51 protein-coding genes and 2 pseudogenes are annotated in these 57671 nt (G+C 55.8%); 25 read left to right on the forward strand and 28 right to left on the reverse strand.

Features of this window, described 5'->3' with window-relative positions; genetic code table 11:
- Positions 1-294: 294 nt before the first annotated feature.
- The 6 genes from PHQ58_RS00005 to PHQ58_RS00030 form a co-directional block, all read right to left on the reverse strand.
- The gene (locus PHQ58_RS00005; protein ID WP_300105488.1) at positions 295-732 is read right to left on the reverse strand and encodes a universal stress protein; all 438 of its coding nucleotides are present in this window, start codon (positions 730-732) and stop codon (positions 295-297) included.
- A 74-nt stretch (positions 733-806) separates the two neighbouring features.
- On the reverse strand, positions 807-1568 hold the full coding sequence (locus PHQ58_RS00010; RefSeq protein ID WP_300105490.1) for a 2OG-Fe dioxygenase family protein: 762 nt from the start codon (positions 1566-1568) through the stop codon (positions 807-809).
- 45 nt (positions 1569-1613) lie between these two features.
- A complete protein-coding gene (locus PHQ58_RS00015; protein WP_300105491.1) occupies positions 1614-3239 on the reverse strand; it encodes an NAD(P)-binding protein in 1626 nt (541 codons plus the stop codon).
- Between the two features lie 2 nt (positions 3240-3241).
- Positions 3242-4234 (reverse strand): thiamine pyrophosphate-dependent enzyme, encoded by a 993-nt coding sequence (locus PHQ58_RS00020; protein ID WP_300105493.1) that lies wholly within the window; start codon positions 4232-4234, stop codon positions 3242-3244.
- 24 nt (positions 4235-4258) lie between these two features.
- Complete coding sequence (locus tag PHQ58_RS00025; protein WP_300105494.1) at positions 4259-5512, reverse strand: transketolase C-terminal domain-containing protein; 1254 nt, start codon at positions 5510-5512, stop codon at positions 4259-4261.
- Entirely contained in the window at positions 5505-6089 is a 585-nt protein-coding gene (locus PHQ58_RS00030; RefSeq protein WP_300105497.1) for a 2-oxoacid:acceptor oxidoreductase family protein, read from the reverse strand. Before PHQ58_RS00030 ends, PHQ58_RS00025 begins: the two co-directional genes overlap by 8 nt.
- A gap of 228 nt (positions 6090-6317) precedes the next feature.
- Here PHQ58_RS00030 and PHQ58_RS00035 point away from each other — a divergent pair, with 228 nt between their 5' ends.
- Entirely contained in the window at positions 6318-6806 is a 489-nt protein-coding gene (locus PHQ58_RS00035) for a hemerythrin domain-containing protein (RefSeq protein WP_300105499.1), read from the forward strand.
- Positions 6807-6874: 68 nt separating this feature from the next.
- Here the strand turns inward: PHQ58_RS00035 and PHQ58_RS00040 are convergent, their stop codons facing one another.
- The 4 genes from PHQ58_RS00040 to PHQ58_RS00055 form a co-directional block, all read right to left on the reverse strand.
- Entirely contained in the window at positions 6875-7033 is a 159-nt protein-coding gene (locus PHQ58_RS00040) for a hypothetical protein (RefSeq protein WP_300105502.1), read from the reverse strand.
- Positions 7034-7161: 128 nt separating this feature from the next.
- Complete coding sequence (locus PHQ58_RS00045; RefSeq protein ID WP_300105505.1) at positions 7162-7836, reverse strand: TrkA family potassium uptake protein; 675 nt, start codon at positions 7834-7836, stop codon at positions 7162-7164.
- Positions 7826-9160, reverse strand: coding sequence for a TrkH family potassium uptake protein (locus PHQ58_RS00050; protein ID WP_300105506.1), 1335 nt, complete (start codon positions 9158-9160; stop codon positions 7826-7828). Before PHQ58_RS00050 ends, PHQ58_RS00045 begins: the two co-directional genes overlap by 11 nt.
- A 22-nt stretch (positions 9161-9182) precedes the next feature.
- The gene (locus tag PHQ58_RS00055; protein WP_300105509.1) at positions 9183-9539 is read right to left on the reverse strand and encodes a rhodanese-like domain-containing protein; all 357 of its coding nucleotides are present in this window, start codon (positions 9537-9539) and stop codon (positions 9183-9185) included.
- A 508-nt stretch (positions 9540-10047) separates the two neighbouring features.
- Between PHQ58_RS00055 and ypfH the strand changes: the two genes are divergently transcribed.
- The 3 genes from ypfH (at position 10048) to PHQ58_RS00070 (ending at position 12070) form a co-directional block, all read left to right on the forward strand.
- On the forward strand, positions 10048-10728 hold the full coding sequence (ypfH, locus tag PHQ58_RS00060; protein WP_300105512.1) for an esterase: 681 nt from the start codon (positions 10048-10050) through the stop codon (positions 10726-10728).
- Between the two features lie 289 nt (positions 10729-11017).
- Positions 11018-11494, forward strand: coding sequence for a helix-turn-helix domain-containing protein (locus tag PHQ58_RS00065; RefSeq protein WP_300105513.1), 477 nt, complete (start codon positions 11018-11020; stop codon positions 11492-11494).
- Positions 11495-12070, forward strand: coding sequence for a putative toxin-antitoxin system toxin component, PIN family (locus tag PHQ58_RS00070; protein ID WP_300105516.1), 576 nt, complete (start codon positions 11495-11497; stop codon positions 12068-12070). It begins immediately after the preceding gene.
- Positions 12071-12184: 114 nt separating this feature from the next.
- On the opposite strand, the pseudogene PHQ58_RS00075 reads toward PHQ58_RS00070, so the two are convergent.
- Positions 12185-12382 (reverse strand): annotated as a pseudogene (locus tag PHQ58_RS00075) (VOC family protein); the annotation flags it as partial.
- Between the two features lie 108 nt (positions 12383-12490).
- Between PHQ58_RS00075 and PHQ58_RS00080 the strand changes: the two are divergent.
- Complete coding sequence (locus PHQ58_RS00080) at positions 12491-13012, forward strand: MepB family protein (RefSeq protein WP_300105518.1); 522 nt, start codon at positions 12491-12493, stop codon at positions 13010-13012.
- A gap of 361 nt (positions 13013-13373) precedes the next feature.
- On the opposite strand, the gene PHQ58_RS00085 is transcribed toward PHQ58_RS00080, so the two are convergent.
- The 3 genes from PHQ58_RS00085 to PHQ58_RS00095 form a co-directional block, all read right to left on the reverse strand.
- On the reverse strand, positions 13374-14204 hold the full coding sequence (locus PHQ58_RS00085) for an alpha/beta hydrolase (protein ID WP_300105520.1): 831 nt from the start codon (positions 14202-14204) through the stop codon (positions 13374-13376).
- Between the two features lie 262 nt (positions 14205-14466).
- On the reverse strand, positions 14467-14847 hold the full coding sequence (locus tag PHQ58_RS00090) for a VOC family protein (protein ID WP_300105523.1): 381 nt from the start codon (positions 14845-14847) through the stop codon (positions 14467-14469).
- 222 nt (positions 14848-15069) lie between these two features.
- Positions 15070-15219 (reverse strand): hypothetical protein, encoded by a 150-nt coding sequence (locus tag PHQ58_RS00095; RefSeq protein WP_300105526.1) that lies wholly within the window; start codon positions 15217-15219, stop codon positions 15070-15072.
- A 64-nt stretch (positions 15220-15283) separates the two neighbouring features.
- On the opposite strand from PHQ58_RS00095, the gene PHQ58_RS00100 reads away from it, so the two are divergent.
- On the forward strand, positions 15284-15694 hold the full coding sequence (locus PHQ58_RS00100; RefSeq protein WP_300105528.1) for a very short patch repair endonuclease: 411 nt from the start codon (positions 15284-15286) through the stop codon (positions 15692-15694).
- Between the two features lie 136 nt (positions 15695-15830).
- On the forward strand, positions 15831-16967 hold the full coding sequence (locus PHQ58_RS00105; RefSeq protein ID WP_300105530.1) for a DNA cytosine methyltransferase: 1137 nt from the start codon (positions 15831-15833) through the stop codon (positions 16965-16967).
- A 33-nt stretch (positions 16968-17000) separates the two neighbouring features.
- Here the strand turns inward: PHQ58_RS00105 and PHQ58_RS00110 are convergent, their stop codons facing one another.
- The 6 genes and pseudogenes from PHQ58_RS00110 to PHQ58_RS00135 all read right to left on the reverse strand — a co-directional run bounded on the left by PHQ58_RS00110 (position 17001) and on the right by PHQ58_RS00135 (position 23707).
- Positions 17001-18020 carry an O-methyltransferase gene (locus PHQ58_RS00110; RefSeq protein ID WP_300105532.1) on the reverse strand — a complete coding sequence of 340 codons (1020 nt, stop codon included), beginning with the start codon at positions 18018-18020 and terminating at the stop codon, positions 17001-17003.
- A complete protein-coding gene (locus PHQ58_RS00115) occupies positions 17990-19381 on the reverse strand; it encodes an ATP-binding protein (protein WP_300105534.1) in 1392 nt (463 codons plus the stop codon). The genes PHQ58_RS00110 and PHQ58_RS00115 overlap by 31 nt, the downstream gene beginning before the upstream one ends.
- 41 nt (positions 19382-19422) lie before the next feature.
- Entirely contained in the window at positions 19423-21285 is a 1863-nt protein-coding gene (locus PHQ58_RS00120; protein ID WP_300105536.1) for a 3'-5' exonuclease, read from the reverse strand.
- 111 nt (positions 21286-21396) lie between these two features.
- A pseudogene (locus tag PHQ58_RS00125) lies at positions 21397-21471 on the reverse strand (hydrolase Nlp/P60); the annotation flags it as partial.
- Positions 21472-21585: 114 nt separating this feature from the next.
- A complete protein-coding gene (locus PHQ58_RS00130; protein ID WP_300105538.1) occupies positions 21586-22776 on the reverse strand; it encodes a serine hydrolase in 1191 nt (396 codons plus the stop codon).
- A 49-nt stretch (positions 22777-22825) separates the two neighbouring features.
- Positions 22826-23707, reverse strand: a complete 882-nt coding sequence (locus PHQ58_RS00135; RefSeq protein WP_300105540.1) for an ion transporter — start codon at positions 23705-23707, stop codon at positions 22826-22828.
- Between the two features lie 246 nt (positions 23708-23953).
- Here PHQ58_RS00135 and PHQ58_RS00140 point away from each other — a divergent pair, with 246 nt between their 5' ends.
- The 4 genes from PHQ58_RS00140 to PHQ58_RS00155 all read left to right on the forward strand — a co-directional run bounded on the left by PHQ58_RS00140 (position 23954) and on the right by PHQ58_RS00155 (position 28192).
- Positions 23954-24988 carry an amino acid ABC transporter substrate-binding protein gene (locus tag PHQ58_RS00140; protein ID WP_300105542.1) on the forward strand — a complete coding sequence of 345 codons (1035 nt, stop codon included), beginning with the start codon at positions 23954-23956 and terminating at the stop codon, positions 24986-24988.
- 131 nt (positions 24989-25119) lie between these two features.
- A complete protein-coding gene (locus PHQ58_RS00145; protein ID WP_300105544.1) occupies positions 25120-26295 on the forward strand; it encodes an ABC transporter permease subunit in 1176 nt (391 codons plus the stop codon).
- 13 nt (positions 26296-26308) lie between these two features.
- A complete protein-coding gene (locus tag PHQ58_RS00150) occupies positions 26309-27412 on the forward strand; it encodes an amino acid ABC transporter permease (protein WP_300105546.1) in 1104 nt (367 codons plus the stop codon).
- A 21-nt stretch (positions 27413-27433) separates the two neighbouring features.
- Positions 27434-28192, forward strand: coding sequence for an amino acid ABC transporter ATP-binding protein (locus PHQ58_RS00155; RefSeq protein WP_300105548.1), 759 nt, complete (start codon positions 27434-27436; stop codon positions 28190-28192).
- Between the two features lie 89 nt (positions 28193-28281).
- On the opposite strand, the gene PHQ58_RS00160 is transcribed toward PHQ58_RS00155, so the two are convergent.
- Entirely contained in the window at positions 28282-28536 is a 255-nt protein-coding gene (locus PHQ58_RS00160) for a TIGR03643 family protein (protein WP_300105549.1), read from the reverse strand.
- A 1-nt stretch (position 28537) separates the two neighbouring features.
- Positions 28538-29965: a metalloprotease PmbA gene (pmbA, locus tag PHQ58_RS00165; protein WP_300105551.1), complete on the reverse strand. Its 1428-nt coding sequence runs from the start codon at positions 29963-29965 to the stop codon at positions 28538-28540.
- 22 nt (positions 29966-29987) lie between these two features.
- Here pmbA and yjgA point away from each other — a divergent pair, with 22 nt between their 5' ends.
- A complete protein-coding gene (gene yjgA, locus PHQ58_RS00170; protein ID WP_300105553.1) occupies positions 29988-30641 on the forward strand; it encodes a ribosome biogenesis factor YjgA in 654 nt (217 codons plus the stop codon).
- Positions 30638-31243, forward strand: coding sequence for a molybdopterin adenylyltransferase (gene mog, locus PHQ58_RS00175; RefSeq protein WP_300105555.1), 606 nt, complete (start codon positions 30638-30640; stop codon positions 31241-31243). Before yjgA ends, mog begins: the two co-directional genes overlap by 4 nt.
- 134 nt (positions 31244-31377) lie before the next feature.
- On the opposite strand, the gene PHQ58_RS00180 is transcribed toward mog, so the two are convergent.
- Genes PHQ58_RS00180 through PHQ58_RS00190 form a run of 3 tightly spaced genes read right to left on the reverse strand, consistent with a single transcriptional unit; the run spans position 31378 to position 34392 of the window.
- Positions 31378-32802 (reverse strand): DUF389 domain-containing protein, encoded by a 1425-nt coding sequence (locus PHQ58_RS00180; RefSeq protein ID WP_300105557.1) that lies wholly within the window; start codon positions 32800-32802, stop codon positions 31378-31380.
- Between the two features lie 3 nt (positions 32803-32805).
- Positions 32806-33579 (reverse strand): serine O-acetyltransferase, encoded by a 774-nt coding sequence (gene cysE, locus PHQ58_RS00185; RefSeq protein ID WP_300105558.1) that lies wholly within the window; start codon positions 33577-33579, stop codon positions 32806-32808.
- Positions 33580-33588: 9 nt separating this feature from the next.
- Complete coding sequence (locus PHQ58_RS00190) at positions 33589-34392, reverse strand: RNA methyltransferase (protein WP_300105560.1); 804 nt, start codon at positions 34390-34392, stop codon at positions 33589-33591.
- A 110-nt stretch (positions 34393-34502) separates the two neighbouring features.
- Here PHQ58_RS00190 and PHQ58_RS00195 point away from each other — a divergent pair, with 110 nt between their 5' ends.
- Positions 34503-35444, forward strand: coding sequence for an inositol monophosphatase family protein (locus PHQ58_RS00195; RefSeq protein WP_300105562.1), 942 nt, complete (start codon positions 34503-34505; stop codon positions 35442-35444).
- Here the strand turns inward: PHQ58_RS00195 and PHQ58_RS00200 are convergent.
- Positions 35441-37945, reverse strand: a complete 2505-nt coding sequence (locus PHQ58_RS00200) for an EAL domain-containing protein (RefSeq protein WP_300105564.1) — start codon at positions 37943-37945, stop codon at positions 35441-35443. The genes PHQ58_RS00195 and PHQ58_RS00200 overlap by 4 nt on opposite strands.
- A 124-nt stretch (positions 37946-38069) precedes the next feature.
- Here PHQ58_RS00200 and PHQ58_RS00205 point away from each other — a divergent pair, with 124 nt between their 5' ends.
- The 4 genes from PHQ58_RS00205 to PHQ58_RS00220 all read left to right on the forward strand — a co-directional run bounded on the left by PHQ58_RS00205 (position 38070) and on the right by PHQ58_RS00220 (position 46144).
- Positions 38070-41510: a PAS domain-containing hybrid sensor histidine kinase/response regulator gene (locus PHQ58_RS00205; protein ID WP_300105566.1), complete on the forward strand. Its 3441-nt coding sequence runs from the start codon at positions 38070-38072 to the stop codon at positions 41508-41510.
- A gap of 58 nt (positions 41511-41568) precedes the next feature.
- Positions 41569-44181: a DNA mismatch repair protein MutS gene (gene mutS / locus PHQ58_RS00210; RefSeq protein WP_300105568.1), complete on the forward strand. Its 2613-nt coding sequence runs from the start codon at positions 41569-41571 to the stop codon at positions 44179-44181.
- A 238-nt stretch (positions 44182-44419) separates the two neighbouring features.
- The gene (locus PHQ58_RS00215; RefSeq protein ID WP_300105570.1) at positions 44420-45247 is read left to right on the forward strand and encodes a proteasome-type protease; all 828 of its coding nucleotides are present in this window, start codon (positions 44420-44422) and stop codon (positions 45245-45247) included.
- 60 nt (positions 45248-45307) lie between these two features.
- Complete coding sequence (locus tag PHQ58_RS00220; protein ID WP_300105572.1) at positions 45308-46144, forward strand: alpha/beta hydrolase; 837 nt, start codon at positions 45308-45310, stop codon at positions 46142-46144.
- A gap of 59 nt (positions 46145-46203) precedes the next feature.
- Here the strand turns inward: PHQ58_RS00220 and PHQ58_RS00225 are convergent, their stop codons facing one another.
- Entirely contained in the window at positions 46204-47037 is an 834-nt protein-coding gene (locus PHQ58_RS00225) for an undecaprenyl-diphosphate phosphatase (RefSeq protein ID WP_300105574.1), read from the reverse strand.
- A 101-nt stretch (positions 47038-47138) separates the two neighbouring features.
- Between PHQ58_RS00225 and PHQ58_RS23600 the strand changes: the two genes are divergently transcribed.
- Positions 47139-48425: an LON peptidase substrate-binding domain-containing protein gene (locus PHQ58_RS23600; protein ID WP_367187256.1), complete on the forward strand. Its 1287-nt coding sequence runs from the start codon at positions 47139-47141 to the stop codon at positions 48423-48425.
- Here PHQ58_RS23600 and PHQ58_RS00235 read toward each other — a convergent pair.
- Positions 48411-49604 carry a DUF2157 domain-containing protein gene (locus PHQ58_RS00235; RefSeq protein ID WP_300105576.1) on the reverse strand — a complete coding sequence of 398 codons (1194 nt, stop codon included), beginning with the start codon at positions 49602-49604 and terminating at the stop codon, positions 48411-48413. The two genes, PHQ58_RS23600 and PHQ58_RS00235, sit on opposite strands and share 15 nt — an antisense overlap.
- Positions 49605-49698: 94 nt before the next feature.
- Between PHQ58_RS00235 and PHQ58_RS00240 the strand changes: the two genes are divergently transcribed.
- The 6 genes from PHQ58_RS00240 (at position 49699) to PHQ58_RS00265 (ending at position 57594) form a co-directional block, all read left to right on the forward strand.
- On the forward strand, positions 49699-51528 hold the full coding sequence (locus PHQ58_RS00240; protein WP_300105578.1) for a glutamine--tRNA ligase/YqeY domain fusion protein: 1830 nt from the start codon (positions 49699-49701) through the stop codon (positions 51526-51528).
- Positions 51529-51619: 91 nt separating this feature from the next.
- The gene (locus PHQ58_RS00245) at positions 51620-53728 is read left to right on the forward strand and encodes a hypothetical protein (protein ID WP_300105580.1); all 2109 of its coding nucleotides are present in this window, start codon (positions 51620-51622) and stop codon (positions 53726-53728) included.
- Between the two features lies 1 nt (position 53729).
- Positions 53730-54617 (forward strand): RelA/SpoT domain-containing protein, encoded by an 888-nt coding sequence (locus tag PHQ58_RS00250; RefSeq protein ID WP_300105582.1) that lies wholly within the window; start codon positions 53730-53732, stop codon positions 54615-54617.
- Positions 54618-54644: 27 nt separating this feature from the next.
- On the forward strand, positions 54645-55529 hold the full coding sequence (locus tag PHQ58_RS00255) for a GIY-YIG nuclease family protein (protein ID WP_300105584.1): 885 nt from the start codon (positions 54645-54647) through the stop codon (positions 55527-55529).
- A 55-nt stretch (positions 55530-55584) separates the two neighbouring features.
- Positions 55585-55905, forward strand: a complete 321-nt coding sequence (locus PHQ58_RS00260) for a nucleotidyltransferase domain-containing protein (RefSeq protein ID WP_300105586.1) — start codon at positions 55585-55587, stop codon at positions 55903-55905.
- Between the two features lie 978 nt (positions 55906-56883).
- Positions 56884-57594 (forward strand): PEP-CTERM sorting domain-containing protein, encoded by a 711-nt coding sequence (locus PHQ58_RS00265; RefSeq protein ID WP_300105588.1) that lies wholly within the window; start codon positions 56884-56886, stop codon positions 57592-57594.
- The last annotated feature ends 77 nt before the right edge of the window (positions 57595-57671 follow it).

A 57671-nucleotide genomic window follows, 5' to 3' on the forward strand; every position in this document is an offset into this window, starting at 1 on the left:
TTGCATCGCCGCCATTTGCGCCATGAGGTCTTGCACCTGTTGCTGCAAGGGCCACAACATCCTGATCAGCTCATCCTTTTGTGCATGGCTGAGTTCGGTGAGGTCGGGCAGGGTTGGCATCAAAACCGATTCTCACTCACTATTTCATAGCGAACTCAAATTAATCTCCGTTGGGAGCTGAGTAGTTACGATAATTTACAATAAAATAGCTTCTAGCCCTTATAAAATAAGCGCTAGAAGCTACTAATTACATAGCATTTAAAGCAACTGAATGACGGGGTGACCCATCTCCCTTTAGTCGCGCACCACCAGCACAGGCAGCTTGGTGTGCGACAGCACCGCTTGGGCCACGCTGCCCAGCACAAATTTTTCCAGCCCGCTGCGGCCATGTGAACCCATAACGATCAAATCAGCGTCCAGCGAAACACCGGCCTCGACAATGCCACGCCACGCTGTGTGTGACTCAACCACCGACGTGTCAACCGTGACGCTGGCACCCGAAAACGCATCTTTGGCGGCTTTCACGGCCGCATTGGCTTCAGCCGTGGCAGCACTCAGGTACTCGGCCTGTCCGTAGGCAAAATCAGTGCCGACCCCAGTGAACGGGTACGGGTCAATCACATAGATCACCGTGACCCGGCTACCGAACGCCTGAGCCAAAGTGATGGCCTTGCCAACCGCCATTTGCGCCGTATCAGACCCATCGACAGGCACCAGGATGTGTTTGAACATGATTTACTCCTCAAAATTAGTGATGAACAGATTGTGAATCAGACGTTTGCCGGGATGTGCAGAATTCGCAAACTTCATACCCCATCAGCCTGAAAACTTTGGGCACGCAGCGTCACCACCAAGGTGTCACGAAAACAATCCTGTGGCGACAAGCCTGTCTGGAAAAGCGGCTGGATCGGCGTGGATTCATGGATCACCCGGACATCGTCCAGCAGCAGCACCGACCACGGCTCGATCAGGGTAAAACGTTGCCCATTGGGGCCTTCCACATCAAACACACGGGTTTCGCCGCCTTTGATATTCTGCCGGTTTACCAGAAACACCGCCACCATGTCGACGCCATCGCGATGCGCGCCCTCGGGCGTGGGGCGGCCAATGCCGTCGGTGGTGTCAATGCGAAATTGGTGCGCCTCGACAAACCAGGGCTGAGTGCCCTTGAGCGCAGAACACACGCTGCCCAGCCACAGCAACAACTGCGTCCACGCCGGCTGTGCCGTTACCGCGGGCGCAATGGGTTCAAACAGGCGCTGCATGCCACCGTGCAGCGCGTTGTATTCAAGCGGCTGCCAATGCGCGCGATGCGGTACCTGCGTCACAGCGCCACCAGTAACGACAAAACACGAATGCCGACGTCGCCGGTAATGGCCACCGTCTTTAAGGAAATTATCGGGTGGCAAATCAGACCACGCGCTGCCCAAGGCCTGCAGCGCCTGTGCAGAGCAACCGCTTAAGGCGCTCACACCATCAGACCCCAAAACGGCATAGCCCTGACGTTGCAGCGAGGTCGCACAGGCCGCCGGCTCAACAACCGGCGCAGAAGAAAAATATTGAGTCATGCCCCAACTTTAGCGCCTGGAAAACGCCGTCAGGTCCCACTGGCCCTATATTTCTTCAGGCACCATCTTGATCGCGCCACATGGGCACTCCGCAACACAAATGCCGCAGCCTTTGCAGTAGTCGTAATTGAAATCAAAGCCTTTGCCGGGGCCGAGCTTGATGACGGCGTTGTCGGGGCACACGCCATAGCAGTTGTCGCACTCAAAGCAGTTGCCGCATGACAAACAGCGCCGGGCTTCAAACAGGGCGTTGCTCTCATCCAGACCGCCCTGCACTTCTTCAAAGGTGGATTGACGGCGAATGATGTCCAGAATAGGCCGCACCGTTTTAGGCGCATCGCTGTAGTACCAGGTGTTGAGCAAATCGAAACTGGCGACTTCGCTCTTGGCTGGCGGCACATAGGCTTGGCCGCGCAACCAAGCATCCATGTTGCGCGCGGCTTTTTTGCCATGGCCAATCGCCACGGTCACGTTGCGCTCGGCAGGCACCATGTCGCCACCGGCAAAAATACCGTCGTGACCCGTCATCATCTGCGCGTTGACCTGAACCACACCATCTTGCACCGCCAAGCCTGGCACACCTTCAATCAGTGACAAATCCACGTCCTGACCCAGCGCCAGCACCACGGAATCGGCTTCCAGGGTTTCAAACTCACCGGTGGGCTGCGGAAAACCCTTGTCATCGAGCGCCATTTTTTCAACGGTGATGGACGACTCACCCGCCTGTTTGATGGTCGACAGCCACTTGATCATCACACCCTCTTGCAGCGCTTCTTCCACCTCAAAATCATGCGCCGGCATCTTTTCGCGGTTGCGGCGGTAAACGATGATCGACTCGGTGGCTCCGAGCCGCTTGGCGGTGCGGGCCACGTCAATGGCGGTGTTACCGCCCCCATATATCACCACGCGCCGCCCCAGCAGCGGTTTGTCTTCACCCTCCATGGAGCGCAGCACCGACACCGCATCGAGCACCTTGGCCGAGTCACCGGCTGGAATGTAGGCACGCTTGGCAATGTGCGCACCCACCGCCAGAAACACCGCGTCAAAGCCGCCGTCCAGCTTGGCCTGCAGCACATCCGTGACCTTGGTGTTGTATTCAATGCGTACACCCATGTCCACAATGCGTTGCACTTCGGCATCAAGCACCTGGCGCGGCAAGCGGTATTGCGGAATGCCAAAACGCATCATGCCGCCCGGCAGCGGCCCGGCCTCAATCACCGTCACGGCATGGCCGAGGCGCGCCAAGTGATACGCAGCAGACAAGCCCGACGGCCCGGCACCCACGACCATGACTTTCTTGCCTGACGGGGTGGCGGGCTGTGGCAACGTCCAGCCCTGGGCAATGGCCTCATCGCCCAAGAAGTGCTCGACCGAATTGATGCCCACCGGCGAATCCAACTGACCCCGGTTGCAGGCGCCTTCGCAGGTGTGGTAACACACTCGCCCCATGATGGCCGGAAACGGGTTGTCTTCCACCAGCGTGTTCCAGGCCTCCCGGTAGTTGCCGGATTCGGCATGAAACAGCCAGCCCTGGATGTTTTCACCGGCGGGGCATTGGTGGTTGCAGGGTGGCTTGCGGCTCAGGTACACCGGGCGCTCAGTGCGCCATGAACCGGTATGGTTGGCCAAAGAACTGCCGACATCGAGCGTGATGGCAAATGGTTTTTGCATGGTCATTCCTCCAGCAGGCCAAAACGGCGAATGTTACGGTCGGCCCGGTCTTGCAAGCGCGCCAGGGTGGCCACGTCAGGGCTTTTTCCAAACAGGTGGGCAAAGCGTTTTTGCGGCTTCAAATAGTCTTCCACGGGCACCTGGCGCCGAATTTTCAGCACACCAGTCACCTCGCCGCGCTCGGCTTCAAACACCGGAAACACGCCGCTTTCAACCGCCAGCCTTGAGAGCTTGATGGTGTCATGCGAAGCAGCACCCCAGCCCAGCGGGCAAGGCACAAAGATGTGGATGTAACGCGCGCCGTGCATCGTCATGGCTTTGGTCACCTTGTATTCCAGGTCACGCAAATCCGCCACGGTGGCGGTGGCCACATAGGGAATTTCATGGGCCATGGCGATTTGCGGCAGGTTTTTGCCCTGGCCGAACTCATTGCCCGGATGTGGCCCGACCGTCATGGTGGTGGCCGTGCGGGCCGCTGGCGGCGTAGCGCTGGAGCGTTGCACGCCGGTGTTCATGTAGGCCTCGTTGTCGTAGCAGATGTAGAGCACATCGTCGTTGCGCTCAAACATACCTGAAAGGCAGCCAAAGCCAATGTCGGTGGTGCCCCCGTCGCCACCCTGGGCCACCACGCGCACATCGCTGCGGCCTTTGGCCTTCATGGCCGCAGCTATGCCCGTGGCCACGGCTGCCGTGTTGCCAAACAGCGAGTGAATCCAGGGCATTTGCCACGAGGTTTCTGGGTACGGGGTGGAAAACACCTCCAGGCAACCGGTGGCGTTGGCCGCAATCAGCTGGCCGTTGGTGGCCGCCATGGCGGCATCAATGGCATAGCGCGCGCCTAGCGCCTCGCCGCAGCCCTGGCAGGCGCGGTGACCTGAGTTGAGCGAATTGCTGCGCGCCGCACCCGACTGCACGCTGCGCTGCTCGGGGGCGAGCAGGCGGTTACCGACAGTGAACGTGCCGGTTTGGTAAAACTTGACCAATGACTGTTCCATGATGTGTGTTCTGTGAGTTGGGTTTTAAACAACTTGCGTTCCGGCATTGCCCATGTCACGCAAGATACCCTCGGCAATCGGGCCAGAGCGACGTTGTGTTTTCTCGCGCTCCAACACCCGGTTGACCACAGCCCAGTCCAGGTCCAGAAAGGTCAGCAACTCCAGCTTGTCGGCAATCGCATCCAGCAGCAATTTATGAACCGACGTTTTTGTGATGGGCCGCCCACCCAAACCTGCCACCACAGTCAGGACCGGTTGCGGGCGGTTGCGCACGGCGCTGCGCACATCACGCGACACAATGCCGCCAATACCCACCGCGAAGCATTTCTCGATGACCACAATGCGTTTGGCATTGGCCGTGGCGTCACGAATGGCAGAAATCGGGAACGGCCTATAAGACGTGATGCCGAGCACCCCAACCTTGATGCCCTCGGCACGCAAATCATCCACCGTGTCCTTGATGGTGCCCAGCACCGAGCCCAGCGCAATCACGATAGTTTCGGCATCTTCGGTCTGGTAGGTTTTGATCAGCCCACCTGAATCGCGGCCAAACTCTTTTTTGAACTCGGCGGCGATTTGCGGAATTAGGTCCAGCGCCTGCATCTGTTTGGCATGGGCCAGGTAACGCACCTCGGTAAAGGCCTCGGGGCCGACCATGGCGCCAATCGTCACCGGGTCATTCGGGTCCAGCACCTGGCGCGGCTCGTAAGGCGGTAAAAAGCGGTCCACCTGTGCCTGATCAGGCATGTCAACCCGTTCATAGGCATGGGTCAGGATGAAGCCGTCCATACACACCATCACCGGCAATGACAACTCTTCGGCAATCTTGAAAGCCTGAATGTGCAGATCCAGCGCCTCCTGGTTGGTCTCGGCAAAAATCTGCAGCCAGCCGGCATCGCGCATGCTCATGCTGTCAGTGTGGTCGTTCCAGATGTTGATGGGCGCGCCAATGGCCCGGTTCGCCACCGTCATCACAATCGGCAACCCAAGGCCGGACGCGTTGTACACAGCTTCTGCCATGAACAGCAAGCCCTGGCTGGCGGTGGCCGTGTAAGAACGTGCACCAGCGGCTGATGCGCCAATGGCCACACTCAGGGCGGCAAATTCGGATTCGACATTGATGAACTCGCACGGCGTCAACTCGCCCGACTTCACCATCTCCCCCAAGCCTTCCACGATGTGGGTTTGCGGCGAAATCGGGTAGGCACAAATGACTTCTGGGCGGCTCAGCGCCACGGCTTTGGCTACGGCATGCGAGCCTTCGCATTGTTCAAGCATGTTGTGTCTCCTCGGCGGCCTGTTGCATGACAAGATTGAAGGCCTCAATGGCTGCGGCCTTGTTGCCAACAGCTACGGCTCCTTTGAATTTGTCGTCAATGGCGCGCTCGACCGCTTCCAGTGAAATCAAGCCAGTCAGGGCAGCAAACGCGGCGAGCAACGGCACATTGGGAACGGCGCGGTTCACATGTTTAATGGCTAACTCGGACGCAGGCACGGTCAGCAAATGCGCTGGCTTGAAATCTTTGACAAAATCGCCCAGCCCCATTTCCTCAAAGCTGCGGGTGGTGTTGATCAGAATAAAGCCGTCTTTTTTAAGCCCGCCCAGCACATCCACCTGATGCAGCAGCGTGGGGTCCTGAATGATGATGGCATCGGGCTGCATGATGGGTTCACGCAGGCGAATCTCACGATCGTCCATGCGGCAAAAAGCCACCACCGGAGCCCCGGTGCGCTCAGAGCCAAAACTGGGAAAAGCCTGCGCATGGCGGCCTCCCAAAAACGCAGCGATGGACATCATCTCTGCACCCGTGACAACCCCTTGGCCGCCACGTCCGTGAATACGAACCTGAAACATGTGTGTCTCCTCAAATGTTGGTGGGACAGGCAGGCAATGCGTCTGCGGCCCTCTTTTTGCAACAGGCCGAATAGTGAACCCATAAAAAGGAGCCAGTTTTGATGTAAATCAACTTATAGACTCATCAAGGCTTACCGGGGCTCGACATCACAAATCCATGACTTGGATCAACTCGGCTAATGCCCAGCTTAAGTATGCTTCGCGCTTTATTTTTCTAAGGATTTCGGAATGCCCACGCTGCAATGGTCTGACACGCTGGCTCTTGGCTTGCCTGAGATGGATGACACCCACCATGAATTTGTAGACCTGTTGGCGCAAGTTGTCAACGCTAGTGATGACACGCTGCTGCCGTTGTGGCGCAAGTTGGTGGCCCACACCGACGAGCACTTTGCCCGCGAAGACCGATGGATGAAGACTACTGGTTTCTCCAGCACCAACTGCCACACAACGCAACACCAAGTGGTGCTGCAAGTGATGCGTGAGGGCGACAAACGCGGCACTGCGGGCGAATTGGCCGTTGTGCGGCAAATGGCGGACGAATTGGGCACCTGGTTTCCCATGCACGCGCAGGCCATGGACGCCGCCCTGGCACTGCACCTGCGCAACGTCGGCTACGACCCACTGACTGACCAAGTCAGCATGCCGAAAGCCCTGCCTGCCGAGGCCATTCACGGCTGTGGCGGATCAAGCTGCGCAACCGAAGGCGCCCCACATTGACTATCGAGACGTAAAAATCAAACAAAAAAAGGCCCCAAGCAAGGGGCCTTTTTTTATCTGATCAAGCGTTATTTCACCGCGGCTTTGCTGCTTGGGGCAACTGGACGCGTTTGAATGAACTTAGCCGCTGCTTCTGCCAACTTGCGTTTGCGCTCCAGGTTGAGCCTTTCGAGCTCCGCGTGGTTGCTTTTCTTCATGTTGGGGTCTTTACCGAATACGCCTGCCATAGTGATGATTCCTTTGGTTCAGTCTAACTCATTCATGCATTGACCCGTTTGACTGAGAACCCATTACCCGAAACGATAACTGCCAGAAAGACGGCCTTGCCAAGCTTGGTCCTGATTTCTCGTAGATCTCAATACAGCGCGGCAAACCGCTCTACCTGGCGGGTTGGGCCAGCGACGATCAGATGGTCGCCGGGCTTTATCTCAGTGTCGGGTTTTGCGTAAATAAAGTCCTGATGCCGGCGTTTGATGCCCACCACGGTGATGCCATGGCGTTTACGCACATCTGACTGCGACAGCGTTTTTTTGTGCGTTTCCATCGGTGAGCGCGTCTTGGCAATTGCAAAACCATCGTCAAACTCAATGAAGTCAATCATCTTGCCGGTCACCAAATGCGCCACGCGTTCCCCCATGTCTGTCTCTGGGTAAACCACATGGTGCGCGCCCACGCGCTCAGCAATACGCCCATGCTGCGGGTTATTGGCCTTGACCCAGATGTCTTTCAGGCTCAGTTGGCTCAGGTTCAACACCGTGAGCACGCTGGCCTCAAGATCGCTGCCAATGCTCACCACAGCATGCGCAAAATCCTGCACCCCAAGCTGGCGCAGGGTTTCGATATCGGTGGAATCTGCCTGCACCACGTGGGGCAAGATGCCTGAGAGGTTTTGCACGGTTTCTGCATTGCTTTCAATAGCCAGCACATCGTGTCCAAGCTGAACCAGCGAAGTGGCCACACCGGTGCCAAAGCGGCCCAGGCCGATCACCACCACGCTACCAGCGAGCGATTTAACTTGTTTATCCAACAATGGGTTTCTCCTCAGGGTAACGGTAATTGCGGCGCGACTGGTTGGTAGCAATGGCCACCGCCAGTGTCACTACACCCACGCGCCCGATGAACATCAGCGCGATCAAAATGAATTGGGCGCCGGGCGCCAGCTCAGCCGTGATGCCAGTGGACAGCCCCACGGTGGCAAACGCCGAGATGACCTCAAACAGCACCTTTTCATAAGGCAGCGTGGTCAGCGGCAAAATCATCAACATGGCCAGTGCGATCGTCGCTGAGCCCAGCGCCACCACCGTCAAAGCCTGGCGCTGCACTGACGTGGCAATACGCCGCCCGCGAAACTCCACGTCCGGGTTGCCACGAATCTCGTTCCACACCACCAGCACCAACACAAAAAATGTGGTGACCTTGACGCCTCCTGCGGTACCTGCGCTGCCACCACCGATGAACATCAGGGCGAAATGCAGTGCCAGCGACTCGTTGGTCAGACCGCCAATGTCGACAGCATTAAAACCAGCGGTACGCGCGGATACCGATGTGAACATGGCCGCTAGGCCTTTGGTTGCCCAAGCCATCGGGCCAAGCGTTTTGGGGTTGTCCATTTCCGTCAGAAAAATAAGCACCGCACCGCCCAGAATCAGGGCAATAGAGCCCCAAACGGTCAGCATGGTGTGCATTGACCATTTCGGCTTGCGCCGCTCGCGCGCCACCATCAGCTCCTGCAGCACCGGAAAACCAAGGCCGCCAATGACAATGGCCAGCATCAGCGGCACCAGCACAAAAGCGTCGCCCACAAAACGCATCACACTGTCGCTCCAAGTGGAGAAACCAGCATTATTGAAAGCTGACACCGAGTGAAACACGCCCTGCCACAGCGCCTCGGTCCAAGGCATGCCGTAACCCAGGGCAAAACGCAGCGTCAAGACCGCCGCCATGACCAGTTCTGTGACCAACGTGACCCAGAACACCACCTTGGCCACACTCTTGACATCGCCCAGAGCCAGCGAATGCGTTTCTGCCTGCAGCAAACGCTGGGTGCGCAGCCGCATCGACCCGCTGACCAGCAGGCCCATCAGGGTGGCGGAGGTCATCATGCCAAACCCCCCCAGCTGAAACAGGGCCATGATAATGCCCTGGCCAGCGCCGCTCCAGTAAGTGCCGGTATCCACCACCACCAGCCCGGTCACACACACGGCAGAGGTGGCGGTGAACAGCGCCGTCAAAAACGGCGCAACCTCCCCTTTGGCATGGGCCAGCGGCAACATCAGCAAGCCGGTTCCCAGCAAGATCACGGCCAAAAATGACAGCACCAGGATGGTGGAGGAATGCAGGGTGTCGATCTTCAAACCGCGGACTCAATCAAAATATTCAGGGCAAAAACTTGCGCCAGGTGCCCACGTTGTAAACCCGCAGGTAGCCATTCTTCTTCAGCACCATTTTGGCCATGCCACTGCGTGTGCCGCTGGCACAACACAAAACCACCGGGGCGGATTTGGGCAACTCTGCCAGCCGGCTGCCCAACTCCGGCAAGGGAATGTTGATGGTTCCGGGGGCACTGCCACTGGCAAACTCTGCCGCCGAGCGCACGTCCACCAGCACAGCGCCTTCTTTTTTCAGATCGGGCAACAAGGCCAGCACGCGCCTGGAATTCCACCACTTGTACCCAAACCAAAGCGCCAGCGCCAAGAATGGCCAATACTGCTCAAATAAAACCTTCAAATCCATAAATAATCCTGTCTAGCTTGCGTGAATAAAGCGCCAGAGGATAAACGAAAGCAGCCTGGCCCCCCACACTTTCCGTTGACCCAGCCAGCTATGCGAGGCAGAGTACGGCGAAACGGCCCCAGCCAGTGCGCAGTTCAAGCAGGTTTCCCTTGACTGCAAAACATTGGGGGCAGACTTCAAGACTGGAACCGCCCAATCTGCGCGCAAGCCCCAGATCAAGATAAACGCCACCGGAGTTGGACGTCGGCCATTTGGATGCTGCTGATCGCGGCCATCCTCGCACCGCAGTCCTGACGCAGCGCAGCCAGTCGCACCTGGCCGCATCAGCCGTGCCGTGGGCGGACATGGCGTTGGCCCGCGCCAAAGGCAACAGCCACCAACAAGCAGCTTGCCCCAGCGCCGGTTCCAGTGTTGCACGCATGGCCCCACTATCTTGTACGCTTGGCAGGTGCACCGATATGCACGCCTTAGGAACCGATCATTTTTTTCTACCGCGCAAGGCCTTACCGTGTCTGAATCCATCATCATTCAACAACCCGCTCAAGCGGCGCAGCAACTCATGGTTTTGCACCATGGCGTGGGTGCGAACGCACAGCACTTAAGCCCCCTGGAGCAACATCTGGCGGCGCTTTTTCCCAACGCCTTCATCGTCAGTGTGCACGCCCCCTATGCAGCCGATACCGCCACGGGTGCCCAGTGGTTTTCGGTTCAAGACATTACCGAAGAGAACCGCCCCGCGCGGGTGGCCGAGGTGATGCCTGCCTTCATTCACAACCTGCGGTATTGGCAGCAAACCAGCGGCGTGTCGGCCAGCGCCACGGCCGTTGTGGGGTTTTCGCAAGGTGCCATCATGGCGCTGGAGGCCGCGCAGGCGCAAGCAGGGCTGGCAGCGCGCATCGTCGCCCTGTCCGGGCGCTATGCCCAACTCCCCACCCATGCGCCAGAGAAAACCACCCTGCACCTCATTCATGGCAAGTCAGACCCCGTCATTCATTACGGTCACTGCGTGTCTGCGGCAGAGCGTTTGGTGGGCTTGGGGGGTGATGTCACTGCTGACGTCATACCTTTTTTAGGCCATGAGATCAATGAAAAAGTGATGGACTTGGTGGTGGAGCGCCTAACCGGCCATATTCCCCAACACCGATGGGACGAAGTGCAAAAAGCGGCGGCGCAGCAAGCCGACCGCTGAAACACCGCCACCTTGTGTTGCAGGGCTGGTACGGTTCAAACCTTGATGGAGAAGTACCTGTCACGACTCTGAGTGTGTGAAGCATGAACAAATCAGTAAACCGCGTCATGGTCGCCCACGTTCACCGGGATGATTTGCTGGTCTTGAATCAGACATGTCGCCGGATCGAGTACGAAGCACACACACGACTTGATTTGTTTAATTCGAATGTTTCGTTTACTTCGAATAAATGCTAATATTCTCAAGTTCGCTAAGCCTTACCCAAGGCAACTGCACGAAGGAAAATCCCATGAAAGATCAAGAAGTACTCGACCCTGCCAACGAAGCCGAAGCTGAAATGGCAGCGGTGGCCCATCAATGCCTGATGACGGCGCTGGACCATTCCAAGGCGGATCACATCGACGTCATTCTTGATGTCGGTTCGGATGGCGACCCCAAACACGAAACACCTGTGCTGAAGCTGCCGCCCCGCGCCTTGCGCTTTTTTGCCGACGTGCTGCGGCAAATGGCCAAACAAGAGCCCATGCTGCTGGTTCCGCAAAAGCACGAACTCACGACCCAGGAGGCGGCCAATTTTCTGAACGTATCACGGCCTTTTGTAATCAAGGAAATCGAAGCCAATCGGCTCAAGTGCCGAAAGGTCAACCGCCACCGCCGAATTGAATTTGAAGAACTGCGCCGCTACCAGACCGCGCAGCAACAGCAATCTGAGCAGGCCCTGCAAGACCTGACCCAACTGTCTGAAGAGCTGGGGTTGGAGTTTTAAGTGGCAGGCTCAGCGCGCTACACCGCGATTCTGGACGCCAATGTCCTCTATCCGCAATTGATCCGCGACACCCTTCTGAGTCTGGCCGTTGAGCGCCTCTACCATGCGCGCTGGAGTGCCACGATTCATGACGAATGGACGCGTAACCTGGCCAAAGACCGACCAGAACTCGCCGCCAAATTACCATTAGTCGTTAAACGGATGAACGCCAGCGTGCCGGACTGTTTGGTAACGAATTACGAAAAACTGGCTGACACCATCGAATTGCCAGACCCTGACGACCGCCATGTCGTTGCCGCCGCCATTGTTGGTCACGCAGACGCCATCGTCACCTTCAACACCAAAGACTTTCCGGCAGCTGTACTGGAGCCCTACGGCATTGAAGTGCAACACCCCGATGAGTTCCTGATGAATCAATTGCAGTTGCAGGCCATACCAGCGTTGAGCGCCATCAAAAAAATGCGTGCCCGCTGGACCAACCCGGCGCGGCCAGCGCAAGAGCTGATTACAGCGTTTGAGAAACGAGGCTTGCCTATGACGGCTGACTTGTTGCGTGAGGCCGTTACGCTAATTTAATTGGTCAAATAAGGCTACAACCCCCGTATTACATGCGTTAGAAGCTATTAAATACAGAGCGAACGCAAATCAAATAAACGCATCAAGTGACCCCCCTGCGCGCTGTGGCCTGACTTAATTGGCGGGCCGGTGTACCGCGCAAATCTTGTTGCCGTCCGGGTCACGCCCATACGCCAGATAGACCTGACCCACCGAGAGCTCACGAAACCCCGGCGGGTCTTCACAAGAGGTGCCGCCGTTGGCAACGCCCGCCGCATGGAAAGCGCTCGCTTGTTCGGGTGACTGCATGGCAAACCCGATGGTGCTCACGTTCATCCACACCCAGCATCACATGATTGAACATAGATTTCACAGTTGGGCCCAAAGCGGGAAAAGTGGGTATGCGGGAATACTACCGTGTTCACCCGGCAAAATATCCCCATGCAAAACACCCCTGCGACAGACCTCATGGCCGCCCACGCTTTGGCCTACGCCCCCTGCGGTTTCACCTTGAGCGCCCTGGCGGCCGAACCCGAGAGTGCAGACTATGGCGCGTGCGCCTTGGTGCTGAACGGTTTGCGCATCCGCTTTCGGGTGGCCAAAACCACGCCCACCAAAACGGGCCAATTTGTCACACTGTGGAAGCGCGTAGGCGGGGGTCCCATCCAGCCGTTTGAGCTGTCTGATCCAGTGGATACTTTTGTGGTCAGCACCCGCAGCGGGCCGAATTTTGGACAGTTTGTATTTCCCAAAGCGGTGTTGGCGGCCAAGGATGTGGTGGCCAAAAGCGGCCAGGGCGACAAACGGGCCATTCGCGTCTACCCGCCGTGGGCCAGCGCGACCAGCCGCCAGGCGCACAACACGCAGACCTGGCAAGCCGCCTACTTTATAGACCTATCGGCCGGGAAGCTGGTGGATTTGGCACGCGTGCAGGCCCTATTTATAAATCAAACAAGCCTCTAGCCCCCGTGCTAACTGCGCAACCAGCTATTAAATATGGAGTAGATGGCGGGCAATCCCTTGCACATCCGCGCTAACGTGGCGACATACATCACCCCCCATACCTTTACATCCACGCGGCAAACACCAAGGGTCTGATGCCAAAACGCACAGCGCTCGGCCCCGCACCAAAACAAGGGCCTCGGGCGCCATGCTGAGCGCGAACTCGATGGTGGCCTACAGGCTCGCCACCTTTGACACCAGCGGAAACGCCGACGAATTGTGAATTGTCGGGATTGGAAATACGCTGAAATTTTAGGCAACCGCGTCAATGCGGCGCCCATAGCCAAGACCAAGCGGATACAACTCACTGCGAAAAAAATTCCTATGGAGTGTGCTGAAACATGTCCAGCACGGATTGGACATAGGCATCAAGCGCCAGAAGATACGTGTTGGAATGCGTACCGCCTTGCACAACCAAAAGGCGTGAGCCTTCAGGAATGGCGCCGGTTGCACGCAAGGCTTCGATGGGGGTTTGCTCATCGGCTGTGCCCTGAAACACAATGACCGGGAAGGGTGTCGATGCGGACAAGGCTTCCATCAGGGTGTAGTCGTGCGAGAGTAAGCGGGACACCGGAAGTTGCGCGATGGGCGCCAAGTACCAGCGCGAGCGGAGACGAGCAACAAGGGCTGACGACAGCGACGGCGTCGCAGCATCAAGAACCAGACCAGCGGGATGCGCAACACCTGCAGCGTAGGCGGCGAGCATGGCCCCGAGCGAGCGGCCAACGAAAACGGTTCTTCCTGGTGTGCAGGTTTGACCCACGATGCTAAGTGCCTGCTGAGTGAGGTTTTGGACCTCGCTCAACTCGGAACGACCCGACGCGTCATCTTGACCAGGATAGGTCAATGCGAAAACTGCAATGCCTTTTGCCATGAAGCTCGGGAATAGATTCTTCTCGTACGACGAAATCCCGCCATGTTGCCCAGGAAAGAAAACAACGCAGCCAAGCTGTGGCGCACCGTAACGTCGAATGAGCATGACGTTGCCAGTCCGTCCGATTACTTTGTGTATGACGGATCCTGTCGGCTTGTTGGGGGATGGGGTTGAAGGGAAGAGGAATCGGTCAATTTCAAAATGCAGCAAATATGCTGCTGCACTGAAATACAGCACCGCAACGGCGATGACAAGCACAAGAAAGCCGCGTAACTTCATGAGTGGCATACCTTGTCCAGTGCATGCAGCTTCTCAAAGAAGACCCGAAATAACAGCCAGCAGAAATTGCACATGGATACTGCCAATATGGATATCTATTTACTGATGCCTGTTTGATGAGATGGTGGAGAGTTTGGCAGTTGACTTTGTTGGTCAAATCAGGCTCTAGCCACCGTATTACATGCGTAAGCAGCTATTAAATAGATATCGAACGCTAATCAAAGAAGTGCATCAGGTACCCCCCTGGGCGCTGCGGCCTGACTTAATTGGCGGGCCGGTGTACCGCGCAAATCTTGTTGCCGTCCGGGTCACGCACATACGCCAAGTAGACCTGGCCCGCCGCGAGCTCACGAAACCCCGGCGGCTCTTCACAAGTGGTGCCGCCGTTGGCAACGCCCGCCGCATGGAAAGCGTTCGCTTGCTCGGGTGACTGCATGGCAAACCCGATGGTGCTGCCATTGCCGTGCGTAGCGGGCTCGCCGTTGATGGGCGTGGTGATGCCAAAGGTGCCTGTGGGGCTGCGGTAGAAATACCGGCTCTTGTTGGCAACCCCCGGGCCGATGCCAAGCGTTCCCAAGAGCGCGTCGTAAAACTTCTTTGAGACCTCAAGATCATTCACACCCAGCATCACATGATTAAACATAGCTTTCTCCGTTGGAGCCCTTGATTGGGCGAAAGTGGACCGGGTGCATGGTAGGCGATCCGCACCAGCGCCGCAGCTGCCGAGGGACACCGTGCCCACTTGGCTGGATCAGCAAGTGATGCACCTGCAAAGTTATTGATCAAATCAGGCTATAGCCAATGTATTACCTGCGTTGGCAGCTACTAATAAAATAGCAATCAGAAATCCAAGGGACCCCGGACATTAGAAGAAACTGGACCGGCGAATTTTGAGGTTGCCGTTGAGGCGCCCATTCAGGTCGATAAGTTGCCCCAGGCTGCCTTCTTGCAAATGGGGATCATGCTGGCCCGCCTCGACAAACCCGGTGATCGTCAGGGGTGCTGCATCGTTCACGCCATTTGTCCACGCCAAATCCAGATTGGGGATTTGAGAATTGGGTATTTCATAAAATGAGCCGATGGATACGCTCACCCCGGCGCAACGGTCAGCATGCATGTCACGAGTGCGCTCAAAAGACACAAAACCAGAGATGATCGTTCGCCGGTTACTGCACGGGCGCGGTTTTAGGTATCGTCTCCACGATAAACGTCTGCCCGGTAAACCAGACCTGACTTTCGCTGGACGGCGTAAAGTTATCTTCGTACATGGCTGTTTTTGGCACATGCATGAAGGATGTTCGCACGCTGGCATTCCAAAATCCCGACTCGACTTCTGGAAATCGAAGCTGGAACACAACCGTTCGCGCGATCAAATGAATGTTGCGCTGTTAGAAAAGATGGGGTGGCGCGTTCTCGTAGTGTGGGAGTGCGAACTGCGCGATATGAATGCTGTCACAACCAAATTGGAGAACTTTTTGAACAAAGAATGATGTGTTTTATTTAAATTTTGCAGCTAAATAAACGTCGCCGCCCCAACGGGCGGGGTGTAAACGCGCCGTGGTTTAAAACTTGGGCGAAGTTGGTATGCTCTAAGGTTATCAATTTATCGCCAAGTACTGAACGCTGATGAGCAAAACCATAAAAATAATCGACCTCTTCGCTGGTGCAGGGGGATTTTCACTTGGTGCCGCGAGGGCTGGAATGCGCGTAGTTTCATCAGTGGAAATCGACCCGTTTGCCAACGAAACGCACTATCGAAATTTCCCAAATACCAACCATTTAGGCCACGATATCGCATCTCTTGGCGGCGCTAATTTGATGCAAGAAAGCGGGCTTCAGCTAGGTGAGCTTGACGGTCTTATCGGTGGTCCGCCATGCCAAGGCTTTAGCACGATTGGTCGCCGCGATCCTGATGATGCGCGAAATTCACTTTTCAGTCACTTTATGAGACTAGTTGGCGAGACTCAACCTCGATTTTTTGTAGCAGAGAACGTCCCAGGCATTCTGCAAGAGAGAAATAAAGAAGTGCTTGCTGCCGCACTAGCCTTACTTCCCGCCAACTATGTACTTCTCAAACCCACCAAAGTAAGTGCGGCAACTTTGGGTGCACCAACAACGAGAACACGGGTTTTTTTTGTTGGTTTTGATCCGTTGCGATGTGGCGACTTGACCGCGGATATCTTTGAGCCCCTACCAAACCAAAAATTGACAACGGTTAAAGATGCCTTGGCAGGTCTGCCAGAAAAAATTAATCCAAATTGGCAATCGGATGAAGATAGCTGGCGTCCTGTTGAGGAGTTAGCGCCTTCATTTTTTAACACCAGAGCGCAGTCGCTTATTCCAGAAGGTGTTGGTGATCAATTTGCAATTGATGCCTTTAATGAACATAAATATACGTCAGGGTGTTTTGGCACAGTTCATGGCCCACTAATTGCTGAACGCTATAGAAACTTAAAACCGAAAGAGCAAGATCAAATATCAAAGTCAACCAGGTTAGATTTCAATGGGTTTTGCCCGACATTGCGCGCTGGAACAGGCCGCGATAAGGGTAGCTATCAGGCCGTCAGGCCAATTCATCCTTTGGAGGCCCGCGTAATCACACCGCGGGAAGCGGCGAGATTACAGGGGTTTCCTGATTGGTTTCTGCTGCATCCAACGAAATGGCATAGTTTTCGTCAATTGGGAAATAGCGTATCACCAATAGTCGCTGAACGAATTTTGACCGCCATTGCAGCGAAGCTTGGCGGCCAAGCTAACCGCTAAGGCCTTGGTTGTAATTTCTTCAGTTGGTTGAAACTACAGAACGACGCGGGAAAACAATGGGTAAGCTCGATAGAACTGTGAATAATTAGCAAGCAGCAACTTGGCCGCGTACTCCCCGCCACTTTCACTTGGGCAATATCCCAATTTTTCAACCAACAGTTCACCTGCATTTTCTGTTCTACCAATGGGCAACGCTGTATCGAGCGTAAGTCTCTCTTTTGTTGATAACGCAGGTACGCTGATTACCAATGGTGGTGACCAATCTAAATTTTTGAAGGCCCAGTGAGCGATTCGTGACTTCTCCAAAAAAAGGGACTTATCTAAATCATTCTTTGCGTCCAGTATGACGCCAGTAACGGTCAACATTGGATGCCCACCATCTTGATAAACGAACGCTGAAAGTGGCTGAAAGTAATCACCAGATACTCTTGCCGACAACCCACCAAGAGCACTATGGATAGCTTTTAAAAGTGTTGCTGGATATTTTTTAGGTAGGATGTCATCTTCATCCAAATTAAATTTACAAAGATCGCCAAGACACCTTTTTAGCTTTTCAAGCTTTTCCTCAATCGTTGCATTCCCACCTAATGTTTCGGGATTTGCATTTAAGGTTATTTTGGCAATGTCGAACTTGCCTAGCTTACTTACCAGAAGTCGAAACTCGGCCAGTTGGCCATAAAGACCGCGTGGTGTTGTGTAGTCTAACCAAACGATATTGTGTTTGTCGAAATCGTGAGAAATCAAAAACTCCCCACTCTTACATTTTCTTATCTCAATAAAATCTGCTGGACTATTGAACGCTTGCCGTTTGCAAACATTTTCATCCATTTCGATTGAGATCATCTTACTAATGCGGAGCGCTGCGTGTAGTGCTTTAAAGTCCTCCAAGAAGGGTCCGCCAAATCCAATGTATGTGTAGTCAGATATATTTTCCACCCTACCAACCCGAACAAGGAGTTCGATGAATAGATTGCGTTCAATGGCTTTATTTTCACGAAGATGGTATGCGATTGCGCCCCCGCTCATATTGCCTTCGCTTTCCTCAAAGCCCATTCAAAGCTCGCGACACCTACATCGCCCGCCTTCGCTTTAGCATCACCCAACAAGCAATCACCAAGGAAAGAAACCTCCTCAATTGGTCGAGAAAATTGAATTCTTCGACTTCGACTTTCACTCGGTGGATCTGGAAGAATTGGTACAAATCGCTTGCCACCAATTCCTTTACGTACATCCTTCCATTTCTCGGGCGGAATAGAAAGAGCTGCTTTACGGATATCAACTGAAGCAGCTTGACTCTGAATTGCATCGCGTTCTGGAGTTTGACCTTTCCATTTATTCGTGAAGTTTGTGAAATGCTTTAGGGCCTCACGCATGATTTCTTTAATCTGACCAAAAAGTTCTGAGTTTTGATCTACCCCTCGCTTAGTCGTCGTAACAGGAAGCTTCAATGCATCATTACTTCTGAAAATAACTACTCCGGCAAGTGCAGTGAACTGACTGTGATAAGCAGGGACACCTGCTTCACCCCAACCTGTCATTCTGGTTTTATCGGCCGCGACCACCACGCGATCATTACAGATAATCGTCCATCCGGCACTTTCTTTGTTCCGCAACCCCTTTTCGCTATCGTCTTGCTCCTGATCAGTAGGAAACCTTTCATAAAGGCCCATCATTAACTTAACGCTTACCCCCCCTGACTCGACCTCATAAATATAGGGCTGTATGCCTTTGGAATTACTGTCAAATGCGGCTGTATCAAGCAACGTTTGTATAGTTGTCGCGTGAACAATTTTTCCATTGATCTTTATTTCAAATCCCTTTTCTATGATGTAGCTGTAGTGTTTTTGCACTACTTCGTAGAAATCATCAATGAAGCCGCCTTTTTGTTCTGAAAAGGCAATAGCAACAGGCTGATGTAGCTTGTCAAGTTTGATCGTTGTCCCAATCACTTGTTGACGGCTAGAATCATCCACAAGATCCAATTCCCATCTGTCATCATCTTCCATCCATGCACTATCTATGGTTACAGAGAATTGACCAGTTTTATGATGACTTGCGATTATGCAATTCGTACCGAGCTTGAAAATAGCACGCTTCATTCCGATGCCATAGACACCCACCGTAGCAAGATCTGAATCACGGTCCTTTTCCATTCTCCCGAATCGGAATGCATATTTCTCAGCGGTTGCTCTTGTCATACCACCGCAGTTGTCCGCTATTTGAAATTCTGTCGAACTGAGATTTATATGGGCATGAAAACCGCTATAAGGTTGTTCATCTGTGACTTTCCCAGTGCGGATTGCTCCATCAACACTATTGTCTAGCAAGTCAAGAATTGCATCGCCAAGGTCAATATCGCGGGTAAGCATTTCAACAAAGAACCGCTTAGCTGGAAATGCTGAAGCTTTTGACATAGATTCCTTTCAAAGATAATTTTAAATATATTTACTGAAGTCTAACAACCAAACGCGTCGCCGACTTTGGAGGGGAACGCATGCACGGGATTCAGAAACTTTCCGTAATCTCCCGCACCACTCGCCCCAATCACCAACCGCTGCGTCGCCCGCGTCGCCCCCACATAAAACAACCTCGCCTCGTCCCGCTCATCCTCCCCCGCAGCAGGCATCTGCCCCACCCCCATCAGCGCTACCACGGGGAACTTCATTCCTTTGCTGGCGTGCATGGTCATCACCTTGATGGTGTCCTCATGCGGGTGAAAGCTGCCGGAGCCTTTGCGCATCTCATGCGGCAGTTGCCAGCGGCTCAGGGCCTGGGCGCATTCGTCCATCTCGTGGTGGTGGCGGCACAGCACGGCCATGTCGACCCAGGCGTGGCCCTCTTGGTGTGCGGAATTCAGCAGGTTGGCAATCTTGGTGGCTTCAGCGCGCAGGGTGGGCAAGCGGATGATCAGCGGCGCCTCGCCGTCGCGCCCGCAGCTGATGGGCTTGAGCAGCGGAATACCGTCGTCGTCCTTGTCATCGGCGGTCAGCAGGTCCGCCGCAATCAGGCTGGCGGTTTGCAGTATCTGGCGGGTATTGCGGTAGTTGATTTTCAGAATGGTGGTGCGGCCTTGCGCCTGGATGCCCACGCTTTTGAAGCTGAATTGTTTGCTGCGGCTGCGCTCGTAAATGCTTTGCGCATCGTCGTACAGCACCAGCAGGCTGTTGGTGCTGGGGTCCACCATTTGCGTGACCAGTTTGAGCCACTCGGGGGCAAAGTCGTGGCCTTCGTCGATCAGCACCGCTTGGTATTGGCCGCTAGGAATTTGCTTGCGGTCCACGCCGCCGATGACGCGCTGCACCATGTCATGCATCTTCGCTTCCACCGGCATGTTGTGTGCGGGCAGGGTTTGCCCAAAGGCCACCAGTTGGTCGCGGCACCATTTATGAAAATGCTGCGCATGCACTCGGTCGGCCAGCCCTTTGGCCTGCATCACCGAGTCCAGCTTGACGGCCAGCGGCTCGTTGTAGCAAAGGATCAGGATCGGTTTGCTGGCCTGCGTGTGGGCCTTGGCCAGGTACTCGGCGCGGTAGCCCAGGATCATGGTTTTGCCGGAACCGGCCACGCCATGAATCACGCGGTGGCCGTCGCCCAAGCTGCGCGCCAGTTGTTCTTGCTGCAGGTCCAGCACGCGCATGATGTCGGGCAACTCGGCGTCCACATCGCTGTCGTCAAACAGCGCGCCTTGCGTTTGCACGCGCACTTCGGGGAACATGATCCAGCGCACGCGGTCGAGTTGCGGCAGGCTCATGACGCCGCCAAATGAATGAGGGAACATGTGCCACAGCCGCTGCTGAAATTCCTCAACGTCAGCGGACTCTTCCATTTCGTCTTTGCAGATGACGTAATGCGGCTCGATGGCGTCGCCCAGTCCGGCGGCGTCAAACTGTTTGCGAGTGATGCGGGTCAAGACCACGCCGTGCCCCCACGGAAAGGCGAGCTTGCCTTGGTGGGCACCAGCGGGTTGCACCAGTTGCGGGTCGCGCTCCAGCGCGTTCACCACTTGAATGGCGCAGTGCCGCGCCTGCGCCAGCGGGTTCATCACCACTCTGACTTGCCCGCCGGGAATGATCTCCCACATCTGCCGGGTGACGCGCTGAATGGTTTCCAGCTTCCAGTCCTTGGTTTCCAGAATTAGCAGGCCGCGCCTTGGGTGTAGCAGCACAAAGTCGGGGTGCGTTTGCTTGGGGCCGATGGGCACGTCGTACCAGAGGAGGTAGTCGTCGTCAAGTTTTTGTTCGAGCCGTTCGGCCAGGCGTTTTTCGCCCGACGTCATGCGCGATACGCAAGCGCCAAGCGCCGGTATCAAGGTAGCCATTGTTGTTATCCCGTCCCTGAGATTGTTTTCAAGCATTATGGAGGATTCGCAATGCGCCTCTTGCTCATCTGTGGCAGGCCTTCCGGCTGGTTACCGCGGCGCGCCCTCAAGGCCGATGAGCCCGCTGCAGTAAAAGCCTGATTCCGGCGTATTGACGCCATAGCTGTAGGGCGTGCCGACAAGGCCGAACAAAATCACAGAAAAGACAGAGGCTGGGCTGGGCAGCAGCCAGCCAAATACTATATTATTAATAGCTAGTTGCTCTTATCTTATAAGGGCTACAGCCGTATTTCTTATAAATTAGTCCAGCACAGCGGCATACACCATGTCACGAAACAGCATGCGGTAATACTCGCGCTGGTTGGGCGCTTGCAGCATCAAAATGGCAAACAGGTCCAGCGCGGGGTCGACAAAAAAGGTGGTGCCGGCCAGGCCGCCCCAAAAATAAGTGCCGACCGAGCCCGGCACCGGCGCCACACCCAGATGTTTGCGCACGGCAAAACCCAAGCCAAAACCGTGCCCGGCAGGCAATAGCGAACGTGAGCCGGAGCTGAACACGCCAATGTCGCCCAAGTGGTCGGTGGTCATGAAGTCCACGGTGCGCGGGCCCAGCAGGCGCACACCAGAGAGCTCGCCACGGTTCAGCATGAACTGCAAAAAGCGTGCGTAGTCCATGGCAGTTGAGGTCAGCCCGCCGCCGCCCGACGCCAGCGCCGCATCGCTGCGGACATCAATCACGCGCATTTGCACACCGCCATCGGGGTCGCGCGCAAACGGCTCGGCGATGAGTTCGTGGTGCTGCTCTTGCACATGAAACGCGGTGTCTGTCATGCCCAGCGGCTCGAAGATGCGCTCACGCAAAAAGGCTTGCAGGGTTTGGCCGGACACCACTTCAATGACGCGCCCCAGCACGTCGGTGGCGCGGCTGTATTCAAACGCGGTGCCGGGCTCAAAGATCAAGGGCAGGCTGGCGAGTTGCTGGGTGAAGTCACTCAAGCTGCGCTCGCGTGAGCCTATGCGCAGTTGGGTGTACTGGCGCTGCACCGGGGTGCTGCCCAAAAATTCGTAGGTCATGCCAGCGGTGTGGCGCAGCAAGTCATGCAAGGTGGCGGCGTGGCGTGCCGGCTGTAACTGCACCTCGCCATCGGTCAAGGTGGCCACTTGCTGGGCGGCAAACTCGGGCAAATGGCGCGCCACCGGGTCGTTGAGCAGCAGTTTGCCTTCTTCCATGAGCATCATGACCGCCACCGAGACAATCGGTTTGGTCATGGAATAGATGCGAAAGCGCGCGTCGCGGTGCATGGTGCTGCCAGTGGCTGGGTTGAGCTGGCCAACGCTGTCATACAAGGCGAGTTGGCCGTGCCGCGCAATCACGGCCACTGCACCGGGCAGGCGCTTTTTATCGACCTCGGCTTGCAAAACGTCCATCAAACGCTGCAGGCGCTGTGGGCACAGGCCCACTTTTTCAGGGGCAACGGGTTTCAAAGGCATGGCAACTCATCCTAAAATTTTTTCATATGCTAGCGCAGCGTGTCATCGCCTATGAGGTTTGGGGCGCGTCCTGGGCGTAGTCTGGCAAGCGGGCACCACAGTGAAGGCAATAGTTGGCTTCAGGCATGTGGCCTTCGGTCAGGCATTCCTGGCAGGTGCGCGTGGTGGTGATGGTGGCGGTGGGGGCGCGGCGGGCGAAGGCCATCTCGGCCGTGACAATGCCCGTGGGCACGGCCAGCGTGCCCCAGCCGAGCAACATCATGGCAGACGCAATCAGCCGCCCAAAGTCGGTTTTTGGCGTGATGTCGCCAAAGCCCACCGTGGTCATGGTGGTGATGGCCCAGTACACCGCAATGGGAATGCTGGTGAAACCATTTTCCGGGCCTTCCACCACATACATCAGCGTGCCAATCACCAGCACAATCATCATCACAGCGGCCAAAAACACCATGATCTTGCGGCGACTGGAGCGCAGCGCTTGGCCAATGGCATGGTATTCCGAAACATAAGCGGTGAGCTTAAAGATACGGAACACCCGCAGCAGCCGCAGCACACGCACGTCAATCAACGCGCCCACCTCAGGCACCAGCAGCGCCAGGTAGGTGGGCAGCAAGGCCAGCAGGTCAACCACACCGTAAAAGCTCAGGGCATACCGCATGGGGTGGCGCACGCAGGCCAGGCGCGCCACATATTCAAGCGTGAACACCAGGGTAAACAGCCACTCCATCACGGTGAACTCGCGGTGAAACCGCAGGCTGATGCCATGCACGCTGTCAGCCACCACCACCGCCACACTGGCCAGAATGACGGCAATCAAAGCTTGGTCAAAGCGGCGGCCGGCACGTGTGTCGGCCTCAAAAATCACGGTGTAAAAATGCAAGCGCCAGCCGGTCAGCGGCTTGCCGAGCACATCAGCTTTGGTATTCGCCATCAATCCATTTCCTAAAGTTGACTTGCCATCATGGGGTTGCAAGATTGCGCACAATCATGGCACGCTTACTGCTAGCATTTTCGAGGCAAGCGAATTGAATGAAGTTATAAACAAATTGCATAAAGCTCAAGCGTAAACCCGTATGAAGTGCACATTGGTGCACTGTTACAGTGCCATTCTTGATGAATTTGCAGTTTGTTTCATCAACATTTGAATGTTTTATTTTTTCAACTGGAGTCAAAACCCATGCGTAATAGCAATCTAAAAACAATGGCTGTCGTTGCAGCTGCTCTCGGTACCTTGGCCGCCCTCCCCGCCCATGCCGGCAAAACCCTCGACGGCATCAAGGCCCGCGGCCAAGTGGTGTGCGGCGTCAACACCGGCCTGGCTGGTTTTGGTGCAGCCGACTCTGCCGGCAAATGGTCTGGCCTGGATGTGGATGTCTGCCGTGCCATTGCTGCTGCAACCTTGGGCGACGCTGAAAAGGTGAAATACGTGCCCTTGAACGCACAGCAGCGTTTTACGGCACTGCAATCTGGCGAAGTCGACGTGCTGTCGCGCAACACCACGTTTACCCTGACACGTGATGCTTCTCTGGGCATGAACGCCACCGCCGTGACCTACTACGACGGCCAAGGCTTCATGGTGCCAGTCAAGAGCAAGATCAAGAGCGCCAAGCAGCTCAAAGGTCAAACCGTGTGTGTGCAGTCCGGCACCACCACCGAGAAGAATTTGACCGACTTCTCCAAGGCCGCTGGCCTGAACATCAAACCCGTGGTGTTCGAGAAACTTGAAGCCGCTGAAAACGCCTACTTCACCGGTCGCTGCATTGCTTACACCACCGATGCGTCCGGCCTGGCATCGACCCGTAACAAGGTTGCCAAAGACCCCAAAGAACACATCATCTTGCCTGAACTGATCTCCAAAGAACCCCTTGGCCCAATGGTGCGCCGTGGCGACGACGAATGGTTTGCCATTGTGAAATGGACCATTTACGGCCTGCTGGAAGCGGAAGAGTACGGCATCACCCAAGCCAACGTGGATGCCTTGAAAGCCACCAGCAAAGACCCCGTGGTGCAACGCATTCTGGGCACCTCTGAAGACACTGGTAAATTGTTGGGCCTGAGCAAAGACTGGATGGGCAACGCCATCAAGGCCACCGGCAACTACGGTGAAATTTTCGAGCGCAATGTCGGCCCGAAATCACCTTTGGGCTTGCCCCGTGGCGTCAACAACCAGTGGAACAAGGGCGGTCTGATGTACGCCTACCCGGTTCGTTAATTTAACGAGCCTGCGCAACAAGCGCCGCCTGATGTCGTCACAAGCGATTCAAGCGGCGCTTTTTTTATAAAGCATCCGACCAGATGCAGACGATGTGTCTTACTTAGCCGCCACATGGCCCCCCAAGCACAATGACTTCAAACACTCCTCCCAAAAAAAATAACTGGTCCTGGCGCAGCCAGGCTTTCCGGGGCCTGATTTACCAGGTGATCGCCATTGCGGCCATCGCCGGTGTCGTCTGGTTCCTGGCCCACAACACACTTGTCAATATGCGAGTGCGTGGCATCCAGAGCGGCTTTGACTTTTTGAACCAAGCCGCCGGCTTTGACATTGGTGAAAGCCTGTACCCCTTCGATTCAGCGGAGCCTTATTGGCAAGCCTTTTTGGTCGGCGTAACCAACACACTGCGCGTGGCCGTGCTGGGCATCATTCTGGCCACAGTGCTGGGCACTTTGCTGGGCGTTGGCCGCTTTTCACGCAATGCCCTGGTGCGCGGCATCTGCCTGTCTTATGTGGAATTTTTTCGCAACATTCCCGTGCTGCTGCAATTGCTCATGTGGTACGTGATCCTGACCGAGGTGCTGCCTACTTCAGCTGATGCCTGGGTCGCTGGCCCCTTCTTTTTAAGCAAGGGCGGGCTGAATTTCCCCATCCCCGTTTGGGGCACCGGGCAGCTCTGGGCGGCTTACGGCTTGCTGCCAGGGCTGCTGCTGGCCTGGGCTTACCGGCGTTGGGCCATCCGGCAATTTGAAGCCACGGGCAAGCCACGCAGCATGGTTTTGCTGCCCCTGGCCGTGTTGCTCGTCGCTAGTCTGGCAGGTTGGGCCTTGGGCGGCGCCCCCACAGAGTTCAACCGCCCGGTCAAAGGTGATTTTTCGATTGAGAACGGCGGCGCACTCACCCCAGAATTTCTGGCCGTGCTGATGGGCTTAACGCTCTACACCGCATCCTTCATTGCCGAGGTGGTGCGCGGTGGTATTGCGTCTGTGGCACGCGGCCAAGGCGAGGCGGCTTCTGCCCTGGGGCTCAACCGCAACCAGGAAATGCGGCTCGTGATGCTGCCGCAAGCCTTGCGCGTGATCATCCCCCCCCTCACCAACCAATACCTGAATTTGACCAAAAACTCGTCGCTGGCGGTGGCCATTGGCTACCCCGATGTGGTGTCCATTGCCAACACTGCGCTAAACCAGACCGGCCGCGCCGTGGAATGTATTTCCATCGTCATGCTGGTGTACCTGATCACCTCGCTGGGCACGTCGCTCTTGATGAACTGGTACAACAGCCGTGCGGCAATCAAGGAACGTTGAAGTGAGCTACACCATGAACACCACTACTTTTAAACCGATTGCAGCACGTCCGGCCCCGGTCAATACCGAAGGCCCGGTGGCCTGGGTCAAAGCCAATTTGCTGGCCGACTGGAAAACGTCGCTGGCCACCGTGACCATTGCCGCAGTCCTGTTGTGGCTGGTGCCACAAATCATCAACTGGGCCATCGTCAAGGCGGTCTGGGCACCCAACTATGAAGCCTGCCGGGCTGACGGTGCGGGCGCCTGCTGGGGCGTGATCACGGAAAAATACCGCATCATCATTTTTGGCCGTTACCCATTTGAAGAGCAATGGCGCCCACTCGTAGCCACCACGCTACTGATTGGCCTGCTGGTGGCCAGCTGCATGCGCATGTTCTGGAAGGCATGGCTACCCGTGTTGTGGGTTGCGGTGTTGGGTGTCTTCTTTGCGTTGATGTATGGCAACACCTTGGGCTTGAGCCAGGTCGACACTGACCGCTGGGGCGGGCTGCCGCTGACCATTTTGCTGGCCTCACTGTCTTTGGTGATGTCGTTCCCATTGGCGTTGCTGATCGCGCTTGGGCGGCGCTCCAACTTGCCCGCCATCCGCAGCTTTTGCACCATTTATGTGGAGCTGATTCGCGGTGTGCCGCTGATTTCGGTGCTGTTCATGGCGTCGTTCATGTTCCCCTTGTTCATGCCGCCGGGCGTCAAGATTGATGTGCTGATCCGGGTTCTGGTGGGTATCACCCTGTTTGCAGCAGCCTATTCGGCTGAGGTGATTCGCGGCGGCTTGCAGGCCGTACCCAAGGGCCAGGTTGAGGCAGCCGCCACGCTGGGCCTGAGCTACTGGCAAACGCAACGCAAGATTGTGCTGCCACAAGCGCTGGCTATGGTGGTGCCGGGCATCATGAACAACTTCATTTCCACCTTCAAAGATACCTCATTGGTGACCATTGTGAGCCTGTATGAGTTGACCGGCGCCATGAGCCTGGCGCTCAATTCAGACGCCAACTGGCGGCCGTTCACCATTGAAGGCTACATCTTTATTGCGCTGATTTACTTTGTGTTTTGCTTCTCCATGTCGCGCTACAGCCACTGGGTTGAAACGCAAGTCAACAAAAGCAAACTTCGCTGAACATTATTTTGAAAAAATATCATGGCTGATACATCAACCCCCTCCCCCATCATCACCTTCGACAAAGTCAACAAGTGGTACGGCAACAACTTTCATGTGTTGCGCGACATTGACCTGACTGTGGCCAAAGGCGAACGCATCGTGATTTGCGGGCCCTCAGGCTCCGGCAAATCCACCCTGATCCGCTGCATCAATCGCCTGGAAGAACACCAGCAAGGCCACCTGACGGTGGACGGCACCGAACTCACTGACGATGTCAAGTCCATCGACAAAGTTCGCAAAGAAGTCGGCATGGTGTTCCAGCAGTTCAACCTGTTCCCCCACTTGACCGTGCTGGAAAACCTGACCTTGTCACCGATGTGGGTGGGCAAATTGCCCAAAAAAGAGGCCGAAGAAAAGGCCATGATCCAGCTCAACCGCGTGCGCATTGCCGAGCAGGCCAACAAATACCCGTTGCAGCTCTCAGGTGGTCAGCAACAGCGCGTGGCCATTGCCCGTGCCCTGTGCCTGAAACCAAAAATCATGCTGTTTGACGAACCCACCAGCGCGCTTGACCCCGAAATGATCAAGGAAGTGCTGGACGTGATGATCGAAATGGCCAACGAAGGCATCACCATGCTGTGTGTTACGCACGAAATGGGCTTTGCCAAGGCCGTGGCCGACCGCGTGATCTTCATGGACCAGGGCCAAATCGTCGAGCAAAACAACCCGCACGACTTTTTCAACAACCCGCAAAACGAACGCAGCAAAGACTTCTTGTCGAAGATTCTGGGGCATTAAGCGCCACGCAGCCGGAGCTTTGCCAGCATCCACTGCCCCGGCTGGGCCACCCATAGGCTAAATCTTCAGGTCGACGTTGGCCAGAGCGACTACTGACGCGTGTGGCTTGCGCGGTGTCGCTGCACATTGCCATCACGCAGCGCCGCGTGTTTGGTCGCGCGGCCGGCCATGCGTTTGCGCCACATGCGAAAAGAAGACGGTTTCATGTGCAGCCGCATCAGTGACACCACCGCAGACTCGTTCAGGCAAAACTGAACCTCAATCGCCTCGAATGTGGTGCGATCTTCCCAAGCCATTTCAACAATGCGGGAAATGTCCGCATCGGTCAGCGGCAGCTGATTCACCTCAGCTCCCCGCCACCTTCATCTTGTTGACCAAAATCGACCCCACAGTTTTGGCGCCATAGTTATACGTGTCAGCACCAACCGCAACGATGCCCTTGAGCATGGCCTTCATGTTGCCGGCAATGGTGATCTCATGCACCGGGTAAGCAATGCGGCCGTTTTCCACCCAAAAACCACTGGCGCCGCGTGAATAATCACCGGTGACGTAATTGACACCACTGCCCATTAGTTCGGTGACGAACAAGCCAGTACCCAAACGCTGCAACATGGCATCCAGGTCGTCGCCCGCACGCGTCTGGCGCGAGCTAAGCACCAGGTTGTGCGAGCCACCCGCATTGCCGGTGGTTTTCATGCCCAGTTTGCGGGCGGAATAACTGCCCAAAAAGTAACCCTGCACTTTGCCGGCTTCAACCACGCTGCGCGCCTGCACCCGCACGCCTTCATCATCAAACGGTGAGCTGCCCTTGCCACGCTTGATGAACGGGTCTTCCAAAATGTCGATGTGTTTTGGAAACACAGACTTGCCCAACGAATCCATCAAAAAAGTGCTTTTACGGTAAAGGGCACCACCGCTGATGGCCTGCACAAAGCTCCCCAACAGGCCAGCGGCCAGCGGCGACTCAAACAACACCGGGCACTCGGTGGTGGCAATCTTGCGCGCCTTGAGCCGGCTCAATGCACGCTCTGCGGCATAACGGCCGACGGCCTCAGGCGAAGCCAGCTCCAACGCATCGCGCTGCGAGCTGTACCAGGCATCACGCTGCATGTCGTCGCCCTTGCCCGCAATCGGCGACACCGACAGCGAATGGCGTGAACTGGCATAACCACCCCTGAACCCGTGCGTGTGCGCACTGAAAAAGTGCGACTGCTGGGCTGACACGCCAGCGCCTTCGCTGTTGGTGATGCGTTTGTCCACCTTGAGCGCCGCCGCTTCGGTCTCAAGCGCAATCAGTGCGGCTTGCTCGCTGGTGATGGCCCAGGGGAAAAATAACTCAAGGTCTGTGCGCTGCTCTTGGGGCGGCGCAATGTCTGCCTCGTCGGGCAACGCGGCAAACGGGTCTTCTGCCGTGAAGCGGGCAATGTCAAATGCGGCCTGCACGGTTTGCTTGATGGCAGCCAGCGAAAAATCAGAGGTACTGGCATTGCCGCGGCGTTGCCCCATGTGCACCGTGATGCCAAGGGATTTGTCGCGGTTTCGCTCGACGTTTTCCAGCTCACCCTTGCGCACCGAAACGCTCAGGCCGCAGCCCTCGGAGGCGTGTGCGGCGGCGTCGGTAGCCCCAAGTTTCTTGGCATGGCTGATGGCGCTGTCGACCAAACCTTCAAAAAAGGCACGGCTGTAGGCAAAACCGCTGTCGGGCTGGGCTGCAATGGGGCGGAGAGCGCGGCGCGCAGGGGCTGCGCGCGAAGTCGTGTTGGATTTTTTCATGGCGCGGCTATGATACTTGGCTATGTCAAGAAAACTTAAAAAAGGCTATTTTGTGCGCGGTGAGTTCGTAGCCGAGGGCAGCGAACGCGATATTGAGCTTAAAGCCGAGCTCAAAGGCACCGACGACCAAAGCCGCACCGACCTGAAACGCGAAAGCACCGAGCTGCAAAAAATCGGGGCCGAGTTGTTGACCCTGCGCGCTGATCTGCTGGCGCGCCTGGCCCTGTCTGAAAAATTCCAGGACGCCATTGCAGAGGCCAAGCGCATCACCAACTTTGAAGGCAAGCGCCGCCTGATGCAGTACATCGGCAAGATGATGCGCAAGCTCGAACCTGAGGTGCTGGAAGCGGTCAAAAAGGCGATTGATGAGCAGGCCAACGGCTCAGCGTCAGACAACCTGGCGCTGCACCAAGCCGAGGTTTGGCGTGACCGTCTGGTTGCCGTTGATGACGCCGCCGAGCAATGGATTGCACTGAACCCTGGCACCGACACACAACAACTGCGCGCCCTGATTCGCCAGGCGCGCAAAGATGCCAAACCTGAAAAACCCGGCGCTGCCCCGCGCCATGGCCGTGCGTACAGGGACATTTTTCAACTGGTGCGCGAGCACCTAACCGCTATTCCCACGCGTGAGCCTGAGCCACCTGTCTTTAACCCAGCCAACGAGGCGTCATGAACACGCCAGCCGCCAACCCCTACCCACCGGTCAAGATAGGTATTGTGTCGGTGAGCGACCGCGCCTCAAGCGGGGTCTACGTCGACAAAGGACTGCCCGCCCTGCAAGACTGGCTGACCCGCGCCCTGAAAAACCCGCTGCAGTTTGAGCCGCGCCTGATCCCCGACGAACAAGCCGCTATTCAAGCCGCGTTGATTGAGCTGGTGGACGCCGGTTGCGCCCTGGTTTTGACCACCGGGGGTACCGGCCCGGCCCTGCGCGACGTCACCCCTGAGGCCACATTGGCCGTGTCCCACAAAGAGATGCCGGGCTTTGGCGAGCAAATGCGCCAAATCAGCCTGAACTTTGTGCCCACTGCCATCCTGTCAAGGCAAGTGGCGGTGATCCGGGACAAAACCCTCATCATCAACCTGCCCGGCCAGCCCAAATCGATTGCCGAAACGCTGGAAGGCCTGCGTGACGCCGATGGCAAATCAGTCGTCCCTGGTATCTTCGCCGCCGTGCCTTACTGCATTGACCTGATTGGCGGGCCGTACCTGGAAGCTGATGAGGCCGTGTGCAAAGCCTTTCGACCAAAAACCGCCGTGCGCACATTTTCTTAAAGAAAATCAGCCTCTAGCCCTTTAAGATATTGTGTAAGCAGCTACGAATAATGCAGCAACTTTTTGGCTATTTCACGCCCTACCGGTCAAATGCCATCCCATTGGCCGATCTTTATCGCAACGGCAAAGCGCGCTTAACGCTTCTTTTTGACCACCGGTGCGGGCTTGGCCGGCGCAACCACCAACACCTCCAGCCGCACGTCCTGTACATCAGCCAAACCGGCTCGGGTTCGCAGCCCCTGGCGCAGGCGCTCTTGCTCATCGTCGCCCAAGGCATTGCGCAATTGCAACTGCACCAGCAGCAAAGGTCGAGTGGTCTGCGATTGAAGCGGTGCGCCAGGCTTGGCAGCCACCGACTGCAATCCCGAACTCACACTGAGTTGCAAAGCCTGCGGAAACTGCGCTTGCACCTCGCGGTAAATGGCCTGCAACGGCAACTCTGAGGCGGCTGCCTTTTGCTCCGCCTGCAACTGGCCTTGCAGCGCGGCGATGCGGGCTTCACGCTCGGCAATATCCACACGGTTGGACTGCACAAACTCATTGAGCAGGTCTTTCTTGACCAGGTTCATGTCCAACATGGCCTGGCCAGACTGCACCAGCGCCAATTTGACATCGGGCAAACCGTACTCGGGCAAGCGCTGCTCAACGGCCTTGATGTCGGCCTCTGACAGACGGTCACCCACCAAGTTGACGCGCAATTGCCGCGCCTTGAAGTTGGGCTCTTGCGAGACCACCAGCACATTGGGTTTGGCGCGCAGCACCTCCTGCACGAATCGGGCAGCGTGCGAGTCAAACCACTCGCGCTGCACCAGATTCACGGCCAAAAACACACTCGGAACCAAGGTCAACAGCACCACTACACCGACCACGGTGCGCCGCTTGAACAAAGATCGGGTTTCGAGAATGGACAAACTGGGCAGGCGCATCACACGCACCATCATCAAGGTGGCAATGGCAATGAACACGCAGTTGATGGCAAACAGGTAAAACGCGCCCAAAAAATACGACAGGTTGCCGGTGGCCAGCCCATAGCCAGCGGTGCACAACGGCGGCATCAAGGCAGTGGCAATGGCCACGCCCGGAATCAGGTTGGATTTAACCTGGCGCGTGACGCCAATCACCCCGGCAAGGCCACCAAAAAGCGCAATCAGCACGTCCCAAATCGACGGTGTGGTGCGCGCCAGCAATTCTGAATGCGCCTGCGTCAGCGGTGTGATCCAGAAATAAAGCGTGGAGGCAACCAAGCTGATGAGTGCTGCCAGACCCAGATTGAACAGCGATGAGCGCATCAGGGCCGAGTCGTTGATGCCTGCGCCGTAGCCCAGCGCCATGATGGGCCCCATCAAGGGCGAGATCAGCATGGCACCAATCACCACGGCGGTGGAATTGACGTTCAGGCCAATGGAGGCAATCAGAATCGCAAAAATCAGCACCCACAAATTGGTGCCGCGAAACTCCACACCGCTGCGGAACGTGGCATCAATATCGGCCAGTTCGGCCTGGTCGTGCCTGAGATCAAAGCGGGCATAAAGGCGGCGTTTCAGCGAGTCCAGTGTCATAGCTTATTTGCCAACCAGCTGATTGAGTTTGTCGGCCTCAAAATGCTCATGCAGCGCGGCATCTAGCGGGACGATGGTGGCCACCTGGCGCGGGCAATTGAGTTGCTCGATGGCGTGCCACAACATGGCGATTTGATGTTCCTGAGTGGCAGCGTTGTCGATCAGGCCGCGCATGGCTTGGCTTAACGGGTCGTCATTTTGCGTGACGCCGTAGGCGGAAAAGCCCATTTTGGACGCCACTTCTTCACGCTTGACATCTTGATCGGCCTGGATGATGCGTGCCGGGTTGCCCACCGCTGTAGCCCCTGCCGGCACCGGCTTGGTGACCACCGCATTAGAGCCCACCTTGGCGCCGTCGCCCACGGTAAAACCACCCAGCACCTGCGCACCCGCCCCCACCACCACGCCACGGCCCAGCGTGGGGTGGCGCTTGGTGCCCTTGTAAAGCGAGGTACCGCCCAGCGTCACACCCTGGTAAATGGTGCAGCCGTCACCAATTTCAGCGGTTTCGCCGACCACCACGCCCATGGCATGGTCAAAAAACACCCGCTCACCAATTTTGGCACCGGGGTGGATCTCAATGCCGGTCAAAAACCGGGCCATGTGCGAAGTGAAACGCCCAAGCCACTTGAAGTCACGCGTCCAAAAGTAGTGCGCCAGGCGGTGCAGCATGACGGCGTGCAGGCCCGGGTAACAGGTCAGCACCTCCCAGTTGCTACGCGCTGCCGGGTCGCGCTCCAGGATGCATTGAACGTCGGATTTGAGTCTTGAAAACATCGTTTGAGTCTAATCTTTGGTGCAAACCTCTGAGGCCAGCAGGGGTTGGGGCAAAGTTTGCGGTTTGATCATCATCTTGGCCATGCCGCGCAGAATGTGAATTTCTTCCTGGGTCAACCCGGCCCGATTAAAGAGCTGATTCAGGCGGGGCATGAGTTTTTTGGGTGACTCAGGGTCCAGAAAGCCAATATGGGTGAGCGCCTTCTCCAAGTGCGCCAGCATGCCCGCCACTTGGGCCGCATCAGCCAGCACGGGCACGTTGGTGGCGGCTTCCACCGGGTACGCTGCAAGCGCCTCGCGCCAATCATAGGCAATCACTTGCAGGGCGGCACCCAGATTGAGGGAGCCAAACTTGGGGTTGCTGGGAATGCTCAGGCACACATGGCAGCGGTACACGTCTTCGTTGCGCATGCCAAAGCGCTCTGAGCCAAACAAGAAGGCGATGCCCATATTTTTAGCGTTTTCAGGCTCCATCCCCTGTTCCTCTTGCATTAATAGCTCTTTTTTTAATAGCAAATCAAAATGCTTGCGCGGCGTGGTGGTGGGCGGGCCAAAGTCACGCGGGGTCATGGCTGTTGCACACAGGTGGGTCATGCCATCCAGTGCCTCGTCAAGGGTGTCGACGATGCGGGCGTTTTTAAGCACATCCAGCGCACCACTGGCGCGCTGGATGGTTTCCTCACGATTGAGCACGTTGGCCCAACGCGGCGCCACCAGCACCAGATCATCAAAACCCATGGTTTTCATGGCCCGCGCGGCAGCGCCGACATTGCCGGCATGGCTGGTGTTGATCAGGATAAATCGGGTCTGCATGGTCGGGGCCGTTAAAATGGCGTATTGTCGCTGCCCGCATCGTCGAACAGCACAGACGCTCATCCATTACACAGGCACCGGGTTTTACCTTTGGCGCCACAACAAAATCTATGAATCCTTCAAACTTGCACCCCATGATCAACGTGGCCGTGAAGGCCGCCCGCGCTGCTGGCGCCATCATCAACCGCGCCGCACTTGACGTGGAATCGGTCCGCGTGTCGCAAAAACAAGTCAACGACTTCGTGACCGAAGTGGACCAGGCCTCTGAAGAACTCATCATCGAAACCCTGCTGGGCGCCTACCCCGGCCACGCCATCTGGGCCGAAGAATCTGGCCGCGTGCATGGCGCGCAAGACTCTGATTTTGTCTGGATCATCGACCCGCTGGACGGCACCACCAACTTCATCCACGGCCTGCCGGTGTACTGCGTGAGCATTGCGCTGGCCGTCAAGGGCAAGGTTGAACAAGCCGTCATCTACGACCCAACACGCAACGACCTCTTCACCGCTACCAAAGGCCGGGGTGCTTACGTGAACAACCGCCGCATTCGCGTGGCCAAGCGCACCCGCTTGCAAGAGTGCCTGATTTCCACCGGATTCCCGTACCGTCAGGAAGACGACATCAACACCTACCTGCGCATCATGGGCGACATGATTCCGCGCACTGCCGGTTTGCGGCGCCCCGGGTCTGCCGCGCTGGATTTGGCTTATGTAGCCGCCGGCTTTACCGATGGTTTTTTCGAGACAGGCCTGCAGCCCTGGGACGTGGCTGCGGGCTCACTGCTGATCACCGAAGCCGGTGGCTTGGTGGGCAATTTCTCAGGCGATGCCAATTTTCTGGAACAAAAAGAATGCATGGCGGCCAACCCGCGTATTTACGGCCAAATGGTGGCTTTGCTTGGCAAGTACAGCAAGTTTGCCGGGGCTGGCGACAAGGCCACGGTACGGGCAACAGTGGCTGAAATGGCCAAGGCGACAGAGTTGGCCAACGTGACGGCAGAAGAAGCCGAGCCCACAGCGCCCGCGCCCAGTCTGCCAGACGCACCGTTTTAATCAGGTGGGGGCGCCAGGCGCCCCAGGCGCAGTTGCTCAATCGGCACGGGCTTGCTGAACAAATAGCCCTGAAAGAAAGCGCAGCCACTTTGAAGTAAAAATTCAAATTGACCCCGCTCTTCCACACCTTCCGCCACCACCCGTAAATTCAGGCTTTGCCCCAATGTCAGCACCATGTTGGCAATGGCGGCATCGCTCAGGTCAGCCAACACATCGCGCACAAACGACTGATCGATCTTGAGCTGGTCCAGTGGCAGGCGCTTGAGGTAGGACAGGCTGGAATAGCCGGTACCAAAATCATCCAGCGCAAACGACACATGGGCATCGCGCAGGTTTTGCATTTTGTCAATCACGTCCGGCATGTCGATAACCAGCAGGCTCTCGGTGATTTCAAGCTTGAGCAAGTGTGGGTCGGCACCGGTAGAACGCAGCACATGGAGCACCTGGTCAACAAAATCGGGGTGCCGAAACTGACGCGCACTCACATTAACAGCCATGGTGAGCCCAGCGGTGTCTGGCTGGCCGCGCCAGCTCACCAGTTGCTCGCAGGCCGTGCGCAGCACCCATTGACCCAGCGGCACGATCAGCCCCGTGTGTTCAGCTTGGGCAATGAATTCGCCCGGTGCCAAAAGTCCCCGTTTGGGGTGCTGCCAGCGCACCAACGCCTCAACGCCCACCACCACGCCATGGCGGTCTACCACTGGCTGGTAATGCAGCACCCACTCAGAGCGCTCAAGCGCCAAGCGCAAATCTCGCTCCACTGCGGTGCGCTGCGCCACCATGGCCTGCATGGCCGGGTCAAAAAACCGCATGGTGTTGCGCCCGGCCGCCTTGCTCTCGTACATCGCCAAATCGGCCCGCTTGAGCAGTTCTTCCACCGACTCCACTTGTTTGCATAACAAGGCCACGCCCAAACTGGGCGTGCTGTGGTGCTCCTGCATGCCCAGCAGGTAGACTTGGTTGAGTTTGGCAAGAATCTTTCTTCCCACCTGTTCAACCCGCGCCGTGACGGCTTCAATGTCGCTGCCAAGGTCTTCCAGCACCACCACAAATTCATCGCCGCCCAGCCGGGCCACGGTGTCCACTTCACGCACGCTGCTCTGCAGCCGCGCAGCCACCTGGCACAACAGCATGTCGCCGACATCATGGCCCATGGTGTCGTTCAGATCCTTGAAGTTGTCCAGATCAATGAACAACACCGCGCCGCACTGGTCATGCCGGGCCGCGCCCAGCAGCGCCACATGCAGACGCTCGGTCAAAAGGCGTCGGTTTGGTAAACCAGTGAGCGCGTCATAAAACGCCAGACGCTCAATTTTTTCCTCTGCCAGTTTGCGCTCCGTGATGTCGCGCCCAATGCCTTGGTAGCCCGTAAATTTGCCAGCGGCATCAAACATCGGGGCACCGCTGATGGCAGCCCACATCAGCGAGCCGTCAGGCCGCAGCCGCTGCATTTCAAAGTCATGAAACACCTCATGTGCGGCAAGCGCTGCCCGGTGCGCGTCCCACTGCGACGGGCTGACACCCTCAACACCAGAGTTCCACCGGGTCTTACCGACGTAGTTGCCGCGAGGCAAGACGTTCAATGCTTCCAGATTGCCTGCCACCTGTACAAACCTGAACTGTTCGTCTTGCTCCCAGTACCAGTCGGACGACAACTCCGTCAGGGCCCTGAAACGGCTGGTGATTTTCTGAATAAACCCCAGCTTGTCGCGTAAGTCCAGCGCAACTTCGCGCTCACGGGTGATGTCCTGCACCATGCCAAACGCCTGAGCCGATGCCCCAAAGCTGTCGTCGTTCAAACGTTGTATGCGTGTGCGGTGCCAATGCAAGCTGCCATCCGGGTGCTGCCAGCGGTATTCCAGGATTTGGCCATCCAAAACGTGCTGCGCCTGGGCGAACGCGGGCAGGTCGTCTGGATGAATGCGGCTTTGCGCGTCCGTGCTGGTCTGGACTGACCCCGGCGGCAAGCCCGCCAACTGGTACAGTCCTTTGGACCAAACCAGACGCTGCTGGTCATCAGCAGATGTCCAGTACCCCACCGAGGCCAGACTTTCCATGGCCTCAAACATAGCAAGTTGCTGCTTCAAACGTGCATTGGTCACCAGAAGCAACTGCTCGCTGGCCCGCAAGGCCACTTGGGCCGCCTGCGCGTCAGTGACATCTTTCAGGTAACTCAGCAAGTAGCGCACGCCACGCAATTCCAGACGCACCACATTCACCTGCAGCACCAGTGGGGCATGGCCGTGCCTGTCAAGCGTCAGGTGAAGATCGCGCAGTTCGCCGGTGTCACGCAAGGCCGCCAAGGCCTCGCTGCGCTGGGCCACACTGGGCCACATGCCCACATCCACCGAGTTGCGCCCCAGCACCTGCTGTGCACTCATGCCCGTGAGCCGCGTCCACTCGGCATTGACATCCACATACAAACCGTCACTCTCCAAACTGAGCGACACCGCCATGGGAATCTGGTTGAACAACAACTGCCGGTCGTTGGAATCAATCATGGGTGACCGCCCGCATCTCCGCATTTGTCATCACACCTGCCTCTCGTTTAAAAATCTGCCCATGTCTTTCGGCTGAACTGTACAGTGTGCCAAAGATAGGTATAGAGCTCACGGAGAATATTCAATGACTGCCCCAACAAACCGATCTGCCAGAGACACCGCATTGACCAGCTCTGCAGCCGCCATTCGCCAACGGGCGCAAGCTATCCTTAGTGAAGGCATTGATCCATCGTTGGGGCCAATGGATTCTATGTCCATTGAGTCCATCAGGCAAGTCATCCACGAACTGAGCGTGCACCAGATTGAGCTGGAACTGCAAAACGACGAACTGCGCCGCGCACAAGTGCAGTTGGCGAATGCCAATGCGCGCTATTTCGATCTCTACGACCTGGCCCCGGTGGGTTATTGCACCATCAGCGCCACCGGGTTGATCCTGCAAGCCAATCTGAGTGTGGCCACACTGTTGGGACTGACCCGAAGCGAAATGGTTAATCGCTCGTTATTTCAATTTATACGCCAAACCGACCAAGACAGCTTTTATTTGTTACGCAGGCGGCTCATCGACACTGGCAAAACGCAAACTGACGAGTTGCGGATGGTCAAAAAGGACGGCATCCAATTTTGGGCACAGCTGGTGGCCAGCGTCGTGCTGGATGAAGAAGGTTTGCCAACGCAGCGCATTGTGCTGACTGATATCAGCGTGCGCAAACAAGCCGAAGAAGCGCTGCGTCTGAGTGAGGCCAAGATCCGTGCCACGCTAGAAGCCATCCCTGATTTGATGTTTGAACTTGGTCTGGATGGTCGTTACTATGACTTTTACAGCCCACGCACCGAGTTGCTGGTTGCGCCGCCGCAAGACCTGATGGCAACGCTGGTAGCCGACACGATGCCAGCCGCTTCAGCAGCTGTCGTCATGGCCGCCTTGCAGGAAGCGAATCAATTTGGCTTCTCCAATGGCAAACAGTTTCCGCTGGCCCTGCCACAGGGCAAAAAATGGTTTGAGCTTTCGGTTTCTCGCAAAGCAGCAGAACGGGGTGAGGAACGCTTTGTTGTGCTGTCACGGGACATCACGGACAGAATCGAGTCGCAAGAAAAACTGCAAGCCAGTGAAGTCAGGTACTACAGCGTCGTGTCGGCACTGACCGAGGCCATTGTCACGCTTGCGCGTGACGGATCCGTCACAACGTGGAATGATGCAGCCGAACGCCTTCTGGGCCTGTCACCCGAGGCGATGCCGAGCGGACGGGCGCTTGATCCGCGATGGCGAACCATTCATGAAGACGGCTCTGAATTCCCGGCAGAAATCCGTCCCAGTCGGACGGCGTTGCGCACGGGAAAGCCGCAATTGAACGTCATCATGGGAATTTACAAACCCAATGCCAAGCTGACATGGGTCTCGGTCAATGCTGTGCCCATGTTCGATCCTGGAGACCCCTTGCCTGCCACTGTGGTGGTATCGTTCCTGGACATCACCGCACGCAAGGCAGCCGAGGCGGAGCTGGAGCAACACCGCCAGCACCTGGAAGAATTGGTCGCAAAGCGAACCCAAGAAATTGAAACACTCAACGCTGAGCTGACCACCAAAGCCCGTGATGCAGAGGCCGCCAGCCGCGCCAAGGGGTCCTTCCTGGCCACCATGAGCCATGAGCTGCGCACGCCCCTCAATGCCGTCGTCGGGCTAGCCGGGCTGTTGACCGACTCATCAATGAGCCGTCGTCAGCGCGACTATGCTGAAAAAATCAAACTATCGGCGCAGGCCCTGCGCACCCTGATTGACGACATACTTGATTACTCTAAAATTGAAGCTGGCGAATTGCGACTGGAGCACGCCCCCTTTTCTTTGAACGCCATCCTGCACACTGCGGCGACGGTTATCGGTGTCAGCCTGGCGCACAAGCCTCTTGAGGCTTTTTTTGACTTGGCACCCGACGTTCCTGACGCGCTGGTTGGCGACGCTTTGCGCTTGCAGCAGATTTTGCTGAACCTGACCAGCAACGCAGTCAAATTCACCAGCACGGGCGCAATCGTGGTCTCGGTGCGCCGTGCAGAGTCGCCGCCAGGCGGTGAAATCAATCTGCGAATCTGCGTACGTGATACCGGCATTGGCATTGCGCCCGATCAACTCAGCGCAATTTTTGATGCATTCACACAAGCCGATGCCTCCACCAGCCGCATGTATGGTGGCACCGGCTTGGGTTTGGCCATCAGCACGCGGCTCGCTACCTTGATGGGTGGGCGAATCTGGGTTGAAAGCACCCTTGGACAAGGCAGCGAATTTCACCTGGAAGTGCCATTGACCCTGGGCTGCAACCTGCCCCAAACGGCACCAGAAGGTGTCCCGTCAAACCTGAGTATCTTGATTGTGGATGACCAAGCCCTTGGCCGCGATATCTTGATGCGAACCTGCGCTGGCTTCGGCTGGCACGCCAGTGCAGTCAATTCCGGTGCCGAAGGTTTGCAAGAGTTGCATCGCAGTGCTGCAGCAGGTGAAGACTACGACCTGATGTTGCTGGACTGGCAAATGCCGGACATGAATGGACTGGAGATGCTCCGCCAAGCCTATTTGACACCCGGCATTGGTTTGCCTTTGGTGGTCTTGATGGCACCTTTTTTTGAACTGGAGCGGGCGGTGGCCGCCAGCGATGACATTGAACTTGACGGCATTGTCACCAAACCCATGTTGCCAAGTAGTCTGCTGGAAGCAGTGGAAGGCGCGTACTCTGGGGACTACCCCTCAGTTCTTCCAGCAGCCGCCATCAGCAATGTGCGGCTGGCAGGCCTGCGCCTGCTGGTGGCCGAAGACAACCCACTCAATCAGGAGGTGATTGAGCAAATCCTCACCCGCGCCGGCGCCAAGGTGGTGCTGGTTGGAGACGGCATTGCCGCGGTGCAGACACTTGGCTTGGGCGCTGATCATTTTGACGCGGTACTGATGGACATCCAGATGCCGCTGATGGACGGCTACACCGCGACCCGAATCATCCGCGAAGAGCTCGGCCTGGTTGATTTGCCCATCATTGCCATCACCGCCTTTGCCCAGCCCGAAGACCATGAAAAAACCCGGCTGGCCGGCATGGTGGGGCATATCGTCAAGCCGCTGGACGTTGAAGATCTGCTGGACCTGCTGGTGGCAGAACGCCGGTCTATTGTTGGGCAATCGATCAATCAAACAGCTTTCGCGCCACGGAATATGAGCGCTGTCAGCAAGCTGCCCGGGCTGGATATCGCCGCTGGCCTGGCTACGTTTGGCGGGGATGCCAAAAAATATGCGGATATCCTGCACAGGTTCATGTTGCAGCATGGCGATGACATCGATGCAGCCCACCACCAGATCAGCAGTCACAACCCGGAAGCGGCTCTTCATTTGCTGCATGGTCTGAGTGGCATTGCCGGTTTGTTGCAGGCCCATGAACTGGCAAGCTTGGCCAGGACCGCAGAGGAAGCGCTGAGAAACGGCGACGCCCAAGCGATACAGCCCTTACTGGAGAAACTTCAAGCCGCCATGGTCAGCGTCAAGGCGTCCTTACAACAATTTGACGCCATGGATGCTGGAACTCGGACTTGAGACCGCCCGGCACGCAACGCGCAGCGGCGTCGCAGATGAACTTGCTAGACTTCACCCGATGACCGACACCGCACCCGCCCACACCCCCATGATGGCCCAGTACTGGGGCCTCAAAGCCGACTACCCCGACACCCTGCTGTTTTACCGAATGGGGGATTTTTACGAGCTGTTTTATGCCGATGCCGAAAAAGCCGCCCGACTGCTCAACATCACCCTGACACAGCGCGGCCAGTCTGCCGGGCAGCCTGTGGTGATGGCTGGCGTGCCGTTCCACGCGGTGGACACCTACTTGGCGCGCCTGATCAAGCTGGGCGAATCAGTAGCCATTTGCGAGCAGGTGGGCGACGTAGCCACGTCCAAAGGACCGGTCGAGCGCAAGGTGGTTCGGGTGGTGACCCCTGGCACGTTGACTGACATTGAACTGCTGGCCGATAAGACCGAATCGCTGCTGCTGGCGGTGTACCAAGGCGCGCGCAACACCTGCGGACTGGCCTGGCTAAGCGTGACGCAAGGCGAGGTGATGCTGGCCGAATGCGCCAGCGACGAGCTGGCGGAGTGGGTGCTGCGCATTGGTGCTGGCGAATTAATCTTCAGCGCCGGGGCCACGCCAGCGTTTGAGTCAAAGCTGCGTACTGCCTGCGGCACCAGCGTGTCGGTAAGCGTGCGGCCCGACTGGCAGTTTGATGCCGGGCTGGGCCAACGCACCCTGCTCACCCACCTGAACGCAGCCACCTTGAGTGCCTGGGGTGCACAAGACCTGCCTCAAGCTCACGCCGCTGCTGCCGCCCTGCTGGCTTATGCCCAACACACGCAAGGCCGCCCCCTCACCCACATTCACAGCGTGCGGGTGCAGCGCGCGGGCGAACTCATCGACCTGCCCCAAACCACCCGGCGCAACCTGGAGCTCACCCAAACCCTGCGCGGCGAAGAGTCACCCACCCTGTTTTCGCTGCTGGACACCTGCATGACCGGCATGGGCAGCCGCCTGCTTAAGAGCTGGCTGCTGCAGCCCAAACGTGACCGCGCGCAAGCCCAACAACGCCTGAACGCCATTGCCGTGCTGCGAGCTTCCCAGCCCAGTGCATCCACCGGCTTGTGGCAAGCCTTGCGCGATCAGCTCAAAGGCAGCACCGATGTGGAGCGCATCACCGCCCGCATCGCGCTGCGCCAGGCACGTCCGCGTGAGCTTCTAGGCCTGTTGAAAACACTACAAAAAACAGAGCGTCTTTCGCCCATTATTAAAGGGCTAGAGGTCAATTTGACTCATATTTCAGAGCAACTAATGCCACCGGAAGGTTGCGCTGAATTGTTGGCCCACGCCATTGCGCCCGAACCCGCCGCTCTGGTGCGCGATGGCGGTGTGATCGCCACGGGCTTTGATGCTGAACTCGACGAGTTACGCGCCATCCAGACCAACTGCGACAGCTTTCTGCTGGACCTGGAAGGGCGCGAAAAAGCCCGCACCGGCATTGCCAACTTGCGTGTGCAGTTCAACCGGGTGCATGGCTTCTTCATCGAAGTGTCGCAAGGCCAGCTAGATAAAGTGCCTGACGACTACCGCCGCCGCCAAACCCTGAAAAATGCCGAGCGTTTCATCACCCCCGAGCTCAAAGCCTTTGAAGACAAAGCCTTAAGTGCCTCAGAGCGTGCCCTGGCGCGTGAAAAATGGCTGTACGAGCAGCTGCTCGATGCCCTGCAAGCGCATGTGCCCGCCCTGACCCGGCTGGCCCGCGCGCTGGCCACGCTGGACGCCCTGTGTGCCCTGGCCGAGCGCAGCCTGACACTTGACTGGTGCGCCCCCCAGTTTGCCAAAGAGCCCTGTCTGGACATCATCCAGGGCCGCCACCCCGTGGTGCAGGCGCGCCTCGCCGAAACCAGCTCGGGCGCCTTCATCGCCAACGACACGCATTTAGGGCCAAAGCAGCGCATGCAAATCATCACCGGCCCCAACATGGGCGGTAAATCAACCTACATGCGGCAAATTGCGGTGATCACCCTTCTGTCCAGCATGGGCAGTTATGTGCCTGCGGCCAGTTGCCGCCTGGGCCCCATTGATGCCATCCACACCCGCATTGGCGCCGCCGATGACCTGGCCAACGCGCGATCAACCTTCATGCTGGAGATGCTCGAAGGTGCCCAGATCCTGCACGCAGCCACACCGAATTCGCTGGTGTTGATGGACGAAATTGGCCGCGGCACCAGCACCTTTGACGGCTTGGCGCTGGCCAGCGCGATTGCCACACAGCTGCATGACAAAACCCAGGCATACACGCTGTTTGCCACGCACTACTTTGAGCTCACCGAGTTTCCCGCCACCCACCACGGCGCTGTCAACGTGCATGTGAGCGCCGCTGAGTCTGGCCGCGACATTGTGTTTCTGCACGAAATTCAGCCTGGCCCGGCCAGCAAAAGCTACGGCATTCAGGTGGCACGGCTGGCGGGCATGCCGGCCGCGGTGCTTAACCACGCCCGCCACACGCTGGCGGCCCTTGAGTCACAGGCCAGCCAATCCCAGGCGCAGGTCGATTTGTTTGCCGAGCCACCCGCTATCGAATCAGTAGCTTCTAGCGCATTGGATACGGCGCTTTCAGCCATTAATCCTGATGAATTAAGCCCGCGTGAGGCGCTCGAGGCGTTGTACCGGTTGAAGAAGATTGGCAGTTCGGCGTAGGTGCAACGACTGTTGCTCTTGGCGTTTATGGCATCAAAACCCGCTGATTTCCAGCCGTTGGGCTGAACACAGTTTGGGTTCTCGCGCTGGGGCGAGGCAACCCCGCCGGCCGATCAGTGGGCCAAACAATCAGATACCAAGCCAGTAATTGGCATCGAACTTGCGTCGAAGCCAGGATGCGCCCTGATATGCCGGACAATCCTTCGTTCCTGAAAAAGACTTTTCCACACTTCAAAATATGACTTACTGCGTCGCCATCAAACTCAATGCCGGACTGGTTTTCTTGTCCGACTCCCGCACCAACGCCGGCCTGGACCAGATCAGCACTTTCCGCAAAATGATCGTCTACGAGAAGCCAGACGACCGCTTCATGGTGTTGTTGTCGGCCGGCAACCTGAGCATTTCGCAGTCGGTGCGCGAGATTTTGCAAGTTGAGCAACTCAAGGAACACCCTGACAGCGAACCCATCACCATCTGGAACGCCAAAAGCATGTTTGATGTGGCCCGCGTGCTGGGTGCGGCCATTCGCCATGTGTACGAGCGCGATGCAGAATCGCTCAAGCAAGCCGGGGTTGACTTCAATGTGTCGTTGATTTTTGGTGGCCAGATCAAGGGCGAAGCCATGCGCCTGTTCCAGGTGTATTCGGCTGGTAACTTCATTGAAGCCACACCTGAGACGCCTTACTTCCAGGTCGGTGAATCCAAATACGGCAAGCCGGTGCTTGACCGCGTCATTACCCCCGCAACCCCACTGGATGAGGCTGCCAAGTGCGCGCTGGTGTCGATGGACTCAACCCTTAAGTCCAACCTGTCGGTGGGTCTGCCACTGGACTTGGTGGTGTATGAGGCCAACCAGTTCCACACCGACAAAATCGTCTGCATTGACGAAAACAACCCCTACTTCAAAATGATGCACAACAGCTGGGGCGTGAAACTCCGCGAGGTGTTTGACAGCATTGAAGACCCCATGTGGAACGGCGAGCAAACCAGCGTGCCGCTGATGCAATCCTCTGGACGCAACCTGCCCCTAAAGAAAATCAGCACGCCGCAAGAAAAGTTAATCTGATACTTTGCGTGACAGACCAAGATTTGCGAAGCAAATTTGCTCTGTTACCAACTGATCAAAATGCACCGCAAAGCCCTTACCCCCATCGTTTTCTCCCACGCCAACAGTTTCGGCGCGGCCACCTATGGCATGTTGTTTGGGGAATTGACGGCCCGTGGCTTTGCTGTGTCGGCCATTGACCAATTTGGCCACGACCCGCGTTACCCGGTCACCAACAACTGGCCGCACCTGGTGCAGCAATTGGTGGATTTCACGCAGGCCACGGTCGATGAAACAAAAGAGCCTGTCTTTCTGGTGGGCCACTCATTGGGTGGCTTCCTGAGTTTGATGGCTGCCAGCCAGGCCCCCAAGCTGGTACGCGGCGTGTTGCTGCTGGATTCGCCCATTGTGGGTGGCTGGCGTGCCGCTGCCTTGGGGCTGGCCAAACACACACAACTTGTGGGCTCGGTGTCGCCCGGCGCGGTGAGCCGCAAGCGGCGCAAGCATTGGCCCGATGCTGACGCAGCGCTGGCGCATTTCAAGAGCAAAAAAGCCTTCTCTAAATGGCACCCACAAGTGCTGGCGGATTACATCGCCCATGGCACCCACGATGAGTTGGTCAATGGCCACACCCAGCGTGTGCTGAGCTTTGAGCGTGAGGTGGAAACCGCTATTTACAACACCTTGCCAAGTAACTTTGAGGCACTCATCAAACGCCACCCGGTCAAATGCCCGGTGGCGTTCATGGGCGGCACCCACTCTGCTGAAATCCGTCAGGTGGGAATGGCCCTGACCCAGCGCATCACCCAGGGCCGCATCATGATGCTCGATGGCAGCCACCTGTTTCCCATGGAAAAACCGTTGGTGACCGCTGCTGCCATTGAAGCGGCCTTGCTCAACCTACAAAGCCTAGGCTGAAACTTTGCGGCGCACACCGCAGCCCTGTGCGGCGCGCCAGCTCTGACGTCAGGCATTCATCAAGCCGCCCAGGTTACCGTGCCGGTCCAGGCCGTGGCAAGCACCACGATGCCGAAGACAATGCGGTAATACGCAAAACCAACAAAGCTGTGGTTGGCGATGTAGCGCAACAGCCAGCGAATGCACAGCCAGGCGCTGAAAAACGACACCACCAAGCCCACGGTAAACATCGGCACGTCAGCCATGGACAGCAGCCCGCGTTCTTTGTACAGGCTGTAGGCTCCCGCACCAATCAGCGTTGGAATGGCCAGGTAGAACGAAAAATCAGTGGCCGCCTTGCGTGACAGACCCAGCAACATGCCGCCAATGATGGTGGCACCGCTGCGGCTGGTGCCCGGAATCATGGCCAGGCACTGCACCAGACCAACCTTCAGGGCATCCATCGCCGTCATGGCGTCTACGTCCTGGATGCGCGCCACGGCAGGATTTTTCTCCTGACGTCGCTCCGCCCAGAGGATGATGAAACCACCGATGATGAAGGTGCTGGCCACCACCACCGGGGTGAACAAGTTGGCCTTGATGGCTTTGCCAAACAGAAGGCCCAAAATCACCGCAGGAAAAAACGCAATGGCGACATTCAAGGCAAACCGCTGTGCCTGTTTTTCGGTAGGAAGCGCCACCACGGTGTCGCGTATTTTTTGCCAGTAGACCAGAATCACAGCAAAGATGGCCCCGGTCTGGATGGCAATGTCAAACACCTTGGCTTTTTCATCGTCAAAGCCCAGCAAGGCACCCGCCAAAATCAAATGCCCGGTGCTTGAAATCGGCAAAAACTCGGTCAACCCCTCTACCAACCCCATGATGGCGGCCTTGATCAGCAACACAATATCCACAAAAACTCCCTGATTTAGAACCCGTGGATTATGGCGGGACAGCGCACAGACAAACTCTGGGCAATCATGGGATGATCTGCACCAAGATTGAAGTCACTGACATGTTGCAAGCCCTCACACTTAGCTCCCTCCCGCTGTTCCCGTTGGGCACCGTGCTGTTCCCTGGCGGCTACCTGCCGCTGCAGATTTTCGAGGTGCGTTACCTTGACATGGTTGGCAAGTGCTTCAAGGCCGAAGCACCGTTTGGCATCGTCACCCTCAAGCAAGGCAGTGAGGTGCGTCAAGCCCCCTGCAGCGAGGCCGGCGGCGACAGCTTTGCGCAGGAAATCTTTTACCCCGTGGGCACACTGGCACGCATCACCAGCCTGAGCCGGCCGCAGCCTGGGCTGATGTTGATTCAATGCACAGGGCTGCAGCGCTTTGAAGTCACCCAGCACGAATTGCTCAAGCACGGCTTGTGGGTGGCCAATGTGAGCGTGATCCCGGATGACCAGCGCGTGCCCATTCCTGATGACCTGCAGCCCGTGGCCAATACGCTTGAGCGGGTCATCAACACCTTGCAGGCGCAGGGCACCAGCCCTGAGCAAATGCCCATGCAACCGCCCTACCTACTGAACGACTGCGCTTGGGTGGCCAACCGCTGGTGCGAGCTGCTGCCCATGACACCAGAGCTCAAAAACCGCCTGATGGCGCTGGACAACCCGCTGGTGCGTCTGGAGCTGGTGAGCGATTTGCTGGAGCGCAACGGTATTTCGACGTGGTTACAGAATAAAGTGCTGACTTCGGAGAAACACACCATGAGCATTCGTTACACCAACGTCATCAACCACCTGCCTGAGACCAAAATGCGTCTTTACCCCACCAAGGTGATCAACATCATTGGCGGGCCGGGCAGCGACAAATCGCTGTTTTCAGCGGCCATCGTTTTGTATTTGAGCCTGCGCGGCAAAACGGTGGAAACCATTCCTGATTACGCCAAGTCACTGGTCTGGCAGCAAAATTTCGAGGTGCTGAAAAACCAGTATTTCATTGCCCAGCGCCAATATGAAATGCTCAAGCTGATTGACGGCCAGGTGCATTTTTTGATCACCGAATGCTCACTGCCCCAGATTTTGTTTTACAACGAAAACTACGCCGACAACATTTGCGACATAGCCAAAACCCGCGAGCAAATTCTGGAGTGGTACCGCCAGAACGACAACATCAACATTCTGGTGCAGCGCGGCGACAAAAATTACGTGCGCACCGGCCGTTTTCAGGACGAAGAACAAGCGCGTGAAGTGGACCAGGGCCTGCGTGAAATTCTGGACCGCGAGCACCTGCCCTACACCGTGTTGCCACCTGATGTGACCACCATCAACGCATTCGCCGAGTCACTGCTGGTGTAAGGGCAGCCATGAGGAAAAGGCGGCGTTGATGCGCTCTTCATTGCGCTGCCACCAAATCCCCAGGGCCACCACGCCCAGGCCCAACAGGGTCAGCGCAAACGGAAACATCAGGCTGTCGCCAAACACCTTGTAGGACAGGTAGCCCAAATACATGGCCACACCCAGGCCACCAAACACCGTGAACACCCGTCGGCCCAAGGCCGCGCCGACAAACACCAGCACCACATTGATCAGGCAATACACCGCCTTGCCTATTTCTGAATCAGAGTCGCGCAGGTTCAAACCGCCCCAAAACATCAGCGTGCCAAAAAGGTACAACCAAAAGGCATAGTCTTGGCGCCACTCGGGCGCTGTGGCGCGCCGGCAGCGCACGTCCACCCACAGGGCGATGAACACGGTGGCAATGCCAAACACCAAAGACACGTCGCGAATGAACTTCCAGTCCCACAGACCCACGTCGGTCCACAGGGCATGGGCCACGTCCATGTTCATGTACCACAGCGTCACCGCAATCGGCATCACCATGAACGGCAGGCGGTAGCGCCACAGCATCACCACCCCGGCAATCAGCGTGGCAAATTCAAGCGTCAGCCAACGCCAGTTGACGTGGGTGTGGTAGGCCGAAAAACTGCTCAAGCCCCCCGGCGGCCACAACCCCAAGCCGTGCTGCACCGACCACACCACCAGTGGCACCAGCACCACGGCCAGCGTGGCCAAAATTCCGGCTGGAACCGGCAGGCTGCGTTTTTTCAAATGGTCAGCTACCAACAAGCAGGCCAGCAAATAACCCGTGCCAATCAATGCCAGACCCCAGGCGCCAAAAGACTGCCAGCCCAAGGTCATGAAAAGAGACATGGCCCCAATCGCAACCATGCCGCCAAAGTAATACAAGGTGTTGGTGAAACTGAAACGCGGCCCGCCCTGCGGCGCAGATGGCGCCTTCACCAAGGATGCCGCAGCAACGGCAGGAGCCTGTGTCACGCAGCCGTCGGCCACCCAACGCGCCCACAGCGGTCGCGCCTCTGCCGCAGCAATGGCACCCGCAGCCACAGCCGCCTCAATGTCGCTCCAACCCAGGATGAGCCGCACGCCGGGCTGAAAAATGTCGTCAACCGCAGGTGCCTCAGACGGGCGGGGGGAGGCGCCGATGACTCGGGTGTCTTCAAAATCTTTGCTCATGGCAGCTTGCTTTCCTGATTGACGGGCTCACTGGTACGCACCATACCGCAGTTCATCCAGTGGCAAACCGGGGGTGCCGACTAAAATTGTTTACATGAGTCAAAACACCCCCGCCAAATCCTCTGCCCCAGCCACCGCCAACGCCTCTGACACAGTCAAACCCAGCAATTTCCTGCGCCAGATCATCGAATCTGACCTGGAAAAAGGCACCTACGCCACCCGCCGCTGGGCTGGCAGCCCCGGCGATGCCGCGCACCACGCCGCAGGGCAGCCAGACCCGGCCAAAATCCGCACCCGCTTCCCGCCCGAGCCCAACGGCTACCTGCACATTGGCCACGCCAAAAGCATCTGCCTCAACTTTGGCCTGGCACGCGACTACGGTGGCGTGTGCCACCTGCGCTTTGACGACACCAACCCCGAAAAAGAAGACACCGAATACGTCAACAGCATCATCGACGCCGTCAAATGGCTCGGCTTTGACTGGAACGGCGCGCCCGACGCCCCCGCCTACCAAGCCAGCGACTACTTCGACTTCATGTACCGCGCCGCCGAGCATTTGATTGAAGCCGGCCACGCCTATGTGGACGAACAAACGCCCGAGCAAATGCGCATCAACCGTGGCGACTTCGGCAAAGCCGGTGTGGACAGCCCGTTCCGCACCCGCACGCCAGCCGAGAACCTGGCCCGCTTCCGCGAAATGCGCGACGGCAAGCACGAAGACGGATCGATGGTGCTGCGCGCCAAAATCGACATGGCCTCGCCCAACATCAACATGCGTGACCCGGCCATTTACCGCATTCGCCGCGCCACCCACCACAACACGGGCGACAAATGGTGCATCTACCCGATGTACACCTTTGCCCACCCGATTGAAGATGCGCTGGAACAAATCACCCACAGCATTTGCACGCTTGAGTTTGAAGACCAACGCCCGTTTTACGACTGGCTGATGGAGCGCCTGATTGAAGGCGGCCTGCTGAGCGCCCCGCCGCCCAAGCAATACGAATTTGCCCGCCTCAACCTCACCTACGTCATCACCAGCAAACGCAAACTCGCGCAACTGGTGAACGAGAACAAGGTCAACGGCTGGGACGACCCGCGCATGCCAACCATCGTCGGCCTGCGCCGCCGTGGCTACACACCCGAGAGCTTGCGCTTGTTTGCCGAGCGCATTGGCGTGACCAAAAGCGACAGCTGGATCGACTACAGCACGCTGGAAGGTTGCCTGCGCGAAGACCTGGAAGTCAAAGCGCACCGTGGCATGGCCGTGCTGAACCCAGTCAAACTCGTGCTGACCAACTGGGACGACCTGATGGGCGCCGACCACCTGGAGCCCTGCACCCAGCCAGCCCTGCCCCACCCGCCCGAAGGTGTGGAGCCACCACCCCCGCGCCACTTCACCATTGGCAAAGAAGTGTGGATTGAACGCGAAGACTTTGAAGAAGTGCCACCCAAAGGCTACAAACGCCTGTTCCCCGGCAACAAAGTGCGCCTGAAAGGCGGCTACGTGATCGAATGCACCGGCTGCACCAAAGACGCCGATGGCAAGATTACCGAAGTGCTGGCCACCGTGGTGCCCGACACCAAGAGCGGCACCCCCGGCAGCGACCTGGTCAAAGTCAAAGCCGCCATCACCTGGGTCGGCGTGGCCAACGGCGTCAACGCCGAAGTGCGCCTGTACGACCGCCTGTTCAGCGACGCCCAACCCGATGCGGGCGGCAAAGACTTCTTGGAATGTTTGAACCCGAACAGCCTGAAAGTGGTGACCGCGATTGTTGAGCCTTCACTGGCCAATGCGTTGCCGGGGCAGAACTTCCAGTTTGAGCGGCATGGGTACTTTGTGGCGGATCGGGTGGATCATGTTCAGGGGACCAAACCGGTGTTTAATCTGGCGGTGGGGTTGAAGGATAGTTGGGGGAAGTAACACCGGAGTCACAAGGTCTAATTGCTTCAATATAAGGAATAAAAAAATGAAACCTTATATTAAAAAATAAAAACATACAGGGAGAAAATAAATGGAACTAAAATTAAAAAGAAAACTTGAAGATATATATAAAATATATGGATTTGAGTTAGCAAAAAATTACGTATCAGACAAAGTAATAGTTTTTACTTTAAAAACAGGATATTTTGACAATGCAGACATTGTCCCATTATCTGAAACATCTAGCACAGATCAAGCATTCAAAGACTTTTCTGCGACTGGATATGCATGTACAAAACGTCAATTCCTAGATTCAAGTGAGGCGGAGCGTCAATTATTTAAAGGGTTCTTTTCGGTCGACTCAATTCTTCATCGACTTGAAAATGATTACATTCGCTTCACAACAGCAATTGTCTCACCCATTGCAGACGATGCAAAATACGAGTACATAAATGCTCCTTATAAGGTAAACGGCAAGATTGGAGTAGAAACTCCGGCAAATGAAATACTATCACGGCTTAAATCAAATAAACCAACACTTTTTTTAATAGAAGCCGCTGCTGGTTTCGGAAAAACTTGTACAGCATATGAAATTGTTCATTCATTAAAAGAAAAAGGGGAATATCTACCATTATTCTCTGAACTCTCAAGAAATCGTCAAGCACGTGTATTTAGGTACATTCTTTTAGATGAAATAGACAGAACATTCCCCGCTTTGAGTTCTAGACTTGTACAAGCGGAAATGACAAATGGGCGAGTGATAACAATCCTTGATGGCTTCGATGAATTACTTCGAAAGACAGATGACGGGAATGAGTTTGAAAGTCGCGAGCCTATGCTTGAGACAATTGGTGAATTTTTGACAGGCAATGCAAAAATTGTTTTAACAACAAGAAGAACCGTTTTATTTGAAGGTGATGCATTTCATACATGGATAGACAAGCACTCTACTGACTTTGATTTTGTTCGTATAAGGCTTAATGAACCAAGAGTATCAGACTGGCTGCCACAAAGTAGATTTGAAGCATTAAATAAATCTGATCTTAATATTTCAAATTTAGCCAATCCCGTACTACTATCTTACTTAAGACTTATTTCCGATGATAAATTTTATTCCGCCATAGAATCACCGCATGAACTTATAGACAAGTATTTTGAGTTCATGTTAGAGCGCGAGCGTAAACGTCAAGACCTGCGAATTGGAATTGAATCCCAAGAGAAAATATTAGAATCAATTGCTGATGATATGATTGAATATAGCTATACCTCAGAGCAGAGAGACTATATAGTTGATCACATTCAGAAAGTAAACTCAAAAATAATTGACGAGTCGTTGCTATCCTACCCAGCCACAGAAAGGCCGACAAAGGAAGAAATTGCAAACAAGTTAGCAAGCCATGCACTACTAGATCGTAGTAGCAGGGAACCAAATAAAATCGGCTTTATAAATGAATTTGTTTTTGGCCATTTTATTGCCAAAAATATAATAAAAGCAAAAGAATGGATCAATGACGACCTTCGATTCATCGAGCCGGCAATAGTTTCTTATCAGCCGCGTACAGCAGATATGAAGACAACGCTATGGAACAAGTTATCCGCTTCAACTGAATTCCTCTCAATATCAAACAAAATAGATATAAGCCTACGCTTAAAAAACTGCATTGATTTTGAGTTAAAAGATGGAGAAGCCGAAGGCCTAGAAATTGAAAAAATTGAAATCGGAACTCTTTCAATTAAAAATTTCCAATTTAACGAATGCATTTTTAAAAACTGTGGATTTAAACTTAATAATCTTTCAGACGTTACATTTTTGAATTGTAAATTCTATGAAAATAAAATTTTAGAAGACATATCGACCGGTCCAGTTCATTTACTCGGACCAATTGGTGATCAAGAATTCATTCAAAATTTACTAGCTGCACTTGGTCCAGCACCAGAAGAAATACAACCTGACAGACAGCTAAGTTTAGAAAAATTTATCTTAGAAAAGTTTTGGCCTGTCGGTCGCGAAACAATAACGCACAAACATCGTCCAATAAAAGGACTTTGTGCAAACAGCGGTGACTACCGCCCAACTGAGCTATACGAAGCTATTTCATCCCTAAAGAAAAAAAATATTCTTTTATCGCCAATGCGTGTTTCTTTCGTTGAACTTAACTTCAATGAGCTTCAAGCAATAAAAGACATAATTTCTCGCTGATATGCAAAGTAATTACAAATACCTTGCAGATGTTCTTCGACGTCAAATTGAAGACACTCTTTTCCGAGTAGGAATTCTATGTCGAGTTTTTTCACGAGGAAAAGATGAAAAATCATTAAATGACAAACTAACCCGCGAAACAAATAAATACTCAATTACAGGAAAATTAATTCAAGACACAATTGGAATACGTGTTGCATTATATTTCTCAGAAGATATCGAGGTTGTAAAACAGTTGCTATGTGACAAATATGAGGTTGATAAAAATAGCTCTGTAATTGACACACCAAAAACTGACCAATTTACAGTAAGCCGATACAATCTTATTTTTAAAACCCCATCTGACTACATTAATGAACATAAAATTGCAATTGGAAAAATGCCTATTGATTATTGTTTCGAGGTCCAACTCAGAAGTATTCTTTCAGAAGGTTGGCATGAAGTAGAGCATGACCTTCGGTATAAGAGCAAATCTTACTGGGAAGGACAAGATGATCTTAGTCGCATGCTAAATGGAATCGTGGCAACTCTTGAAACAGCAGAATGGAGCATGCGCCGAATATTTGATGACTTGGCATATCGACATTATAAAAATAAAAACTGGATCGCCATGCTTCACAGTAAACTACGCATGCGTGTTGCCCCTCATTTATCACATGAAATATTAACATTTCTTAATGAAAACAATGATGCAGCTAAAGATGCTTCAAGAATTGACAGAATTGAAGTTATAAGAGTACTTTCGCAGGCAAAACCACGAATCCCCGTCACTCTAGACAATATAATTTATATTTGGAACTTACTACATAAAAAAGATTTAATTCTTCTTAAAATAACACCAAATATAATTTCCACAGCACTAGAAGATCTAGAATATATATCAGTTTAGCGCTATATATCTCCATCGATTCTTTAAATGCCCCGCCCCCAAACCATCCAAATCTACCTCCCCACAGGCGACCCGCGCGGCATGCGGGTGGCTGAGATCACGACGCGCATTGTTCGCGTGATCGAAGTGCCGCGCAGCCAGTTGGCTGAGTTCCTCAAGCTGCCCGAGGCGCAGCAGGTGGGTGTGTACTTCTTGCTGGGCGAGCTGTCGGAGGCGGGTTTGCCGCGCGTGTACATCGGCCAGTCCGGCTGCGTTGGCACCCGGCTGGTGCAGCACAACCAAAACAAAGACTTCTGGAACCGGGCGCTGGTGGTGATTTCGCTCACCAACAGCCTGACGCAAACGCACGCGCTGTTTCTGGAGTGGTTTGCCATTCAGCAGGCAACCCAGGCCGGGCGCTACAGCCTGGAGAACGGCAACGCCGGGGCTCGGCCTCACACGCCCGCGCCACTGGAGGCGGACTGCCACGAGATTTTCGAGACCGCTGCCACACTCGTCGCCACGCTGGGCCAGCCGATCTTTGAGCCGCTCACCGGCGCGCCGCAGCAGACGGATGGCAAGCCCCAGGCGCCAGAGTTGTTTTATTGCAAAGGGCCGCAGGCCAACGCTGTGGGTGAATACACCTCCGAGGGTTTCGTGGTTCACAAGGGCTCGACCACTCGCCTCATCAACGTGGCGTCCATTGACGGCACCCCGCAAGTGCGCTTTCGCCAGCAATTGGTGACGGATGGCGTGCTGACGCAGAGCGGCGACTCCTACGTTTTCACGCGCGATTACTTGTTCACCAGCCCCAGCTTGGCCGCATGTGTCGTGATGGGCCGCTCGGCTAACGGCTGGCTGGAGTGGAAGACAGATCACGGTCAGACTTTGGACAGCGCCAAGCGCCAGACGGTGAGTTTGGAAGCCGGGTAGTCGCTATCTTTTAAATAGCTACTTGCGCATATAAGACGTGGGCTAGAGGCTAATTTTGCATATAAGTTATGCCAACCTAATCCAATCCCCTCAAAAATTCACCCATGCACCCTGCCAGCGCTACCGCATCAGTCGGCTGGAGGTGTTTGGCTCGGTCGCACGGGCAGACGACTTCAACCCAGCCAGCAGCGACGCCGACTTTTTGGTGGAATTCGCACCCGACGCATTGCCCGGCCTTGATACGTTTTTCGACGCCAAGGCTGATTTAGAAAAATTGTTGGGTCGTGGCGTGGATTTGATAGAACCGGGCGCCGTGCGCAACCCCTTTGTGCTGGCCAGCATCAACCGCAACCGCGAAGCCGTCTATGCAGCGTGATCCGCGCGCCTTTCTATGGGACGTCCGCTAGGCGGCGTTGGCGATCCAGTCATTCCCGGCTGGGATGGATGCAGCTGTATTTGCAGCCAACGAGATGGCACAGTCGGCTGTAGAGCGCGGCAACGGGTCTACTGAAGCCCGTCGAGTGAAAACGGGACAAATTTTGGGCGGCTGACTTCAACAGGCTGTTATGCACAGTTCCCAGTTATGGGCAATTGCCGTTTGAAGTGAGTTGCCTGTCATTGGCAAATTCATACCAATGCAAGGTTTCTTTCTCTACATAATTTCATCGGTCAGCATTTGACTAAGCCTCGGAACGGCGAGCCAATGATGAGCGTGGTTTTACGTGTTCTGAGCACTATTTGATACTCGCCTCCATTGGGCGGGGGTGACTTTGACACAAATGCGTGGCATGTACGCACTACAGCGGAAACGCACGACTAGAAAATTTTGAGGTGTAAGAATCAGCAGAATTATGGTGAGTTGCAACTTCCAGACATCCGAAGAAAGTCAACATCCATGCGGCTTCCACGCGAAATGCCAAATCAAACTGTTCATAACTGGGAACTGTGCATAAGGGTCTTTATGCAGAGATGTACATAGAGGCTGATAGCGGTAGTTGCGGTTTGCGATTTGCCTCCCCTAAACCAGCCGTTCGCGCTTTCATAGAGTTGTGCGCCGGGTCCGGACTCTATGTGATAGCTGTGATGCGCAGATAGCTCAGGGTGTCAAAATTGAACTGGATTGGGACTTGCCTGTATAAGCCGCACCAGACTTTGTGGCCGATCAGTGCATTAATTGGTCAATCAGAGAATCGGTGATTTTGCAGCGCTGCGACACTGAGCATGATTTGAAGTGACCGTGCTTTCGTTTCTACGGTGGCAAGCGAATTCTGTGAAATATGCGACAGGGTCATGTCGAAAAAACTTACAGTTACTATAGTCTCTTCCAAAAAATGTCTGTAAGTGGTTGATTTGCATGCTGTATGAAATTGGCTTGGATCTTGCTTGGTTGTTAATGTGCCATCCTTTTAAACCATCTTTGGAAAATGTAATGTCCTTACTAAATCAATTTCGCAAGGCAGCTTTCGTTGCATTGGCCATAGCGTCCGCGCTGTTGACCAACGTGTCGGCAAACGCCACCGTACTGAACTTCAATTCTCAACCTGAGGGGTACTGGGTGTCGTCCATCGTCGAGCAAGGCTATACAGTTAGCACCATCTCCGATGGTTTGGGCGCCAACAATGCTGACCTCTGGCCCAGCAATGGCACCACCCATTTGATGTCCTGGACCAACGGCAGTAGCACTTCGGGCTTCACTCTCAGCGCCAACGACAGTTCTGTTTTTGCTGTCACGTCGTTTGCTTTCGCCAGTGGCTATGTTCTTGGTTATACCCCGGTGACTTCGCTGACCGTGTCCGGCACTGGTGGCGACGTGGCCTTCAGCCAGACTTTCACCAGCAATGTGGACTTCTTCGACTTTGGCCCGTCGCTGACAGAGCTATCCTTGGCAGGAGGCCACACGGCAACCCAGTACACATTCACTGCAATAGGTGCCAACAACCGTGCTATTTTTGACGACATCAACATCGGTGCAACCGTGAATGCAGTTCCGGAGCCGGGTTCACTTGCGCTGATCGGTCTAGGTATCGCTGGGCTGGCGGCAGTGCGCCGTCGCAAATCCGCGTGATTGTCCGTTGACTCGTCTTAAAAACGGCACCTTCGGGTGCCGTTTTTTTGCTTGCAAGAGAGTTTGATTCAGTACCA

This window comes from Rhodoferax sp. (assembly GCF_028688795.1).
GTDB lineage: Bacteria > Pseudomonadota > Gammaproteobacteria > Burkholderiales > Burkholderiaceae_C > Rhodoferax.

Bases quoted from the DNA above. Each gene is read 5' to 3' on its own strand.
- PHQ58_RS00005 (WP_300105488.1), bottom strand. From the start codon at position 732: ATGTTCAAACACATCCTGGTGCCTGTCGATGGGTCTGATACGGCGCAA.
- PHQ58_RS00010 (WP_300105490.1), bottom strand. From the start codon at position 1,568: ATGACTCAATATTTTTCTTCTGCGCCGGTTGTTGAGCCGGCGGCCTGT.
- PHQ58_RS00015 (WP_300105491.1), bottom strand. From the start codon at position 3,239: ATGCAAAAACCATTTGCCATCACGCTCGATGTCGGCAGTTCTTTGGCC.
- PHQ58_RS00020 (WP_300105493.1), bottom strand. From the start codon at position 4,234: ATGGAACAGTCATTGGTCAAGTTTTACCAAACCGGCACGTTCACTGTC.
- PHQ58_RS00025 (WP_300105494.1), bottom strand. From the start codon at position 5,512: ATGCTTGAACAATGCGAAGGCTCGCATGCCGTAGCCAAAGCCGTGGCG.
- PHQ58_RS00030 (WP_300105497.1), bottom strand. From the start codon at position 6,089: ATGTTTCAGGTTCGTATTCACGGACGTGGCGGCCAAGGGGTTGTCACG.
- PHQ58_RS00035 (WP_300105499.1), top strand. From the start codon at position 6,318: ATGCCCACGCTGCAATGGTCTGACACGCTGGCTCTTGGCTTGCCTGAG.
- PHQ58_RS00040 (WP_300105502.1), bottom strand. From the start codon at position 7,033: ATGGCAGGCGTATTCGGTAAAGACCCCAACATGAAGAAAAGCAACCAC.
- PHQ58_RS00055 (WP_300105509.1), bottom strand. From the start codon at position 9,539: ATGGATTTGAAGGTTTTATTTGAGCAGTATTGGCCATTCTTGGCGCTG.
- PHQ58_RS00065 (WP_300105513.1), top strand. From the start codon at position 11,018: ATGAAAGATCAAGAAGTACTCGACCCTGCCAACGAAGCCGAAGCTGAA.
- PHQ58_RS00080 (WP_300105518.1), top strand. From the start codon at position 12,491: ATGCAAAACACCCCTGCGACAGACCTCATGGCCGCCCACGCTTTGGCC.
- PHQ58_RS00085 (WP_300105520.1), bottom strand. From the start codon at position 14,204: ATGAAGTTACGCGGCTTTCTTGTGCTTGTCATCGCCGTTGCGGTGCTG.
- PHQ58_RS00090 (WP_300105523.1), bottom strand. From the start codon at position 14,847: ATGTTTAATCATGTGATGCTGGGTGTGAATGATCTTGAGGTCTCAAAG.
- PHQ58_RS00100 (WP_300105528.1), top strand. From the start codon at position 15,284: ATGGATACGCTCACCCCGGCGCAACGGTCAGCATGCATGTCACGAGTG.
- PHQ58_RS00105 (WP_300105530.1), top strand. From the start codon at position 15,831: ATGAGCAAAACCATAAAAATAATCGACCTCTTCGCTGGTGCAGGGGGA.
- PHQ58_RS00110 (WP_300105532.1), bottom strand. From the start codon at position 18,020: ATGGGCTTTGAGGAAAGCGAAGGCAATATGAGCGGGGGCGCAATCGCA.
- PHQ58_RS00115 (WP_300105534.1), bottom strand. From the start codon at position 19,381: ATGTCAAAAGCTTCAGCATTTCCAGCTAAGCGGTTCTTTGTTGAAATG.
- PHQ58_RS00120 (WP_300105536.1), bottom strand. From the start codon at position 21,285: ATGGCTACCTTGATACCGGCGCTTGGCGCTTGCGTATCGCGCATGACG.
- PHQ58_RS00130 (WP_300105538.1), bottom strand. From the start codon at position 22,776: ATGCCTTTGAAACCCGTTGCCCCTGAAAAAGTGGGCCTGTGCCCACAG.
- PHQ58_RS00135 (WP_300105540.1), bottom strand. From the start codon at position 23,707: ATGGCGAATACCAAAGCTGATGTGCTCGGCAAGCCGCTGACCGGCTGG.
- PHQ58_RS00140 (WP_300105542.1), top strand. From the start codon at position 23,954: ATGCGTAATAGCAATCTAAAAACAATGGCTGTCGTTGCAGCTGCTCTC.
- PHQ58_RS00145 (WP_300105544.1), top strand. From the start codon at position 25,120: ATGACTTCAAACACTCCTCCCAAAAAAAATAACTGGTCCTGGCGCAGC.
- PHQ58_RS00150 (WP_300105546.1), top strand. From the start codon at position 26,309: ATGAACACCACTACTTTTAAACCGATTGCAGCACGTCCGGCCCCGGTC.
- PHQ58_RS00155 (WP_300105548.1), top strand. From the start codon at position 27,434: ATGGCTGATACATCAACCCCCTCCCCCATCATCACCTTCGACAAAGTC.
- pmbA (WP_300105551.1), bottom strand. From the start codon at position 29,965: ATGAAAAAATCCAACACGACTTCGCGCGCAGCCCCTGCGCGCCGCGCT.
- yjgA (WP_300105553.1), top strand. From the start codon at position 29,988: ATGTCAAGAAAACTTAAAAAAGGCTATTTTGTGCGCGGTGAGTTCGTA.
- mog (WP_300105555.1), top strand. From the start codon at position 30,638: ATGAACACGCCAGCCGCCAACCCCTACCCACCGGTCAAGATAGGTATT.
- PHQ58_RS00180 (WP_300105557.1), bottom strand. From the start codon at position 32,802: ATGACACTGGACTCGCTGAAACGCCGCCTTTATGCCCGCTTTGATCTC.
- cysE (WP_300105558.1), bottom strand. From the start codon at position 33,579: ATGTTTTCAAGACTCAAATCCGACGTTCAATGCATCCTGGAGCGCGAC.
- PHQ58_RS00190 (WP_300105560.1), bottom strand. From the start codon at position 34,392: ATGCAGACCCGATTTATCCTGATCAACACCAGCCATGCCGGCAATGTC.
- PHQ58_RS00195 (WP_300105562.1), top strand. From the start codon at position 34,503: ATGAATCCTTCAAACTTGCACCCCATGATCAACGTGGCCGTGAAGGCC.
- PHQ58_RS00200 (WP_300105564.1), bottom strand. From the start codon at position 37,945: ATGATTGATTCCAACGACCGGCAGTTGTTGTTCAACCAGATTCCCATG.
- PHQ58_RS00205 (WP_300105566.1), top strand. From the start codon at position 38,070: ATGACTGCCCCAACAAACCGATCTGCCAGAGACACCGCATTGACCAGC.
- mutS (WP_300105568.1), top strand. From the start codon at position 41,569: ATGACCGACACCGCACCCGCCCACACCCCCATGATGGCCCAGTACTGG.
- PHQ58_RS00215 (WP_300105570.1), top strand. From the start codon at position 44,420: ATGACTTACTGCGTCGCCATCAAACTCAATGCCGGACTGGTTTTCTTG.
- PHQ58_RS00220 (WP_300105572.1), top strand. From the start codon at position 45,308: ATGCACCGCAAAGCCCTTACCCCCATCGTTTTCTCCCACGCCAACAGT.
- PHQ58_RS23600 (WP_367187256.1), top strand. From the start codon at position 47,139: ATGTTGCAAGCCCTCACACTTAGCTCCCTCCCGCTGTTCCCGTTGGGC.
- PHQ58_RS00235 (WP_300105576.1), bottom strand. From the start codon at position 49,604: ATGAGCAAAGATTTTGAAGACACCCGAGTCATCGGCGCCTCCCCCCGC.
- PHQ58_RS00240 (WP_300105578.1), top strand. From the start codon at position 49,699: ATGAGTCAAAACACCCCCGCCAAATCCTCTGCCCCAGCCACCGCCAAC.
- PHQ58_RS00245 (WP_300105580.1), top strand. From the start codon at position 51,620: ATGGAACTAAAATTAAAAAGAAAACTTGAAGATATATATAAAATATAT.
- PHQ58_RS00250 (WP_300105582.1), top strand. From the start codon at position 53,730: ATGCAAAGTAATTACAAATACCTTGCAGATGTTCTTCGACGTCAAATT.
- PHQ58_RS00255 (WP_300105584.1), top strand. From the start codon at position 54,645: ATGCCCCGCCCCCAAACCATCCAAATCTACCTCCCCACAGGCGACCCG.
- PHQ58_RS00265 (WP_300105588.1), top strand. From the start codon at position 56,884: ATGCTGTATGAAATTGGCTTGGATCTTGCTTGGTTGTTAATGTGCCAT.